At 36.6% G+C, this 57,671-nt stretch carries 55 protein-coding genes (1 of these 55 running past the window's edge); 25 read left to right on the top strand and 30 right to left on the bottom strand.

The genetic code is table 11. The annotated features are described in order from the left end of the window. From JO178_RS09835 to JO178_RS09795, 9 genes are all read left to right on the top strand, one after another. A protein-coding gene (locus tag JO178_RS09835) for a DUF6157 family protein (protein WP_291934871.1) crosses the window boundary here: on the top strand, nt 1-49 show its 3' portion. 365 nt of this gene lie to the left of the window's left edge; only the last 49 of its 414 coding nucleotides appear in the window; the start codon falls outside the window, past its left edge; it ends in the stop codon at nt 47-49. 95 nt (nt 50-144) lie between these two features. After that, nucleotides 145-540: a hotdog domain-containing protein gene (locus tag JO178_RS09830; protein ID WP_291934870.1), complete on the top strand. Its 396-nt coding sequence runs from the start codon at nt 145-147 to the stop codon at nt 538-540. Next, nucleotides 537-1,097 carry an AraC family transcriptional regulator gene (locus tag JO178_RS09825; RefSeq protein WP_291934868.1) on the top strand — a complete coding sequence of 187 codons (561 nt, stop codon included), beginning with the start codon at nt 537-539 and terminating at the stop codon, nt 1,095-1,097. Before JO178_RS09830 ends, JO178_RS09825 begins: the two co-directional genes overlap by 4 nt. A gap of 183 nt (nt 1,098-1,280) precedes the next feature. Next, the gene (locus JO178_RS09820) at nt 1,281-4,133 is read left to right on the top strand and encodes a heavy metal translocating P-type ATPase (RefSeq protein WP_291934866.1); all 2,853 of its coding nucleotides are present in this window, start codon (nt 1,281-1,283) and stop codon (nt 4,131-4,133) included. Between the two features lie 4 nt (nt 4,134-4,137). After that, complete coding sequence (locus JO178_RS09815; RefSeq protein ID WP_291934864.1) at nt 4,138-4,866, top strand: DUF72 domain-containing protein; 729 nt, start codon at nt 4,138-4,140, stop codon at nt 4,864-4,866. A gap of 310 nt (nt 4,867-5,176) precedes the next feature. Next, entirely contained in the window at nt 5,177-6,037 is an 861-nt protein-coding gene (locus JO178_RS09810) for a polysaccharide deacetylase family protein (RefSeq protein WP_291934862.1), read from the top strand. A gap of 125 nt (nt 6,038-6,162) precedes the next feature. After that, nucleotides 6,163-6,822 carry a YggS family pyridoxal phosphate-dependent enzyme gene (locus JO178_RS09805; RefSeq protein WP_291934860.1) on the top strand — a complete coding sequence of 220 codons (660 nt, stop codon included), beginning with the start codon at nt 6,163-6,165 and terminating at the stop codon, nt 6,820-6,822. A 56-nt stretch (nt 6,823-6,878) separates the two neighbouring features. Further along, nucleotides 6,879-8,063, top strand: a complete 1,185-nt coding sequence (locus JO178_RS09800) for a sigma-54 dependent transcriptional regulator (protein WP_291934858.1) — start codon at nt 6,879-6,881, stop codon at nt 8,061-8,063. A 97-nt stretch (nt 8,064-8,160) separates the two neighbouring features. Continuing rightward, on the top strand, nt 8,161-9,522 hold the full coding sequence (locus tag JO178_RS09795) for an MATE family efflux transporter (RefSeq protein ID WP_291934856.1): 1,362 nt from the start codon (nt 8,161-8,163) through the stop codon (nt 9,520-9,522). 346 nt (nt 9,523-9,868) lie between these two features. Here JO178_RS09795 and JO178_RS09790 read toward each other — a convergent pair whose 3' ends face one another. Continuing rightward, nucleotides 9,869-10,372, bottom strand: coding sequence for a GNAT family N-acetyltransferase (locus JO178_RS09790; protein WP_291934854.1), 504 nt, complete (start codon nt 10,370-10,372; stop codon nt 9,869-9,871). 116 nt (nt 10,373-10,488) lie between these two features. Beyond that, nucleotides 10,489-11,052 carry a Crp/Fnr family transcriptional regulator gene (locus tag JO178_RS09785; protein WP_291934852.1) on the bottom strand — a complete coding sequence of 188 codons (564 nt, stop codon included), beginning with the start codon at nt 11,050-11,052 and terminating at the stop codon, nt 10,489-10,491. Between the two features lie 76 nt (nt 11,053-11,128). On the opposite strand from JO178_RS09785, the gene JO178_RS09780 reads away from it, so the two are divergent. Beyond that, complete coding sequence (locus JO178_RS09780) at nt 11,129-11,818, top strand: HAD family hydrolase (RefSeq protein ID WP_291934850.1); 690 nt, start codon at nt 11,129-11,131, stop codon at nt 11,816-11,818. A gap of 51 nt (nt 11,819-11,869) precedes the next feature. Here the strand turns inward: JO178_RS09780 and JO178_RS09775 are convergent, their stop codons facing one another. The 3 genes from JO178_RS09775 to era all read right to left on the bottom strand — a co-directional run bounded on the left by JO178_RS09775 (nt 11,870) and on the right by era (nt 15,790). Further along, nucleotides 11,870-14,272, bottom strand: a complete 2,403-nt coding sequence (locus JO178_RS09775; RefSeq protein WP_291934848.1) for a prolyl oligopeptidase family serine peptidase — start codon at nt 14,270-14,272, stop codon at nt 11,870-11,872. A gap of 147 nt (nt 14,273-14,419) precedes the next feature. Then, on the bottom strand, nt 14,420-14,848 hold the full coding sequence (locus tag JO178_RS09770; protein ID WP_291934846.1) for a DoxX family protein: 429 nt from the start codon (nt 14,846-14,848) through the stop codon (nt 14,420-14,422). Between the two features lie 66 nt (nt 14,849-14,914). Further along, nucleotides 14,915-15,790, bottom strand: coding sequence for a GTPase Era (gene era, locus JO178_RS09765; protein ID WP_291934844.1), 876 nt, complete (start codon nt 15,788-15,790; stop codon nt 14,915-14,917). A gap of 234 nt (nt 15,791-16,024) precedes the next feature. Here era and JO178_RS09760 point away from each other — a divergent pair, with 234 nt between their 5' ends. Both JO178_RS09760 and JO178_RS09755 read left to right on the top strand, forming a co-directional pair. Continuing rightward, entirely contained in the window at nt 16,025-16,588 is a 564-nt protein-coding gene (locus JO178_RS09760; RefSeq protein WP_291934842.1) for a Crp/Fnr family transcriptional regulator, read from the top strand. 225 nt (nt 16,589-16,813) lie between these two features. Further along, on the top strand, nt 16,814-17,143 hold the full coding sequence (locus JO178_RS09755; protein WP_291934840.1) for a multidrug efflux SMR transporter: 330 nt from the start codon (nt 16,814-16,816) through the stop codon (nt 17,141-17,143). Nucleotides 17,144-17,240: 97 nt separating this feature from the next. Here the strand turns inward: JO178_RS09755 and JO178_RS09750 are convergent, their stop codons facing one another. The 6 genes from JO178_RS09750 to JO178_RS09725 form a co-directional block, all read right to left on the bottom strand. Continuing rightward, nucleotides 17,241-18,008, bottom strand: a complete 768-nt coding sequence (locus tag JO178_RS09750; RefSeq protein ID WP_291934838.1) for a class I SAM-dependent methyltransferase — start codon at nt 18,006-18,008, stop codon at nt 17,241-17,243. Then, the gene (map, locus tag JO178_RS09745; RefSeq protein ID WP_291934837.1) at nt 18,008-18,817 is read right to left on the bottom strand and encodes a type I methionyl aminopeptidase; all 810 of its coding nucleotides are present in this window, start codon (nt 18,815-18,817) and stop codon (nt 18,008-18,010) included. The genes JO178_RS09750 and map overlap by 1 nt, the downstream gene beginning before the upstream one ends. Before the next feature lie 157 nt (nt 18,818-18,974). Continuing rightward, entirely contained in the window at nt 18,975-19,406 is a 432-nt protein-coding gene (locus JO178_RS09740; protein ID WP_291934835.1) for a BT0820 family HAD-type phosphatase, read from the bottom strand. Nucleotides 19,407-19,504: 98 nt separating this feature from the next. Continuing rightward, nucleotides 19,505-20,482, bottom strand: a complete 978-nt coding sequence (locus JO178_RS09735) for an acyl-ACP desaturase (protein ID WP_291934833.1) — start codon at nt 20,480-20,482, stop codon at nt 19,505-19,507. Between the two features lie 152 nt (nt 20,483-20,634). Continuing rightward, nucleotides 20,635-22,176, bottom strand: a complete 1,542-nt coding sequence (gene gpmI, locus JO178_RS09730; RefSeq protein ID WP_291934831.1) for a 2,3-bisphosphoglycerate-independent phosphoglycerate mutase — start codon at nt 22,174-22,176, stop codon at nt 20,635-20,637. 181 nt (nt 22,177-22,357) lie between these two features. Next, nucleotides 22,358-23,593, bottom strand: coding sequence for a DUF2268 domain-containing putative Zn-dependent protease (locus tag JO178_RS09725; protein WP_291934830.1), 1,236 nt, complete (start codon nt 23,591-23,593; stop codon nt 22,358-22,360). Nucleotides 23,594-23,731: 138 nt separating this feature from the next. Here JO178_RS09725 and JO178_RS09720 point away from each other — a divergent pair, with 138 nt between their 5' ends. Both JO178_RS09720 and JO178_RS09715 read left to right on the top strand, forming a co-directional pair. Continuing rightward, complete coding sequence (locus tag JO178_RS09720; protein ID WP_068943063.1) at nt 23,732-24,055, top strand: translation initiation factor; 324 nt, start codon at nt 23,732-23,734, stop codon at nt 24,053-24,055. A 555-nt stretch (nt 24,056-24,610) separates the two neighbouring features. Further along, complete coding sequence (locus tag JO178_RS09715) at nt 24,611-25,465, top strand: nucleoside phosphorylase (RefSeq protein ID WP_291934820.1); 855 nt, start codon at nt 24,611-24,613, stop codon at nt 25,463-25,465. A 102-nt stretch (nt 25,466-25,567) separates the two neighbouring features. Here the strand turns inward: JO178_RS09715 and JO178_RS09710 are convergent, their stop codons facing one another. From JO178_RS09710 to JO178_RS09695, 4 genes are all read right to left on the bottom strand, one after another. Next, complete coding sequence (locus JO178_RS09710; protein WP_291934818.1) at nt 25,568-26,329, bottom strand: hypothetical protein; 762 nt, start codon at nt 26,327-26,329, stop codon at nt 25,568-25,570. Continuing rightward, nucleotides 26,326-26,757, bottom strand: coding sequence for a MarR family transcriptional regulator (locus tag JO178_RS09705; RefSeq protein WP_291934816.1), 432 nt, complete (start codon nt 26,755-26,757; stop codon nt 26,326-26,328). Before JO178_RS09705 ends, JO178_RS09710 begins: the two co-directional genes overlap by 4 nt. 135 nt (nt 26,758-26,892) lie before the next feature. Then, nucleotides 26,893-28,170, bottom strand: a complete 1,278-nt coding sequence (locus tag JO178_RS09700; protein WP_291934813.1) for a hypothetical protein — start codon at nt 28,168-28,170, stop codon at nt 26,893-26,895. Between the two features lie 254 nt (nt 28,171-28,424). Further along, nucleotides 28,425-28,982, bottom strand: a complete 558-nt coding sequence (locus JO178_RS09695) for a DNA-3-methyladenine glycosylase I (RefSeq protein WP_291934810.1) — start codon at nt 28,980-28,982, stop codon at nt 28,425-28,427. A 141-nt stretch (nt 28,983-29,123) separates the two neighbouring features. Here JO178_RS09695 and JO178_RS09690 point away from each other — a divergent pair, with 141 nt between their 5' ends. From JO178_RS09690 to JO178_RS09660, 7 genes are all read left to right on the top strand, one after another. Then, a complete protein-coding gene (locus JO178_RS09690; protein WP_291934807.1) occupies nt 29,124-29,423 on the top strand; it encodes a hypothetical protein in 300 nt (99 codons plus the stop codon). Nucleotides 29,424-29,543: 120 nt separating this feature from the next. After that, a complete protein-coding gene (locus JO178_RS09685; protein WP_291934805.1) occupies nt 29,544-30,353 on the top strand; it encodes an SDR family oxidoreductase in 810 nt (269 codons plus the stop codon). A 287-nt stretch (nt 30,354-30,640) separates the two neighbouring features. Further along, nucleotides 30,641-31,174: a hypothetical protein gene (locus tag JO178_RS09680; protein ID WP_365866346.1), complete on the top strand. Its 534-nt coding sequence runs from the start codon at nt 30,641-30,643 to the stop codon at nt 31,172-31,174. A 17-nt stretch (nt 31,175-31,191) separates the two neighbouring features. Further along, nucleotides 31,192-31,836 carry a T6SS effector amidase Tae4 family protein gene (locus tag JO178_RS09675; RefSeq protein ID WP_291934801.1) on the top strand — a complete coding sequence of 215 codons (645 nt, stop codon included), beginning with the start codon at nt 31,192-31,194 and terminating at the stop codon, nt 31,834-31,836. Continuing rightward, a complete protein-coding gene (locus JO178_RS09670) occupies nt 31,821-32,216 on the top strand; it encodes a hypothetical protein (protein WP_291934799.1) in 396 nt (131 codons plus the stop codon). Before JO178_RS09675 ends, JO178_RS09670 begins: the two co-directional genes overlap by 16 nt. Before the next feature lie 4 nt (nt 32,217-32,220). Continuing rightward, entirely contained in the window at nt 32,221-32,550 is a 330-nt protein-coding gene (locus tag JO178_RS09665; RefSeq protein WP_291934797.1) for a DUF4280 domain-containing protein, read from the top strand. A gap of 117 nt (nt 32,551-32,667) precedes the next feature. Beyond that, the gene (locus JO178_RS09660) at nt 32,668-33,024 is read left to right on the top strand and encodes a DUF4280 domain-containing protein (RefSeq protein ID WP_291934794.1); all 357 of its coding nucleotides are present in this window, start codon (nt 32,668-32,670) and stop codon (nt 33,022-33,024) included. A 172-nt stretch (nt 33,025-33,196) separates the two neighbouring features. Here JO178_RS09660 and JO178_RS09655 read toward each other — a convergent pair whose 3' ends face one another. From JO178_RS09655 to JO178_RS09635, 5 genes are read right to left on the bottom strand one after another with little or no spacing between them, the layout of a single operon-like run. Beyond that, on the bottom strand, nt 33,197-34,636 hold the full coding sequence (locus JO178_RS09655) for a glycoside hydrolase family 30 protein (RefSeq protein ID WP_291934791.1): 1,440 nt from the start codon (nt 34,634-34,636) through the stop codon (nt 33,197-33,199). 37 nt (nt 34,637-34,673) lie between these two features. Beyond that, on the bottom strand, nt 34,674-35,480 hold the full coding sequence (locus tag JO178_RS09650) for a glycoside hydrolase family 16 protein (protein ID WP_291934788.1): 807 nt from the start codon (nt 35,478-35,480) through the stop codon (nt 34,674-34,676). 42 nt (nt 35,481-35,522) lie between these two features. After that, nucleotides 35,523-36,947 carry a glycoside hydrolase family 30 beta sandwich domain-containing protein gene (locus JO178_RS09645; RefSeq protein ID WP_291934785.1) on the bottom strand — a complete coding sequence of 475 codons (1,425 nt, stop codon included), beginning with the start codon at nt 36,945-36,947 and terminating at the stop codon, nt 35,523-35,525. A gap of 1 nt (nt 36,948) precedes the next feature. Then, nucleotides 36,949-38,487 (bottom strand): RagB/SusD family nutrient uptake outer membrane protein, encoded by a 1,539-nt coding sequence (locus tag JO178_RS09640; RefSeq protein ID WP_291934783.1) that lies wholly within the window; start codon nt 38,485-38,487, stop codon nt 36,949-36,951. Between the two features lie 11 nt (nt 38,488-38,498). Then, nucleotides 38,499-41,411, bottom strand: coding sequence for a TonB-dependent receptor (locus JO178_RS09635; protein WP_291934780.1), 2,913 nt, complete (start codon nt 41,409-41,411; stop codon nt 38,499-38,501). 177 nt (nt 41,412-41,588) lie between these two features. On the opposite strand from JO178_RS09635, the gene JO178_RS09630 reads away from it, so the two are divergent. The 4 genes from JO178_RS09630 to JO178_RS09615 all read left to right on the top strand — a co-directional run bounded on the left by JO178_RS09630 (nt 41,589) and on the right by JO178_RS09615 (nt 47,006). Continuing rightward, complete coding sequence (locus JO178_RS09630) at nt 41,589-42,776, top strand: MFS transporter (RefSeq protein WP_291934778.1); 1,188 nt, start codon at nt 41,589-41,591, stop codon at nt 42,774-42,776. 23 nt (nt 42,777-42,799) lie between these two features. Beyond that, nucleotides 42,800-43,588: an NUDIX domain-containing protein gene (locus tag JO178_RS09625; protein WP_291934776.1), complete on the top strand. Its 789-nt coding sequence runs from the start codon at nt 42,800-42,802 to the stop codon at nt 43,586-43,588. A gap of 130 nt (nt 43,589-43,718) precedes the next feature. Then, nucleotides 43,719-44,897, top strand: a complete 1,179-nt coding sequence (locus JO178_RS09620; protein WP_291934773.1) for an acyl-CoA dehydrogenase family protein — start codon at nt 43,719-43,721, stop codon at nt 44,895-44,897. Nucleotides 44,898-45,059: 162 nt separating this feature from the next. Further along, a complete protein-coding gene (locus JO178_RS09615) occupies nt 45,060-47,006 on the top strand; it encodes a lipase family protein (protein WP_291934770.1) in 1,947 nt (648 codons plus the stop codon). A 95-nt stretch (nt 47,007-47,101) separates the two neighbouring features. Here the strand turns inward: JO178_RS09615 and JO178_RS09610 are convergent, their stop codons facing one another. The 10 genes from JO178_RS09610 to JO178_RS09565 all read right to left on the bottom strand — a co-directional run. Beyond that, a complete protein-coding gene (locus tag JO178_RS09610; protein WP_291934768.1) occupies nt 47,102-49,453 on the bottom strand; it encodes a patatin-like phospholipase family protein in 2,352 nt (783 codons plus the stop codon). Between the two features lie 143 nt (nt 49,454-49,596). Continuing rightward, nucleotides 49,597-52,284: a PD-(D/E)XK nuclease family protein gene (locus JO178_RS09605; RefSeq protein WP_291934763.1), complete on the bottom strand. Its 2,688-nt coding sequence runs from the start codon at nt 52,282-52,284 to the stop codon at nt 49,597-49,599. Beyond that, nucleotides 52,281-52,820 (bottom strand): DUF922 domain-containing protein, encoded by a 540-nt coding sequence (locus JO178_RS09600; protein ID WP_291934760.1) that lies wholly within the window; start codon nt 52,818-52,820, stop codon nt 52,281-52,283. The genes JO178_RS09605 and JO178_RS09600 overlap by 4 nt, the downstream gene beginning before the upstream one ends. Next, nucleotides 52,817-53,227: a hypothetical protein gene (locus JO178_RS09595; protein ID WP_291934757.1), complete on the bottom strand. Its 411-nt coding sequence runs from the start codon at nt 53,225-53,227 to the stop codon at nt 52,817-52,819. The genes JO178_RS09600 and JO178_RS09595 overlap by 4 nt, the downstream gene beginning before the upstream one ends. 62 nt (nt 53,228-53,289) lie before the next feature. Beyond that, the gene (gene rsmG / locus JO178_RS09590; protein WP_291934755.1) at nt 53,290-53,925 is read right to left on the bottom strand and encodes a 16S rRNA (guanine(527)-N(7))-methyltransferase RsmG; all 636 of its coding nucleotides are present in this window, start codon (nt 53,923-53,925) and stop codon (nt 53,290-53,292) included. A 127-nt stretch (nt 53,926-54,052) separates the two neighbouring features. Continuing rightward, nucleotides 54,053-54,193 (bottom strand): hypothetical protein, encoded by a 141-nt coding sequence (locus tag JO178_RS21505; protein WP_365866388.1) that lies wholly within the window; start codon nt 54,191-54,193, stop codon nt 54,053-54,055. 67 nt (nt 54,194-54,260) lie between these two features. Continuing rightward, nucleotides 54,261-54,845 carry an SMI1/KNR4 family protein gene (locus tag JO178_RS09585; protein WP_291934753.1) on the bottom strand — a complete coding sequence of 195 codons (585 nt, stop codon included), beginning with the start codon at nt 54,843-54,845 and terminating at the stop codon, nt 54,261-54,263. Between the two features lie 3 nt (nt 54,846-54,848). Then, a complete protein-coding gene (locus tag JO178_RS09580) occupies nt 54,849-55,643 on the bottom strand; it encodes an RHS repeat-associated core domain-containing protein (RefSeq protein WP_365866385.1) in 795 nt (264 codons plus the stop codon). Between the two features lie 226 nt (nt 55,644-55,869). Further along, a complete protein-coding gene (locus tag JO178_RS09570) occupies nt 55,870-56,526 on the bottom strand; it encodes a hypothetical protein (RefSeq protein WP_291934750.1) in 657 nt (218 codons plus the stop codon). 2 nt (nt 56,527-56,528) lie between these two features. After that, the coding region (locus tag JO178_RS09565; RefSeq protein WP_291934747.1) for an RHS repeat-associated core domain-containing protein at nt 56,529-57,671 on the bottom strand (1,143 nt) is incomplete at its 5' end.

Here is a 57,671-nt window from a genome sequence, read left to right as displayed (position 1 = left end):
TGATACTTCCGTTACAAAAGTAAGAGCAATGCGTTCCAAAAGAAAATGATTGAGAAAATGAATCATCTTCTTTTGATCAATAAATAGTATTCTTTTGAAAAGCCCGTCTTTAAACATTAAATTTGCAATACAAATTATTAGAATATGAACTATCATACCAGAAAATGGGTAAAACCTGAAGACTTAAATCCAAACCATTCTCTTTTTGGAGGAAGACTTTTACAATGGATCGATGAAGAAGCGGCGTTATACGCTATCATCCAGCTGGAAAACACAAAAGTGGTCACTAAATTCATTTCAGAAATCAATTTTGTAAGCTCTGCAAAACAAGGTGATATTATAGAAATAGGTATTGAAGCGACACATTTCGGATCATCCTCTATTACCCTGTGTTGTAATGTCAGAAACAAGATGACTCATCAGACTATCATTACAGTTGATAAAATTGTAATGGTGAACCTTGACAGTGACGGCAATCCTTCTCCTCACGGCAAAACTCAGATTGAATTCGTTAAAGACAGGTTAAATAACGACCTATGAAAATATTCATAAAAAACATGGTCTGCAACAGATGCATTTCTGCTGTTGAAGATATTTTTAATAAAGCAGGGGCAGCACCCCGTTCTGTTATATTAGGTGAAGCAGAAACAGCCTCGGAAATATCTCCTGAAAAAATGCGGATTATCGAAAAGGAACTGGTAGCAACTGGTTTTGAAAGAATTATGGATTCTGCATACCAGTTGGTGGAAAAAATTAAAAATCTGATTATTATGAAAATCAGCGGACTCGATATCTCTGAGGATTTTTTACTCTCAGAGTTTCTAAGCTCGAAACTTCATAAAGACTACAGTTCCCTTTCAAAAACCTTTTCTCAAAATGAAAACATTACCCTTGAGCAGTTTTTCATTCTTCAAAAAATTGAAAAAGTAAAGGAGTTGCTTTTGTATAACGAATTTACCCTTACTGAAATCGCGGGAAAGCTTGGATACAAAAGCGTTCAGCATCTTTCTACTCAATTCAGAAACAGTACCGGCTTCACTCCTACCGAGTTTAAAAAGCTAAAGGACCATCACAGAAAACCTCTTGACAATCTTTGATTAAGGTAAAGAGTATTAGGTAACTGAAAGTTTTGAAATTAAATCTTAACAACATTTTGAATCTCTCATTGCTCTAATACTCCGGTGCTTTTCCAACCGATCCAAATTCTATAACTATTATCCTTAAATTTATAACAACCTTAGATCTCCTTTTTGGAAATTTGTATGATAAATTTAAGCATCATGGAACGACAGTATAAAATACTAGGAATGACCTGCTCAGGTTGCCAGAAAAAGATTTCAGAAAAGCTGAACAGCGTGCAAGGTGTAAAAGCCGATGTCAATCTGGAAAACAATACCGCAACAATAACGTCTCATCACGAAGTAGGGCTTTCTGTATTAAATAATGCATTGTCCGAAATAGGAAAATATAAACTCGAAGATCCTGAAAATCCGGATAAAGTTTTTACAAAACCTCAGGATCGCGTATCTCCTTCATCCGTTTATTATTGTCCTATGGAATGCGAAGGCGACAAAGTATATTTTAAACAGGGAGAAAGATGCCCTGTCTGCAAAATGTATCTGGTTCCTATTGAAGAAAAACTGGCTAAGGATCCTAATCACAAACCAACGTATTCATCATCTAACCTTCCGGAAAATTTTAAAGACAGTATAGGAAAATACTATTGTCCTATGTTTTGCGAAGGTGACAAAACTTATGATGAAAAAGGAGACTGTCCGGTTTGCCATATGCATATGGAAGAGATCACGGCAGATCTTGTGAAAAATGCAGCATCCCATCATCATCACCATTCACATTCACACGCGCATCATCATGAAGCTCCTGCAGTAACAGATGATATGGCCGGAAAATATTATTGCCCGATGTATTGTGAAGGTGATAAAACCTATGATTCTAACGTAGGATGTCCGGTATGCGGAATGGATCTTGTAAAATATCCTGAAAAGAAAACAGCAAAATATACCTGTCCGATGCACCCGGAAATCATCCGCGACGAGCCGGGAAGCTGCCCTATCTGTGGAATGGATCTCGTAAGGATGCCCGATGGTGATGACGATGAAGAAGATGAGACATACAATATCCTTAAAAGAAAATTTATCATTTCACTGGCATTTACCATTCCTGTGTTTATCCTTTCTATGGGAGGCATGCTTATTAATTTTCCTTTCTCTCATCAGATCCAGGGCTTTATTGAGTTAGCACTAACTCTTCCTGTCACGTTTTACTCGGGATGGTTTCTTTTAAAAAGAGGTTGGGTTTCTTTCAAAACCTGGAATCTTAATATGTTCAGTCTTATTGCTCTGGGCGTAGCCGCAGCATTTATTTTCAGTATTGCCGCATTAGTATTCCCCGATATTATCCCCCATGAAATCCGTGGACATAATCATGAAATCCCTTTATATTTTGAGGCAGTCTGTGTCATCCTGACGTTGGTTATTTTGGGCCAGCTTATGGAAGCTGCCGCTCATAAAAAAACTGGGAATGCTATTAAAGAACTTATGAATCTTTCACCGGATGAAGCCCATCTTATTGTGAACGGTGAAGAAAAAAGGGTTTTACTTTCTCAGGTCAAAATCGGAGATCTTTTAAAGGTAAAACCCGGTGAAAAAATTCCGGTGGACGGTAAAATTACGGAAGGAAATTCTGTCGTGGACGAAAGCATGATCACCGGTGAACCCGTACCTGTTGAGAAAAACATCGACGACAAGGTTTCATCAGGAACGATCAACGGAAATCAGGTTTTCATTATGAGAGCTGAAAAAGTGGGTGACGAAACCCTTCTTTCTCAAATCATTAAAATGGTGAATGAAGCCAGCCGAAGCAAAGCGCCTATTCAGAAATTAACCGATAAAGTATCAAAAATATTTGTTCCGGCAGTGATACTTATTGCAGTACTCACTTTTGTGTTATGGCAGTTCTTCGGACCGGAAGGGAAAAGAAGTTTATTTGCTTTTATAAACGCGGTGGCCGTGTTAATCGTGGCCTGTCCTTGTGCACTTGGTCTTGCTACTCCTATGTCTCTCATGGTAGGAATAGGAAAAGGGGCTAAAAACGGTATTCTGATTAAAAATGCCGAAGCCCTTGAACAAATGAACAGAGTGAATGTACTGATCACTGATAAAACAGGAACCCTTACGGAAGGAAAACCATCTGTAGAGTATGTTGAAACCGCAAATGATGATGATGATGATGAGCATCAAATTTTAAAATTAGCATTTTCATTAAATCAGAATTCAGAACACCCTTTATCCAATGCAGTCATTAAAAAAGCAAAAGACGAAAACATTTCTGCTGAAAAAGTGGATCAGTTTGAAAATATTTCAGGAAAAGGAGTAAAAGGAAATATCGATGGAAAAACAACTTACCTTGGAAACGAAAGCCTTTTGACCTCTTATCAGATTCAGATTCCTGACAGCCTGAAGCAAAAAGCCGTAAAAGTACAGTCAAAAGCTCATACGATCTCTTATATTGCACAGGATCAAAAGGTATTAGGATTCATCAGCTTTACTGATAAAATTAAATCCAGCTCCAAAAAAGCAGTCGAAAGACTGACAAGCGAAGGTGTAGATATTATCATGATGACAGGAGACAATGAACATACGGCAAAAGCTGTTGCAGATGAACTGGGAATCAAACATTTTAAAGCCAACTGTCTTCCTGAAGACAAGCTGAATGAAGTTAAAAAATTACAGCAACAGGGTAAAATTGTTGCGATGACGGGAGACGGAATCAATGACTCTCCTGCCCTTGCCCAATCTGATATCGGTATTGCGATGGGAACCGGAACTGATGTAGCTATTGAAAGCGCTGAAATCACTTTATTAAAAGGAGATATTCTTGGGGTAGCAAAAGCAAAACTACTGAGCGAAAAACTTCTTAAAAATATCAAAGAAAACTTATTCTTTGCGTTTATCTATAATGTACTGGGTGTTCCGGTAGCGGCAGGATTATTGTATCCATTCTTTGGAATTCTCCTATCACCAATGATTGCCGCCGCTGCTATGAGTATCAGCTCATTATCGGTGATTCTGAATTCATTGAGATTAAACTCTGTGGATCTGAATAAACAATAACAATATGAAAAAAGAAAATCTTTATATAGGATGTTCAGGATTTTATAATAACGACTGGAAAGGGTCTTTATATCCTGTCAATGCTCAAAATAAAGATTTTCTTTCTTTATATAGCCAGACTTTTAATGCCGTTGAGATCAATTCTACATTTTACAGAAAACCTACAGCAAAAACACTTTTAAAGTGGCATGATGATACTCCTGAGGAATTTAAATTCTTTATCAAAATTCCTAAGCTAATCACTCATCAAAAGAATCTTACCGATTCAAAAGAAACCATCTCAGCATTCTGTCATCATATTCAAAACAGCCTCAAAAACAAACTTTCCGGCTTCCTGTATCAGTTTCCGCCATCTTTTCAAAATACGCCGGAAAACCGCAATAAAATTCTTAATGCATTAGATTTTAATTTTTTAAATGTCATAGAGTTCCGTCATGAGTCCTGGTGGCAGAAAGAAGTTTTTGATTTATTTAAAAATATGAATATCGTTTTTTCCGGAGTCAGTTTTCCGGGAAATCTTCCTGAAAATATAATCATCAGTCATCAGTCATTCCTCTATTATCGTCTGCACGGAAAACCTGTACTTTATAAATCTGAATACAGTAAAGATTTTCTTGATTCACTTGCCGGAAAAATAAAAAACATTCCCCAAACTGCTTTTATCTTTTTCAATAATACATGGGGAATTTCCGCTATTAAAAATGCCACCTATTTAAAAAGCATTTTAGAATAGATTTTATTCGATGCCTACATTAAAAAAACAATATGGATTTGTTAAAATAAAATAATTCCCAAAGAAATGAAGAATCATTTCCCCGCAATAAATATAGAGAATAACTATCGTTTTCACATTTATAAATGTTAAAATATAAAGAAAACGAAATCATAGTTTCATAATCAGGTTATTAGTATAAATTCTCTTTGAAATTAAGTTTTTAAAATATCCTTAAAATCTAGAAACACAGTAAAATATGGCATATAATTTGTTAACATTGTATTGTTATTTTTAACGATTTTTAACAATCTAAATCTCCATTACTTTTATGAGAAAAATTTTTGCGGGAAAGTCAAAAAATAAGACTTTTCTCGGGATGTTTGCATTGATGAGTGCAACTTCGGCTTTACTGAGCAGCTGTAATTTTAAGAATGATGTGAACAATACACCCGGTTCACAGGAACATCCTACCGCAGAAACAGTCGTCAAAATGGACGATGAAAGCGTAGACCCGGACAAAAGAGTGATCTACCTTACCTTTGACGACGGTCCTAATCAGGGGACAGAAAATCTTTTAAAAATACTGGATAAAAGGAACGTTTGTGCAACAGCTTTTCTGGTTGGAAAGCATGCCTACGGAAGCAAAAAACAAAAAAATGATCTTGAGCTCCTGAAACAAAATCCTTTAATCGAACTGGCCAATCATAGCTTTACCCATGCCCACAATAAATATACAGATTTCTATAAGAATGCTGATGCAGTGGTTCGTGATTTTGATATTGCCAAAGACAGCCTGAAATTACATGATAAAATAGCAAGAACTCCGGGAAGAAATATCTGGAGACTTAACAATATTAATGTTACTGACATTAAAAGCTCGACTGCTGCAGCAAACGGTCTTAAAAATGCAGGATACAAAGTCATAGGATGGGATCTTGAATGGAGACCTTCCCATAAAATGACTCTGAAAGGAAGCCATGAAGCCATGTTGAAAAAGGTAGACAGTATCTTTTTCAATGATCTTGAAAAGACATCCAGACATCTTGTATTCCTTACTCACGACCAATACCTCAGAGACACGGATTCTATCAATGAACTGGATCTGTTTATTGAGAAATTACAGAAAAGCAACAAGTTTGTTTTCAGAAAGATTTCACAATATCCTAAAATCAATGAGGTACTGAACTAATCCTTTCAGAAGTAGAGACAATATATGTTCAGCCACGGATACACAAATTCATTTTTTAGCGTATTTGTGGCTAAGTTTTACCCGTGAACTTTGGGTCCTTCATGTAAATTTCGGAAATTTGTATCATGAGTATTAAAGAAAGTTATCAGATTATAAAAGATCAGCTTCCGGAAGGAGTTCAGCTGGTTGCTGTTTCCAAAACCCATCCGGTATCAGCTATTCAGGAAGTTTATGAGTTGGGCCAACAAGTATTTGGTGAAAACAAAGTGCAAGAGCTGATGGAAAAATACCCTCTTCTTCCTCAGGACATCCAATGGCACCTGATCGGGCATCTCCAGACCAATAAGGTTAAATATGTCGCTCCTTTTATCGATACCATACAAAGCGTGGATTCTGAAAAGCTATTATCAGAAATCAACAAAGAATCAGGCAAGCACAGCAGAAAAATTAAAGTTTTACTACAGGTGAAAATAGCTGCTGAAGAAACAAAGTTCGGACTTGAAATCTCAGAAGCAAAACAGCTTTTCCAACAATACATTAACGGATATTTTCCCAATATCGAAATTACCGGACTCATGGGCATGGCTACGTTTACCGACAATGAAGAACAGGTCAGAAAAGAATTTTTAACCTTAAAAAAACTTTTTGATGAATTAAATCAACTGAAACCTTTAAAAACACTATCAATGGGAATGAGCGATGATTTTCCTGTAGCCATTGAATGCGGAGCTAATTCCGTAAGGGTGGGATCTGCAATTTTTGGCAGAAGAGATTACTCAAAATAGAATTTTTAGGTACAGTTTTTGCTAATAATTGAAACAAAAAATTTAAATTTGCAACTATGCAAAAAATCCTTATAGTAGAAGACGAAAAAGCAATCTCGGGAGTACTTCACAGTATTCTTTCTGATGAACTTACTGATTACGAATTTGTGATCGCAGAAGACGGCCTGGAAGGCTACAAACAGGTAGAAAAAGAAGATTTCGCACTGGTGATTTCCGATATCAAAATGCCTAAACTTTCAGGAACAGAGCTTTTGAAACAAAGTCTCGCCTTAAAACCAGAAACTACTTTCATCATGATTTCAGGCCATGCAGATATCGATTCTGCCGTATCTTGCCTGAAAGAAGGAGCATATGATTTCATTTCCAAGCCAATCGACATCAACAGGCTGATCACCAGCGTGAAAAATGCTTTGGCTAAAGAAAGCCTGAAGAAAGAGAACAAAAATCTTCAGACAGAAAACAAAACATTAAAGAGAAAAGTAAATAAAAAATATCAGATGATCGGTACTTCTCCTGCTCTTCAAAAGATTCAGGATATGATCGAGAAAGTAGCCGTTTCTGATGCAAGAGTTCTGATTACAGGCCCCAATGGTGCCGGAAAAGAACTAGTGGCTCACGCCATTCACAATCAAAGTGAGCGTGCAAGAGGCCCTATGATAGAGGTAAACTGTGCAGCGATTCCATCTGAACTTATTGAATCTGAACTATTCGGACACGTAAAAGGATCTTTTACCGGTGCTATTAAAGATAAACAAGGAAAATTTGAGCAGGCTAACGGAGGCACTATCTTTCTGGACGAAATCGGAGATATGAGTCTTATCGCTCAGGCTAAAGTATTAAGAGCACTTCAGGAAAGCAAAGTTTCTCCTGTGGGAAGTGATAAAGAAATCAAAGTTGACGTAAGAGTACTTGCGGCAACTAATAAAAATATGCAGAAAGAAATTGAAGAAGGAAAGTTCAGAGAAGATCTTTACCACAGACTTTCTGTAATTGAAATTTATGTTCCACCATTGGATGAAAGAAAAGAAGACATCAAATTATTAGTAGAGCATTTTTCAGGGATGATTGCCGATGAACACGGTACAGCTGTGAAAAAGTTTGATGATAAAGCGATTGATGCATTAAAAGCACTTTCATGGACTGGAAATATCAGAGAATTAAGGAATGTTGTTGAGAGGTTAATTATTCTTGGTGGAAACACGGTTTCCGAAAGTGACGTTGCAAGTTTTGTAAGGAAATAATTTAGTATTATTTACAATATATAAAAATTTGCAGTAGATCTACTGCAAATTTTTTTTTGATCCAATTTAAAATTAACGATATGAATCTTAAAATATTATGAAATTTTTAAACAAAAACTATACGAAAGAATGCCTGACTTTGGCTCTGCCTGTGATGCTTACTCAGGTAGGGCAGGTTTCGGTAAACTTATTTGACAATATTATTGTCGGAAAACTTTTGGGAGCAGATGCTCTGGCATCTGTTTCATTGGGGAATGCTGTATTTTTCTCCATATTTGTTTTAGCCTTAGGGTTTTCATTTGCTATTCCTCCATTAGTATCTGAAGCACATTCAAGAGAGGATCATACCACGATTAATTCTGTTTTCAGTCATGGATTTGTAATCAATATGTCTGTAGGAGTTATCCTGATGCTTGTTTTACTTCTGGGAATGCCGCTGCTCTATCATTCGGGACAACCTGCGAAAATCATTCCCGATACCGTAAGTTTCCTGAGCATCATGGTGGTCAGCATGATTCCGTTTATGGCATTTCAGACGCTTCGTGAAGTTTCTGAAGGGCTGTCTTATACCATAGGAGTAACCAAAGCTACTATTATTGCCAATATCATCAATATTGTATTAAACTATGTATTTATCAAGGGATTGTGGGGATTCCCTCCTATGGGGGTAAAAGGATCTGCTCTGGCCACCCTGATTTCCAGAGTTTTCATGGTGGTTTTCCTTTATTTTGTATTGCTCAAAGAAGAAAGAACCAGACGTTATATCAAAGATTTTTCTTTAAAAATTCAGGGATTTTCAAAGAAAATGTTTGATAAAATGGTAAAACTGGGCCTACCAACCGCTTTACAGATGTTCTTTGAAGTAACGGCATTTGCAGGTGCAGCTTTTATCTGCGGGCTTATCTCTGCTCATGATATCGCTTCCCACCAGATTGCATTAAGCATGGCTTCGTTCACTTTCAATCTGTGTGTAGGGTTCAGTGTTGCCTCTACGGTAATGATCGGAAGAAAACTGGGTGAGCAGAACTTTGTTGAGTTGAGAAAGGTAGGAATCAACAATCTGAAGATCGCATTTATTTTTATGTGTATCTGTGGATTGGTATTTATCTTAGGAAGGAATATACTGCCTACTTTCTTCACGAAAAAAGAAGAAGTGGAAGTTATCAGCCTGGCTTCAAAACTGATGATTATTGCGGCTTTATTCCAGCTTTCTGATGGAATTCAGGTAACAGCTTTAGGAATGCTCAGAGGTCTTCAGGATGTTAAAATACCATCTATTTATACCTTTATTGCGTATTGGGTGATAACCATTCCTTTAGGGTATTTCTTCTGTGTGACCTTAAAAATGGGTGCATTCGGTATGTGGATTGCCCTTGGATTAGGACTTACTGTTTCGGCAGTCTTCCTGGTTAAACGATTTTTAAATATGTCTGCTAAGCGTGCTAAGCAGAATGCATAATAAAAAAGGCTGTTTCTATTTGAAACAGCCCTTTTATTATATCCAAATCGCAGTAAAAATCATTCAAACATGGATGAATATTAACTAAATTAAATTCTGCCATCACCTATATAAATCGTCCAGCATCTTCTACCAATTCTTCAAACCCGCTACTACCATTAGCCTTTTCATTGCAAGCTCAAAATAATATTCGGATCGGCACTATTCGTCAGCATACATTCCGGTGTATCTTTTCTTAGACTTTTATTTAAATAACCAGACCAGGAACCTTTTAGTCTTTATCCTGAATTTTTAATAGCAAAAAAGATCGTACACAAAGCTAAAAGATTCTTCATGAAATTAAATATTAGCTTATTCTCTTCCCGAGAATCTTCAGACTTCTTTCAATACCATCTAAAATGGCCACATCAGGAAGTGTTCCCCAGTCTTCAAATTCAAAATACCTGAATAATTTGAGACTTGGTTCATTATGAAGAAAGATAAGGGCCACCAGATTATTCACTCCGAATTTTCCGGCATTATCAATACAGTATTTCAAAATTGTTTTACCGTATCCTTTTCCTCTGCAGCTTTCGTCCAGATAGATACTTACTTCTACCGTTCCGTTATACGCGGGACGCTCATGAAATGAACTGAAGCTCACCCATCCTATAATCTCATGATTGGCATCTTCAACAATCCAAAGCGGTCTTGTTTCAGGGTTATGCTCTTTAAACCACTTATGTTTACTTTCTACAGAAACCTCTTCTACATCTGCAGTCACCATTCTTGAGGCAATGGTAGAGTTATAAATTTCTACAATTTTATTTAAATCAGCTGAAACTGCATTTCTAAATTTTAATTCTTCCATCGAAAGTCATTTATTTACAATGCAAAATTAATCATTTTAAAACCAACCCCCTATAAATAAATCAAAATTATATAAAAATAACATCATTTCATAATTCAACCCCATATTAAAACCCCTTAATTTATATTTTTCAAAATTCTATTAAGACTTCTCACCGTTATTCCCAAATAAGCAGCCATGTTTTCCTTGGAAATTTCCATTCCCTGCTTAGCCTGCATTTTAAGCAATTGAGATAATGTATGCTCAATTGTGTACAACTGTTGGTATGATGCTCTGCTGGAAGTATTGATAATACGATCAGCAAAAACATCCAGTAACAGATGATTCAGTTTAATATCATTTTCAATCAAAGATTTGAAATAAGAATGGCCGGCTGTATACACCACAACTTCTGACAAAGCTTCTATACCGCATAAACAAACCGTATTTTTGATCAGTTCTATTTCTCCGAGTATCTCACCGCCTCCCAAAAATTCAACAATATATTCCTTCCCGTTTTCTTCAGCAAAATAACATTTCACAATCCCTTCTTTAATGAGCATGATCCTGGAAACCTGTTGCCCCTGTATCAACAGTTTTTCACCACGGGAAAAGAATGCCAATTCAAGATTTCCCCTAGCTTCATCTTTTTTATAAATCTCTTTGAAATAATTCAGAAATGTCTGATTTGTTCTTAACATGTTGATCCGGGACAAATGTCCTTGGTTGATTAATTTTTTATATTGATTTTTGCGAACAGAAAAATACAAAACTAAAATGAATAATCATATAACAACCATCGCATTCGACGCAGATGATACACTTTGGATCAATGAACCTTATTTTCAGGAAGCGGAAAAAGAATTCTGTATGCTTCTTGAGGATTATCTTCCACAACATTCCGTATCTCAGGAATTATTCAAGACTGAGATGCAGAATCTTCATTTATATGGCTACGGAGTAAAAGGATTCATGTTATGCATGATTGAAACCATCAGCCGGGTTTCTAGTAACACAGCTCCTATAGAATTGGTAAATAAAGCGATCACACTCGGACAAAACCTTCTCCAGAAACCTATCGAGCTTTTGGACGGAGTGACCCAAACCCTTGAAAGCCTAAAAGGAAAATACAGATTAGTAGTCGCTACAAAAGGAGATCTGCTCGACCAGGAGCGCAAATTGAAAAATTCAGGGTTACAGAATTACTTCCATCATATTGAAATTATGAGTGATAAGAAAGAAAAGGATTATCAAAAACTACTGAAACATCTGGACTGTAAGCCGGAAAACTTCCTGATGCTTGGAAACTCAGTAAAATCAGATATCCTTCCTGTACTTGAGATTGGCGGCTCCGCAGCTCATATACCTTATCATGTTACATGGAGTCATGAGCAGCATGATCTTAATATTGAACATAAGCACTTCAAGGAATTGAAGCGTATTGATGAGATCATACAACATTTATAACTCCCCCTTAAAATGAAAAGAGGCTGTTGAAATTCAACAGCCTCTTTCGTATTATTTTTTCAGACATTTCTCAAGGAACTGATCCTGTTCCCACAGAAGATGTAAAATATTCTCTTTTGCCTGATATCCATGCGCCTCTTTTGGAAGAAGAACCATTTTAACCGGAGCTCCCAGATTTTTTAAAGCCTGAAAATATCTTTCAGTCTGTAACGTGAAGGTTCCGGGGTTATTGTCTGCATCACCATGAATCAGAAGAAGTGGTGTTTTCATCTGATCAGCATGCATAAACGGAGACATTGCGGTATAGATCTCCGGAACATCCCAGTAATTTCTTTGTTCTGTCTGGAATCCAAATGGCGTCAGCGTTCTGTTGTACGCACCACTTCTTGCAATTCCGCAGGCAAAAAGATGAGAATGAGTCAAAAGGTTCGCCGTCATGAAGGCACCGTAAGAATGTCCTCCTACAGCCACTTTCTTTCTGTCGATATACCCTAATTGGTCTACAGCGTTGATAGCTGCCTCTGCATTCGCCACCAATTGCGGAATAAAAGTATCATTAGGTTCTGTTTTTCCTTCCCCGATAATCGGAAAGGCAGCATCATCCAGGACCGCATATCCTTTCGCAGTCCAGTAAATAAAAGAACCATAAGAAGGGAAGGTAAAATCATTGGCATTCTTTTTATTCTGTCCGGCTGTATTTTTATCTTTATATTCTGCAGGATAAGCCCAAATCAACAACGGAAGTTTTTCTCTTTTCGCTTTTCTGTCATAATTAGCAGGCAGGTAAAGTGTCCCGGTTAAAGTCACTCCATCATTTCTCTTATAGGTAATGACTTCTTTGTAAACATCTTTAATACTTTCAAAAGGATTCGCAAAATGAGTTACAGGTTCAGCTTTATTTGACTTAATATTCTTTTTAAAATAATTCGGATATTGATTCGAAGACTGTTGCGTTATCAGCACCTCTCCTTTTGAGGGATTTAAAATATCCAGAATACTTTCTTTTGTATTTTTAAGATCTGATGTATAAAGTCTTTTCTTTTTCAGAGATTTAATATCCATTTCATCGATAAACGGATGCTGTCCGTCTTTTGTAAACCCTTCTCCTACTAAGTATGTTTTCCCTCCTTTTATATCAATCACTGATTTTCCAAACTGATTTTCCGTTTTGTTAAACTTCCCCGGATTACTATAAATATCCTGAGAATTTCTGTCTTCTATTACTTTAGACTCCCCATTATTCAAATCAATCAGGAAAGATTTTGTATTTCTTGTGTCATACCAGTCTTCCGTAACAACTGCATAGTGGTCATTGGTCCAGTTAACATCCTGATATCTTTGTTTTATTTTGAAAAAAGACTTTGGAGCAGCAGTAAACGGAGCTTCCCATGTAAAGAGCTCATCTCTGTAATCTGCCGGTTTATACTGGTCGCCACCATCAAGAGCCTCCACAAATATCAGGGTGGCGGGTGCATCACTCCTCCATTCCATTTCTCTTTTCCCTGTTCTTACCGATGAGAATCCTTTAGGCATAATTTCACTTAAAGGGACATCGTTCACAACTTTTACACTACCTCCGTTCCTGTCATATACAGTTGTTGTTGAAGGAAATCTATTGAAAGGGACAATATAAGAGAATGGTTTTTTGACTACAGTAGCCAGTAAGTAATTTCCATCAGGAGAAAAGCTGACTTTGGAGTATAAATCCTGCTCTTTGATCTTCTTAAGACCACCGTTCAGATCAACATTATAGATTTCAGAAGCAGTAAGGATTTCAAAGTTTTTTTCATCCTGCGGATTCTTCAAAAGATCCTGATAAGTTCTGTTTTGTGATACCTTTCCGTCAGCTGTTGAAACGATAGGCCCCGTTGGAAGATCTTTACCGGTATCAATAAGAGCCGGTCTGTTTTGAGGAAGTGTCATAATAAGCAGCGACTGAGAGTCATTATACCATGTATAGGGCATTCCCAAATTGGCATTCAGATTATCTGCAGTTATCTTTTTGGCTATGGCTGTCTCCAGATCGATTACCCAAAGTTCAACGCCTTTATTGGTTGTATTGGTAAAGGCGAGTTTTTTTTCATCCGGAGAAAATGAAGTATAGGTAATTTTTGCTTCTGCCGGCAGATTCTTCACCTGAGTTTCATTTTTATCACTGATTCTTTTAATCTTTAAATTATTAAAATAAGTAACAGTGCTTGCAATATTAGTTGCAGGATTGATTCTTAACCCACCAAGCTTCATTTCCTGCTGACTAAGATCTGCTAAGGTCTTATATGTTGGACGGTACGTAAAAACCACCCAGTCTTTTTTATTATTCATCAAAACACTGGGCGGCCTCTCATAGTCTGCCAGTTTCAGAATTTCTGCTGATGGTTTTTGATAAGTAATACTTTCCTGTGCATCATAAAAATTGAGAAATGCCAAAAGGCAAATAGTCAGTTTTATCTTCATATAAAATTCATTTTCCACGAATTTAGTGAAATATTTTTTAAACACTCAATATCCAATCCCTATCCAACCATCTATAAGTCTGTTATGAAAATAAAAAAAGAGCATTAAACAATGCTCTTTTTTTATGATCTGTTTTTGAAATTCGATTTACCAGTCCGAAGCTCTTTTTCTCTTCTCAATCAAATGATCTACTGAAATTTTTCCGGCACCAATGGCCATCAGCAAAAGATAAACGGAAAGATAGATCAGGCTCATTTCTCTTTTATCAAAAGGATCTGCACCATGCACGACAAAGGCGGCGATAATCATTGTAAAGATCAGGAACCCCAGAGAAACTCTTGTAAAAAGGCCTAATATTAATAAGATAGAACAAACAAACTCCGCAAAAACAGTAAGAATAAGGGATACCTGAGGTCCTAACCCCATAAAATCAAAAAACTCTATTTTACCGCCGGCCAACAACATCTGAAGTTTCGGAAATCCGTGCGAAAGCATTGCAAAACCTACAAATACTCTCACCACAAATACAACAATATCTTTAGGTATTGAGCTGGAATTTGAATGATTATAGTTCATGTACTTAAAAATTTAGACTAAGGTAATAAAAATCTTTTAATACAACGGGATTACAGCGTTTTTAGTTTATCTGTAACCGAAGTTTTTCAGGTCTCTGTCATTCTTTCTCCAGTCTTTTTTCACTTTTACAAATAAGTTCAGGTGAATTTTTTTAGAAAAGAATTTTTCGAGGTCTAATCTGGCTTCTGTACCTACTTTTTTAATAGCTTCCCCTTTATGTCCGATGATAATTCCTTTTTGAGTATCTCTTTCCACATAAATAATAGAATCAATAAAGATAATTCCTTCTTTCTCTTTGAACTGTTCTGTAACAACTTCTACGGAATATGGAATTTCTTTATCGTAGTTTAAAAGAATTTTCTCACGGATAGCCTCATTTACAAAGAATCTTTCCGGTTTGTCCGTATATTGGTCTTTGTCATAATAAGGAGGGTTTTCAGGGAGTAAGGATTTGATCTTTGGTAAAATGATCTCTGTATTGAATGCATTAAGTGCAGAAATGGGTAAAATTTCTGCCTTAGGAATTTTGTTATGCCAGTCTTCAACTAATTTTTCAAGTCCTTCCTGAGTAGTCTGGTCTACTTTGTTCAATAAGAGAAGTACCGGAACCGGAATTTTATTCAGTTTATCAATTAAAAATTCCGAAGGTTCTGCTTTATCCGTTACATCAACGATAAAAAGGAACACATCAGCATCCTGTAAAGAATCCTTTACAAAATCCATCATTTTTTCCTGAAGACCATATTTAGGGTCCAATACTCCGGGAGTATCGGAAAATACAATCTGAAGATCATCTTCGTTATAAATACCAAAAATCCTGTGACGTGTTGTCTGAGCTTTCTGTGTTACAATCGCCAGCTTTTCTCCCATTAATTGGTTTAATAAGGTCGATTTCCCCGCATTAGGCTTTCCAACTATATTTACAAATCCTGCTTTGTGCATAAAAATAATATTACGAATTGCAAAGTTAGTAAAAACAAAATTGGTCTTTGTCCTTAATCACAATATTTAAAAAATAAAAATCAAATTTATTTTCTTTGAAAAGCCTTACAAATAAAAGTTTCAGAAAAATTAAGTCACTATTGGGCTATCCGCTTATGCAAAAGAAAAAAATGATCATTTATGTTGTATTGCATTAGTTAAAACTAATATTTTTGACTATTAGAATTCATTTTTATGAATATAGACCAGATTCTTGACCAGATTTACCTTTTGCCCGAAGCTTCTAAAAACAGTTTAAAAACACATATCACTGAAGTTTCTTATTCTAAAGGCTATTGCCTCATGGAGGCCGATAAGGTGATACCCTATCTTTATTTTATCCGAAAAGGAATTGCCCGTGCCTATTCTTCTACTTCGGATAACGATATTACCTTTTGGTTTGGAAGTGAGGGACAATGTGTACTGTCCATGAAAAGCTATGTAGAAGATAAACCGGGCTATGAAAGTATTGAACTTCTTGAAGATTGTGATTTATACAGGCTAGAGACAGAAAATCTCAAAAAGCTGTTCAATGAAGACATTCACATTGCCAATTGGGGGCGAAAACTTGCTGAAGCAGAAATGATAAAATCTGAAGAGCTGATTATTTCAAGGCAATTCAAAACGTCCCTGGAGCGTTACAAGGATATTATATTATATCAGCCGGATTTACTCAAAAGAGTTCAGCTTGGTTATATTGCTTCTTATCTGGGTATAACACAAGTAAGTCTGAGCAGAATTCGTGCTGAGATTAAATAAATTGATTTTTTTAGGATGAAAGCAGGCTAAAGCCTGTTTCTATTGATATAAGAATACATCCAACGCTGATGACGGACTACAAGAAAATCATTGATTACTTCTTATACAGACTGTCATAGCTCCCCTCTTTCAACCTCATCTTCCTCACTAAAATATCATTTTTTAACAATTGTAAAATTTTTTCTCCCTCCAAATTCTGAAATTTGCAGAAGAAAAATGTAAAAAATGAATTGGATTATTTTAATTATTGCCGGATTATTTGAGGTTGCCTTTGCTTCATGTTTAGGAAAAGCGAAAGAAACTTCCGGAACGGAATCGTATTATTGGTTCGCAGGGTTTTTAGTGACTATGACCATAAGCATGCTTCTGTTAATTAAAGCTACTCAGACTTTGCCCATCGGGACAGCATATGCTGTATGGACTGGTATTGGCGCCGTAGGAACAGCCTTAATGGGAATAGTTTTCTTTAAGGACCCTGTAAGCTTCTGGAGAATATTCTTCATTATTACCCTGATTGGATCTGTTATCGGATTAAAAGCTGTTTCTTCTCACTAATATATATATACTTCTATCTATATTAAAATAAAACCGTCTTCTTACTGAAGACGGTTTTATTTATACATAAAAGACTGACAAAGCATACAGCTCTTATTTATTTTTTATAAACGATAGGTAAGATTTCATTGGCTCTCAACCCATACTTTTTTATTTCTGCTTCAGAAAATTTCTGAGAATAGAAGTTAGGATCTGCTTCAAAACCGGCTTTTCTTAAACGGCCAAAATAATCCATTCCATACCAGCGAACATGATCGTACTGTCCAAAATGTTTCTGACGTTCTTTCGGATCTTTAATCGTAAAGTCTTCATAGGTTTTTTCCAGTGAGTTTTTCATCGGAACCTGAAGAATTCCCCATCCTCCGGGTTTCAACACTCTGTATAATTCACTCATTGCTTTGGCATCATCTTCAATATGCTCCAATACATGATTACAGAAAATAATATCAAAACTTTCATCTCCAAAAGGCAGATTCAGAATATCGGCTTTCACATCCACAATCGGAGAATACAAATCCGCAGAAATGTAATTCAGATTGCTCATCCTTTTAAACTTCCTCAAAAATTCCTGCTCTGGTGCAATATGCAGGACTTTATAGTTTTTGATGAAAAAATCAGTTTCATTCTGAAGATACAGCCACATCTGACGGTGTCTTTCCAGACTTAGCGTTCCGGGAGAAAGAGCATTTTCTCTTTGTTTCCCATATCCATAGGGAAGAAATTTACGATAAGATCTTCCGTCAATAGGATCATAAAACTCGTCTCCTTTGAAAAACTGATAGATAAGTGGTCTTGCCCAGATGCTCATTTTAATGAGCATCGGACGTGGAATTTTATTCAGTAAAAGTTTAGTAACCTTCTTCATTAAAAATCCAGTTGGAACTGCTTTTCTTCATCACTTACAATACCTAATGCTTCGTAAACATATTGGAATGTTGAAAGCAATACAGGTTTACCGTTGATCACGGCTACATCATGTTCAAAATGGGCAGAAGGTCTATTATCCAAAGTAGTTACAGTCCATCCGTCATTATGAAATTTCACTTTCTCAGTTCCAAGGTTCACCATCGGTTCAATAGCAATGGCCAGACCATCCTTGATCACCTTTCCGCTTCCCTGTCTTCCGTAGTTAGGAACCTGTGGGTCTTCATGCATTTTTCTTCCTAAACCGTGTCCTACAAGCTCTCTTACGACTCCATATCCTTCTTTCTCACAATGTGCCTGAATGGCATGGGAGATATCTCCGATTCTTTTTCCTCTGACACATTGTTCAATTCCTTTGTATAAAGATTCTTTGGTAACCTGCAGTAATTTTTTTACTTCCGGTTTCACTTCACCGATTTCAAAAGTATAGGCATGGTCTCCTACAAATCCATTCAGAATAACACCGCAGTCTACAGAAAGAACATCTCCTTCCTGCACAACTTCGTTATTCGGAAAGCCGTGAACAACCTGTTCGTTTGGGGAAATACACAGGGAATTCGGGAAACCGCCGTATCCTAAAAATGCAGGTTCAGCTCCATGATCTTTAATGAAATCATGAGCCAGTTTATCCAGATATAAAGTAGTAATTCCCGGTTTAATTTCTTTTGCCAACATTCCCAATGTTTTAGAAACCAATCGGGCACTCTCCTTCATAAGACGTAATTCGTCTATCGTTTTTAATTGAATCATTGTTGTATAATGTTAGATATGAGATGTTAGAAGTTAGATTGTCGCATTATGCCAATTTTACTTCCAATCATCTTATGAACTTTCTATAATAAATATAAAAAATCTGAAGCTCGGGATATTAAAAAATAACATCTAATATCTGGCTTCTCACTTATATTTACCAGAAAAGTCCTTTTTTCTTTTCTTTTTTTAATTTTGAATAGGCAAGAACTTCTTTTCCTTCTACACGGAATTCTATTCTTTCCTGAATAATATTGTAGATTTCACCCCATCCAGGGAATCCGCCTAAATTTCTGTCGTCAATGAACCAGTCTGCATCTAATTTTCTGGATTGATTCTCAGAATCGAAAACCTCACCTTCAAAACTTGAATTAACGGCATAAAACTCTATTCCGTTCTGCTTGCAAAACTCTACTGCTTCTTCTAATGTTTTTCCGTGTCTGTATGTCCAAAGAATAAGTCTGAAACCTTCTGCCTGAAGTCTTTTTAATGTTTCAAATGCAAAGATCTTCGGTTTTCCAATTGCCGGATAAGCATCATCAACAATAGTTCCGTCAAAGTCAACAGCAATTTTTTTATTATTTAACATTTTGTCTTTTTTTTAGCTTTGCAAAGATAAGAAATAAAAAGAGTGCCAAAAAACAAAGGCACTCATAGTTTTTATAATTTAAGTAAAACAGGCTGATCTTAGCTTTTTACCCACCTGAACTGGAACTGAAGATCCGGTGTAGACACTCTGTCTGTGATTTTCTGTAATCTTGCAGGAAGCTTCATTAAATACTCCTGTGCCTTTTCTGCTTTTTCTGTAAGACCTTTTACATGCTCAATTTTCCATTCATCCAGCAGATCTTTCATAATATTGATATAATCCTGACCTGTATATACCATACATCTCTGTGCAGCATCTGAGAAATGCCCCCAAAGTTCTCCCGCTTTCTGTCCTGACTGTCTCATCAGGTGAGCCGGCATTACAATTTTCTTGCGCATCATATCTTCAAAAGCAAGAATCATTTCCGAAGGATCTATTTCCAGAATTTTAGCAACGAAATGTTTGTAAGCTTTTGCGTGTCTTGCTTCATCAGCAGCGATTACACCACACATTTTAGCGAGTTTTCCGTTTCCGGACTGTTTGGCAAGAGTTCCTACTCTTCTGTGAGAAATATTAGTAGCAGTTTCCTGGAAGCTTGTATAAATAAAGTTTCTGTACGGATCCATACTGGTTCCTAAATCAAAACCGTCATTAATTAAATATTGAGTAGTAATTTCAACTTCTCTCATATTTACTCTTCCACACAGATAAAGATATTTATTTAATAAATCTCCATGTCTGTTTTCTTCTGCGGTCCACGCTCTTACCCAGTTTGCCCAGCCTACTGTTTCTTCCTGATTGATTCCTTCCACTCCCATTAGCCAAGACTCATAGGAAGGAAGCGCTTCTTCTGTTATACAGTCCCCGATCAGGGTTACAAAAAGATCATAAGGCATTTCACGTGCAAAAGTCTGAATTTCTTCTAAATCATGTTTAAATTCTTCGCTTGAAGGATCTGGCAGATAGTCAGAAGGCTGCCATATTTTTTCGATTGGTGTTAAAAATTTATCAAGAAAAGAACCTACTTCCTTTTCCAATATTCCCATTACTTCTTTCCTAACAAGCTTTTGATACATTTTACTATTCAGTTTTTAATTAGCAAAGATATGATTTATTTATTATTTATCGCATAATAAAGTATGCAACTCATACCTTATCTGACATAAATCATAAAAAAAATACCGCTATCTACTATATAACGGCATTTTTTTATGATTATTATTGAATATTAATTAACCAAAACGTTTCCTGTCATTGTATCTGGTATTTCAACCCCCATTACTTTAAGGATCGTAGGTGCAACATCGCCCAGTTTACCGGGCTTTAAGTTCCATGTCTGCTCTTTATCCATAACAATGAAAGGGACCAGATTGGTGGAGTGTTGGGTATTTGGAGTTCCATCCGGATTCATCATGACATCGGAGTTTCCATGATCGGCAAGAATGAAAACTGCATACCCGTTTTCATAAGCAGCTGTGGCTACTTTTTCAATACATTGATCCACAGCTTCCGCTGCTTTTACAGCGGCTTCAAAAACACCGGTATGGCCCACCATATCTGTATTGGCAAAATTCAGACAAACAAAATCAGCGGTTCCCTGCTCCAGCTCCGGCAGAATCGCATTCGTAATATCATAGGCTGACATTTCAGGTTTTAAATCATAGGTGGGAACATCTTTAGGGCTTGGACACAGCAGTCTTCTTTCTCCTTCAAATTCCTGTTCTCTTCCTCCGGAGAAGAAGAAAGTAACGTGTGGATATTTTTCTGTTTCCGCAATTCTGATTTGAGATTTACCATTCTTTTCAAGAACTTCTCCCATAGTTTCCGCCAACACGTTTTCATCAAAAACAACCTGTACGTTCTGGAACGTTTTGTCATAATTCGTCAGCGTAATATAATACAGATTAAGTTTATGCATTGCATATTCAGGGAAATCTTTCTGAGAAAGCACTTCAGTAATTTCTCTACCTCTGTCTGTACGGAAATTGAAACAGATGACCACATCATTATCTATGATTTTTGCTACCGGAACCACATTCCCTGTAGCCGTAGTATTCACTAAAATGATTGGTTTAAGGAATTCATCTGTTACGTTATGGTCATACGAATCTTTAATGGAAGTCAAAGCATCAGTTGTTTCCAGTCCCACACCGTCAACAAGAGCGTCATAAGCTAACTTAACACGTTCCCATCTCTTGTCTCTGTCCATTGCGTAATATCTTCCTACTACAGTCGCCAGTTTTCCGGTAGTGGCTTCCATATGTTTTTGAAGATCTTCGATAAATCCCAGTCCTGAATGTGGGTCACAATCTCTGCCGTCTGTAAAGGCATGAACAAAAACATTTTCATTCAGACCGGATTCTTTAGCAGCAGTTAACAATCCTTTAAGGTGATTAATATGAGAATGTACTCCTCCATTGGAAACCAGTCCGATAAAATGGAGTTTTTTATTTTCTTTTTTTGCATATTCAAATGCATCCTGGATCACTTTTTCCTGTCCTAAGGTTCCATTTTCAACAGCCATATTGAGCTTTACCAGATTCTGATAAACGACTCTTCCTGCTCCCAGGTTCATATGACCTACTTCGGAATTTCCCATTTGTCCTTCCGGAAGACCTACAGCCAGGCCGCTTGCTTCAAGGGTGGTGTGTGGAAATTTTTTATAACAGCTGTCTATGAAGGGGGTATTTGCTTTATCTATTGCAGAAACGTCAGGGTTTGTCCCCAATCCCCATCCGTCAAGGATTGCCAGTATTGCTTTTTTTGACATTTTGTAAAACTTTTGTTATACAAAATTATCGAATTTCCTATGAATAGAAGAATTTGAAGTTCTGAATTTTATTTATTAAGAGTAAAAAGAAAAAATCTGCAAGGTCTGCGAACTATATTATTCTTGCAGATTTTGCAGATTTTAGAATGTATGATTAAGTTTTCAACCATTGGCATCAACTCTAATTCTTAAACCAACTGGTAATCTTATAAGTCAGCTTTTTTGATTTTCTATTTTCGATCCTGATGTTCTGCCCTTTTTCCAGACCTTTTACATTTGCTTCCTGATTCCAGTTTCCTTTCGTAAACTTCAATTGTGCCGGCAAATATATTTGTAAGGTAAGTGCTCTTTCAAGATCACTCTTTCTTTCCATTTTAATTGAGGATGCACTCCAGTTTCCCAACCCTTTCTGATTTCCTGCCATATAAACCTCATCATTTTTATCGGGAACATTCACTACAATTGTTACTTCCGAAGGCTCCCCTGAAAATTCTTTGAAAAAATCATCATACTTCAAATTCTTTTCTTTTGCATAGGCCTGAATATAAGAATCCAGAAAACCACTTTCCTGTAAAAATGAAAATGGATCTTCAATGTTTAAAATATCATATACAGCTTTATGTTTATCGGTCTGTTTATTGAAATAGGCTTCACATATTTTGTATCCTATCCAATATCCTAGATCATTGGGCCTGTCGTCTTTTTGGGAGGTCCAATAAAACCAGTCTCTGAGATCGTCACTTTTATATCTTGTTACAAATTCTCTGTACAATTCGTCTGAATGGGCTTCACCATACTGAAACGCTTTTTCATTCATAGGTTCTCCGGAAACAAATTCTCCGATAAAATCAGCCCCTCCCTCTGTTAAAGCTTGTTTTAATAAAGATTCATTGCCTTTGTTATTTTGCTGAAAATGAACCATTTCATGAACAATAAGAGGTACTACCCCATCCAGATTTTTAAACAGTTCGGTTCCGATTGATATTCCTTCATTGGAAGAATTCCCACCCGTATTCATTCTTCCATATACGAAATATACAGTTGAGAATTTAGCATTTGGATACCAATATTTTAAAGCACTATAACTTGCTTTTAATTTTTTATCTTTTGCAGCAATTCCGTGTAATATATTTCTGCTTGTAAGATATTTCTCTTTATTTTCTTTTACTGTAACATACAGAGAGTCTGCATTAATGATGCGGTTTTTGATAAAACTTTTCACTCCCGGCGAACCATTTTCTATGTACTCTACAAAAGGATTAGAAGTGGATGTTTCCATTTTATCAAAAGCTTTCCAGAAGTTTTGTGCATCTTTTGTTTCTAAAATTGCGTTTAGAGGATCTTCTGTAAATTGAGCATTTATTGTTCCGAAAGCCAATAAAGCGACTGTTATAAGGGAATGGGTTAATAGTTTCATTGAGTGTAAAAAAATAGTTTTGTTACTAACGGTCAGAATTCGAGAATTGTTATATTAAAAAAAAAAAAACAAAGGCACGAAGTTATTTAAGATGGAGTATAAAGGGAAAAATAGATAGAATTTTATTAATTTTGCTTCATGGACTTACGTGATCAACTGAAGAATCTTTTTCCTGAACATGAAGAGCAGGATTTTGAAATGCCTGAAGAAGAATTCAAGCAGAAAGAACCATTGGTATGCAAATTTGAGAAGAAAGGAAGAAATGGCAAACCTGTAACGATTGTTGAGGGTTGGGAAGGCAGTGAAGAGGATCTGAAAAAGATCTCAAAGAAAATAAAAACCACCTTAGGAATAGGCGGTTCTGAAAAGGACGGAACGATTATCATTCAGGGAGATAACCGTGATAAAATAATGGCTATCCTTAAAGATATGGGATACAAAACCAAACGTGTCGGCGGATAGGTTTTGATCTTCCCCTTTAAGAGCTCCATTAGCACCATACAGGCAAGATAGGTCTTTTAAGCCTACTCAACTTTTCATAATACGGTTTTCGGCATAATTTCCGGGGAATCATTAAATAAAATTTTCCATATGTTTTTTACTGTAAATACCAAGACGAAACATAAAATATTTCAGTAAAATCTACTGGTTTACAAAGCCATAACATTTCTTTTACCTGGTATTGCATTTAAATTAAAGTCATCAGAATGAATAGTACTTTTACAAACAACTTATGAAATATTAATAACCCATAACAAGGGTTTACCCGATTTCATGAGCATTTAACGACAAAAAAATTATAATAATTTTAATAACAGATTAAAACAGGTATAAAGAGATTTTTTACTAATTTTAAACCCCGAAATCAAATTCATTATTCTTAAACAGACGGTTCTTTCTAAACACCGGTAAAAAATAATGGCGGAGGTTATTGGGAGAGGATTTTTTTTAATTGATTCAACACATCAAGACTAAAATACCACACCATTTTCATTGATTAAAATAAAAAAATATATTATGCTAAATAAGCTTGCTGCCTCAGAACTTGTTCTGAATGAAGACGGAAGTGTTTACCACTTAAATCTCTTACCTGAAGATATTGCCGATAAGATCATTCTTGTAGGTGATCCTGACAGAGTAGCAAAAGTTTCAAAATATTTTGACACTGTAGAGATCAAAAAAAATAAAAGAGAATTTTATACGCATACCGGTACTCTTCGTGGAGAAAGAATCACAGTAATGTCAACAGGGATTGGTACTGAAAACATCGATATCGTGATGAACGAACTTGATGCTTTAGTTAATATTGATCTTAAAAACAAAGAATTTAAAACCGAACACAAAGCTCTTGAGCTATTCCGTATGGGAACCTGCGGAAGTGTAAACCCTGATGTACAGGTAGACAATATGCTGGTGACTCAGAATGTAGTAGGATTAGACGGGCTAATGCACTTTTATCAGGATTATAACTTTGAGAATGAATTTTCTAAAAGCTTCTTAGAAAGATTTCCTTATGAAAAAATCAAACCTATGCTTTATTTTTCGGACTGGGCAGAGGAAATGGGAGCTTACTACAAAGATGCAAAATACCACGGTAATACTGCTACATTCCCGGGATTCTATGCACCACAAGGAAGACAGCTTCGTCTGAAAGCAGTAGATGACAAATTCCTGGAAACATTAAATGATCTTGGAATCACGAATTTCGAAATGGAAACTTCTGCGATCTATGCCCTTTCCAAATTATTAGGTCATAAAGCAATTACGGTAAACAATGTTATTGCCAACAGAAGACGTGGTGAATTCTCAGCAGACCACCATGCTTCTGAGAAAAACCTTATCGAATGGGTATTGGAAAGAATTATTAAATAATTGTTTTAACGATTATTCGCAATAAAAAGCTGTTCTCTGAGAGAACAGCTTTTCTTTTTTCAGGTTTTAGCTGAATATGTATTAAAGTATTAAAGTATAAAATTACAAATGAAAAAAAGTTGGGTCAGGATACTGAAAAATAAAGTTCAGATCTGAAGATAATTTTGAAGATAAAATCTTTTTTCCCTTTGCAGCCTCTTCTTCATGATAAGGCAAATTCTTCTGTGCTTTAATCACCTGTTCTTTTGTCGGATGAACAGGAGCCGTTACATTATACAGCTCCGATTGCGTTCCTTTTTTTATCATTTCAGAAATAGCAGCTGCAATATCGGCGTAATGGATATGATTTACTGCAAAATCAAGGTTCGAAACATTATAATTCTTAAGCAGCCTGTTATCTCCCATCAAACCGCCCAGTCTTAAAATATTGATCTGCGGATATTTATTCTTCATCATTCTTTCTCCTGAAACTTCCTCCAGCGGAACATCTTTCTCAGTAAATTCCTGTGAAATATCCGGATAAACCCCTGTAGAGCTCATGAGAAAAATCTGCCCTTTAAAATCTCCGATAAATGATGATAAGTTCTGAAGCCTGTTATATAAAGAACTCACACAGCAGGTTTTATCCGAAATCGGGATGGTGATGATGACTGCGTCCAGCTCATTGATGACATACCACTCCGGATAAGGACTGGTACGCTGATAATCTGCAAAAACAGCTGCTGATGCATTGAAGCCTCTTGCATTAAGTGCATCGGCATTTTCCTGAGTGGTTGCTGTTGTATAAATATCATATTCATCAGCCATTAAAGCTGCAATTCTGATTCCCAGCCATCCACAGCCTATTATTCCTATTTTTTTCATATATGTTTATTGGTCTGAGTTCTCAGGATTTCATCGAATGTCTTCATTAATACATCTTTTGTTGTATCCTCCAGGCTGATGCATTGCTGAACAGCTTCCGGAATATCTCCGGCCTTATCTTTAAGAGCCAGCCCATGATCTGTAAGGTCAATCATTACAATTCTTTCATCTTCTGAGCTTCTGGTTCTTGTTACAAGTCCGTTCGTTTCCATACGCTTAAGTAAAGGAGTAAGAGTTCCGTTATCGAGATGAAGATCGTCTCCTATTTTACTGATATTCATGCTTCCCTTTTCCCAGAGTACAAGCATCACAAGATATTGAGGATAAGTGAGTGAAATGTTGTCCAGATAAGGTTTATATAACCCTGTAATGTATCTTGAAACAGCATATGTTTTAAAGCACAAATGTTCAGAAAGGTTCATGTTCATAATTTTAAGAGATAAAGGTAGTTAATTTATTTTGCACACAATATATTTGTTCGCAATATTTATGGAGGCAAAAAATAAAGACCTCCAATAACGGAGGTCCTCAACACCATATCAACTATATAAAAAAACTATTATTTAAAACTCGTTAATCATCACATAGAAATGACCGGAATACAGACTATTTGCGCTCCCTGAAATATTGGTAAGATTTACCGTCACACTGGAGGTAGAAGTCATTCTCGGATTAGATACTGAAAAGGATGAATTCCCTGCAAAATCTCCGGCGGGTGAAACCACTACAACAGCCCTTGTAGATCCCAGCTGCAATCCTGGCGGAAGTGTAATTTCCAGTGTAGTAGATTTTCCGGGAGGCATATTTTGGATAGATATTCCGGGCCAGGCTTCAAAACTGATCTGATTTTTCTGGATACTTCCTTTATCTCCCAGTTTAAACTGTCCGTTTACATCCAGTTTAGCAGAGGTATTCGGAGCAACTGTTCCAATCCCTACATTTGCATTATTATTCCCCAGAACAATGGCATTGGCCTGTGAGGTAGCTGCTCCGTATCCTACTGCTGTTGAATATTGTCCCAACGCATTGGCGCCTGAGCCCAACGCTGTTGAATTTTCATTATTGGTAACAGCATTATATCCTAAAGCTGTTTCGTTATTGGTATTAGTCTTTGCGTTATATCCTATCGCTATGGACTGGAAACCTCCTGCTGAAGAGTTATTTCCCACCGCTGTAGACTCATTTTTAGATGTTTTCGCGTTATATCCTATTGCCGTTGATTTAAATGCTCCTGCTGTTGATTTGTTTCCAATGGCCAGGGCATCATTTGCCGAAACCACTGCTGCACTTCCAATGGATATTCCCTGAAAGGCTGAACTTGAACTTCCGATGGCAATTCCGTTTTGTCCTGCACTAGCTCCTTGTCCGAAACTTACAGAATTATCAACCCCCAGTCTCCCCACCGGTAAAGAATTTGCTTTAAAAATCAGATCATCCATTGTCTGTGTTCCTAAAGATAAATTGGTGTTGGATGCTCCGTAATTGCCGGTATTGGTGCCGGAAGTATTCCAGCCGGTTCCGTTATCTTTATTGGTATTCGCTTCTGTAGTGGTTGAAAACTTATTCCATTTAGAGGCATACCAGTAATAAAAACCGGTTTCCGACAAACCACCTTTTCCGTTATTCCAAACGATAAGCCCGTCTGCAGGAGATGCTACCGTTGAACTGTCTGATAGAGATGTTAAAGCAATGCTTGGAAGAAGCAGCCCTTTATCTTTTGCGTTGATCTGCAACATCGCCGAAGGATCAGGACTAGGCGTACCTATCCCTACTTGAGCGAATGTAAAAGTCGCAAACCACAAAAAGAATAAAGTGAGTCGAAATGTATATTTTCCTGGCATCGCTGTGTATTTTTCGGAGGTGCAAATATACGAATTTTTAATAAATACGCAATTTTATTGAAAAATATCAAATCAGAAATGCAATATAGTTGGTAAAATAATATTTATTCACCAACAAATGAAAAATATTTATTATCAATGCTTTAGAACATACATAGGTTTTAAAACCCACCCATAACTCAACTTTAAGCTTACAAAAACAATATATGGTATTTATAAAAAAAATCACCTAAAATTGAATTTAATCAAATTAATCACTTTCTAATGAAACAATTTTTGATATGATCATTCACCATTCCTGTAGCCTGCATGTGTGCATAAACTACCGTAGAGCCCATAAATTTAAAACCACGTTTCTTGAGATCTTTTGGTATTCTGTCGGAAATTTCTGTTGTTGCAGGGACATCTGATAAAGAGCCGGGCTGATGATCAATGGGTTTTCCGTCTATAAAACCCCAGATATAATCTGAAAAACTGCCAAATTCTTTTTGAACTTCTATAAATTTCCGGGCATTGGTAACCGCTGCCATTATTTTTAGCCTGTTTCTGATAATTCCGGCATCGTTCATCAGGGTTTCTATTTTTTTGTCAGTATACACCGCTACTTTCTGATAATCGAAATGATCAAAAGCTTTTCTGAAATTATCTCTTTTAGAAAGAATGGTGTACCAGCTTAATCCGGCCTGGAAGCTTTCAAGAATTAAAAATTCAAAGATAGTCCTGTCATCATATACGGGTCTTCCCCACTCTTCATCGTGATATTTTCTGTACAGGTCATCTTTTTCACACCAGCCGCAACGAATTTTTTCCATATCATTACTATTTCCATTAAAGTTAAGAGCCTTTAGGATAAAAACAACAAAATATTATGAAAAGTTTAACAATGTCAACCCATTTTAGGAATGGTTATTGTAATTTACTAATAACACAATCAAATTTTAAAATATAGTATTATGAACAATTCAGAGTATAACAAAGCGGAAAATGCAGTTAATAATGTAGAAAATAATTTACAGAATGCAGCAGACAAAGCCAAGTGGAAAATCAATGAATTGGCAGACAGAGCCAAGGATTATATTAATGAACAAAGGGATAACGATGAAGAAGCTAATCAGGAGGGATGGCTCGACAGGGTAAAAGCTAATGTTTCCGATGCATGGGAAGACATCAAGGATAAAGCGGATGAGGCATGGGAAAAAACCAAAGATGCAGCGGAAGATGTAAAAGCAGAATGGAACAAGAAAACCAATTAAAATTTCAGTCATATAAATATTTTCAAGAAAATGGAGTCTTAAATTGATAAGGCTCCATTTTTATGATGTCATAACCACAAATTATTGTTACATTTGTAATTCAATAAACATTAAAAAATTATGTCATACGGTTTACTTAAAGGCAAAAAGGGAATTATTTTTGGAGCCCTTAATGAACAATCTATCGCATGGAAAGTTGCTGAAAGATGTCATGAAGAAGGTGCAGAGTTCATTTTATCTAACGCACCTATCGCTATGAGAATGGGAGAATTAAATGCTTTAGCTGAAAAGACGGGTTCTGAAGTAATAGGTGCTGATGCTACTTCTGTAGAAGATCTTGAAAAACTTTTTGATGCCGCAGTAGCAAAATATGGTAAAATAGACTTTATCCTTCACTCTATAGGAATGTCCGTCAACGTGAGAAAAGGAAAACATTATACAGAGATGAATTATGACTGGTTGGAAAAAGGATGGGACGTTTCTGCTGTATCTTTCCACAAAGTAATGCGTGTAGCTTGGGAAAAAGACTGTATGAACGAATGGGGAAGCATCCTTGCTCTTACCTATATCGCAGCTCAGAGAACATTCCCTGACTATAATGATATGTCTGATAACAAAGCGTATCTGGAAAGTATCACAAGAACTTTCGGATACTACTGGGGAGAGAGAAAAGTACGTGTAAATACAATATCCCAGTCTCCTACTCCTACTACGGCGGGAAGCGGCGTAAAAGGTTTCGGAGGATTCCTCGGATATGCTGAAGATATGTCTCCGCTAGGAAATGCTACAGCTCTTGACTGTGCCAATTACTGTGTAAGCTTATTCTCGGATCTTACCCAAAAAGTAACGATGCAGAACCTTTTCCATGACGGAGGTTTCAGCAATACAGGAGTTACTCAGAAAGTAATCAACAGATATGATCTTGATTAATTCTTAGATCATTATACCGATACATTGAAGGCTTTGCAAGAGGCCATTGATTAAACCGCAATACATTATACAAAATGTGTTGCGGTTTTCTTTTAAAGCAAGTTTATCCCTTGAAAAATATCCCCTATAAACCCGAATTTCATTTTCGTACTGTCATAAATATAAGTATTTGATTAACAAGATATAGCGAATCAATTCATCTTTAGAAATTCAGGGCCGGAATTCTAACTGATCTCTTTTTTTATCTATATTTGGTGATATACAATCAAAAAAACACACATGATCTTATGGAAAAACATATCTCCAATTCTGAGAAGATTTCGGAGAATCATATAGCAGGGATTAACCGCGTGGTGAAGCTGGATATTGTGATCGGCGGAAAAATAATTCGGCATTTCAAACATTTCCGGCTAGAGCAGACTGCCAGAAAACACCACAGCTTTGAACTGATTCTTGCCCATGATTCTTTAGAAGAAATTCAGGATCATACCCTTGAAGAAGCCCGCCGGTTTTTAGGAAAACGACTCACGGTAACTTTTACATATAAAGACCCTGAAAACGAAAGCCCTGAAAGAACTTTTGCAGGGATTGTCACAAAAGTGGCCTTCAGCCAGGAAAAGATGAGCCTGGGAAATCTTGTCCTGAAAGGATACAGCCCCACGATACTGATGGATTCCGCTCCGCATACTCAAAGTTTTGGCGGCAATCAGCCAGTCAATACATCGATTATTGCTGATAGAGTTTACCAACATTACTTGAACAACGGAGAGGTATCGTTGCAACAAGTGGAAATCAGCAGACAAGGCCAATTCAGGTTTTAAGACCAAGTTGGAGGGATATGATTAAAAATTATCCAAATACATCTATACAGTCAAAAGATTTATATAATGACATTGGAGGTAACTTTCCAAAATTCAAAACAGATAAAGAATTATTAGAATCCTATTTAGCAAATTCCTGTGCAATAAGAATGAGTAGAGGATTAAATCTAAGCGGGTTTAAGCTTCCCTCTAATAATAAGGGGTATGGCACAGGAGGAGGAGTCATGAGCGGAAAGAATAAGCTCTTTTACTGGTTAAGAGTTAAAGAATTATGTTCATATCTTGCAAATCATTTGGGAAAGCCTGAAATAGATATTAAATTAGACAAAATACAAATGCCTGATGTTTACAAAAAAAAGAAAAATGTAACTTCTACTGAATGGCAGCAATTAAAGGCAATGAAAAAAGTAATAAGTACTACTGAATGGGCTAGTCTTAGAAAAACACAGGGTGTAATTGTTTTTGATGTATCAGGATGGGATGATGCAACAGGACACTTTACTTTATGGGATACACAACACTTAATATATCCTGGCGGACCTGAGCATGACGATCCTACAAGTTCCAGATATTACTTTAGTATGTTAGATCTTAAAATAAATAAGAAAAATGAACTTGATTTTGTACAAACCAATAGAATAAGAGTATGGGAATTAAAATAATAGCAATCTTCATGTTAATTGGAAATACAATATATTCTCAATCAAAAGAAGAAATACAAACAGTAAAAAAATACGCGTTACAAAAATGTTTAAAAGAGAATTACAACTCAATTGACCCAACTTTCATTAGTCATGATTATTCAGCATCCTATATTGTACAAATAAAAAATGCGGATCCTAATATCTTGAATAAAATAAATGATTTTACTATAAAGAATACTTCCCAATATTATAAGATGGGAGTAGCAGAGAATTTAGATGATAGTAAGGCAAATTATGTTTTCTGGCATTGTATGAATTTCTATGAATCAAAAGAATTAGACAACTATGTAAGAAAACTTATTGGAGTAATACCAAAAAAGGAAACCTCAAAAAAATGATAAAATGTCCCAGCATATCACTGATACCACTCAGCTAAAATGTGATAAAGGAAGTACACCAACTCCACTCACAGTAACTAGTCAATCTTTTATGAGTATTGACGGAAAACTGCAGGCTACGGAAGAGGACAGGCAACCCAATACCAATATTAAACCTTTTGGAATATGTAGTGTGTTAAGGACTTCCTGTACGCCTTCACCTGTTAAGTGGGATAATACCTCTGATTTTGAAATTGAGGATAAAAAAGAACTTTTAGATTCCTCTACTTGTCAATGCTCTGTTGGTGGGAAAATATCCATCATACAATCTAATCAGAATTTCGTTAAAGAATAAGATCATCATAAATGATATAAAAGAATTTTATTACTATTTAACACCAGATGGAACAAGTGGAGAGCTATTAAAATTTTGGGCCGTGATGGTGAAAAGCAAATAAATAAATTTCATATCATGTCACAAAAAATCACCGATACCGCCCAATTATTCTGTAACCAAGGAATAGCACCAGGTAATCTAAGTGTTACCAGTCAGCATTTCTCTACCGCTGAAGGGAAATATATTGCTACGGAGCAGGATAAACAGGCAGATATCAATATTCAATCTTTTGGGCTATGTAAATTAAAACCTACTTCGGGCGGATATTTACCATGTATTCCTGCACCAATTGCCTGGGAAAAAACAACAGAAAAAGATACCATCAATAATTATAAAATTCTTACAGAAAATTCATTTTGTCTGTGTGGAACAGGTGGGAAAATTGAAGTATCCAACAAAGGACATGCGGAAAGACATGAAGCTATGGATTAGATCTGAGCTCAAGACTTTGTAGTCAACTGATTAATTTTTTAATATTGTTAAGAAGCACCTACAACGTTTAGATTATAGAATAGAAATAGGGAAATTTTAAAAATTGATGCGACCATAAAAATCGGCGGCCTCTTTGAGGCCGCCGAACTCACAAAATAATATTAATATGAAATTATAAAATTACAGTCTGTATAGAGTGTGCAGGTGCATTCAACTTGGCTGCCATCCCTTCGATCCAGAGATTGGTTTCGATATCGTTATCCGAATCATTCATAATTACGGTAACCAGTTGTCCGTTTTCATTCATAAATGCACTTGAGGTAAGCGCAGCTCTGTTTGAAGAACTTCCTATTCTCTGGGCATTAGGTTTTATATATTTTGAAACATGACCTATATAATAGTATTCATAAGTATAGAACACCTCTCCTGTTTTGGTATCTGCAATAATCGGGGCAAAGCAGAAATTCCCTTTATGATTGGGGCCTCCGGTTTCATCTAACAGAATATTCCAGTCTGTCCATAAAGCGTTTCCTTTATTGAAATCATTCAGCATATTTTTCCCATACAATTCTCCAAGGCTTACATCATAGATTTTATCCATTTTGAACTGCTCTTTACACCCTTCGGTAAAGGCAAGGAATTTATCCGGAAAAGCTCTGTGGGTTTCTGCCAGATTGTCGAAAAGCTGCGTTTTATTATTCCATGTTTCATACCAGTGATATCCTATTCCATGAGCATATTTTGACGTTTCAGGATCACTTAAAGTCGTAGTGGCTCTTTGGTAAATCAGATCTCTGTTATGATCCCAGATCATTACTTTTTTATCTTTATATCCGTTTTTCCAGAGCGTAGGTCCTAAATTGTTTTTCAGGAACTCCCCTTCTTCCTCTGCCGTATAGATACAGGATTCCCAGCTTTGAGTCGCCATAGGTTCATTCTGAACGGTTAATCCCCAGATATTGATTCCTCTTTTTTCGTATTCTTTAATAAATTTTATATAGTAATCGGCCCAGGTCTGATAATATTGATTTTCCAGTCTCCCCCCTTTGTAAAGGCTTTGATTGGATTTCATCCAGGCCGGCGGGCTCCAGGGAGAAAAATAAAATGTAAAATTATTTCCGACTGCATTTTTTGCTTCTTTGATCATTGGAATTTTATATTTCTCATCATGAGCAATATTGAAAGACTTCAGAGAAGTATCATTATCTGCTACGTACGTATATGAATCACTGGAAAAATCACAGGAGTTCATATTGGTACGAACAACCGTATATCCCAGTCCGTTTTTACCAAAATAAGCTTCTAAAATTTCCTTCTGTTTATTTTTAGGCATTTTATAAAATGTTTCTGCAGAAGCATCAGTAATAGCCCCTCCTATTCCGATCAGTTTTTGATATTTAAAATGGGGAGCTACAAAAATACAGGCCTCCGTTTCTTTAGGCTGTCCGAATTTTTCAAACTTCACCATTCCTTTATCAGCCATTTTTTCATTGGCTTTAGAGTTGGTAAGAATTACTTTAGCTGTTTTACCTTCATTTTTTTTCCAATAGTTCTGAGCATTGGCATTAAAGACCACCCCTACTACAAAACAGCTTACAATTAGTTTTCTCATGATTTTTTTATTTTTGGACCTATACGTCCTCTTTTCATTAATTATTCTGATAGACTCTTACGTAATCTATATAATACTTTTGTGGGAAAATACGGTCATCAATACCTTCCTTTCCACCCCAGAAACCACCTATTGCCAGATTGAGTATGATAAAATAAGGACGGTCAAACGGCCAGGCTTCACCGGTTTTCTCCTTGTTTTCATAGGTAAAAAACTTATGATCATCAATATAAACATCAATCTTTTCCGGGGTCCAGTCTGCCTTATAAACATGAAATTTCTCACTGGCATCCTTTACCAGCAGTGTATCTGTTTTCTGAGTTCCCTGAATATGATTGTATTTTTTAGTATGTACCGAAGCATGGATGTATCCCTGATTATACCCTACATGTTCCATAATATCCAGTTCACCGTCATCCGGCCATTTTTTCATATTCTCACTCATCATCCAGATCGCCGGCCATGTTCCTCTTCCTTTTGGAAGCTTTGCGCGTACTTCTATAGTTCCGTATTGAAAAGAGAATTTCCCTTTGGTTAAAAGTCTTGCGGAAGTATAGGCGCTCTTTTCCCAATTTTCTTTTCTTGCTTCAATGACAAGGCTTCCATTTTCCATTCTGGCATTTTCAGGTCTGTTTTTTGTGTAAAACTGAGCTTCATTATTTCCAAATCCTTCTCCGCCTACATCATAACTCCATTTCGCGGGATCAGGAAGGCCTTTTCCGTTAAACTCATCACTCCAGATCAGTTTTCTTGAAGAGTCGGCTCTGGCCGCCGTACAGCTCATGGCAGAGACAGCCAATACTACTGCGCAAAGCTGAATGATGTTTTGAAATCTAAACTTCATAGAGTCATTATTTTTTAGCTGGTATCGTTTTCCTGTTCTCTATTAAAAGATATATGTTGCTGCAGATTGTCCTGAAATTCTTACAGCAGCGGTTTTCCCGGCAAATTTAATATTAAAATTCTCATCTTCTTTATGATCATTGTGAACAATTAACACTATTTTCCCGGATGGAGTCATAAAAGCGACTGTTGATAAATGATCAGTCTGTGTGGAAGCAATACGCTGTGAACCGGCAGGAACAAATTTAGACGCATGGGCAATAATATAATAAGCCACGTTCCTTGTAAAATTTTCATTATCGGAAATCGTTATGGCTCCCTTACATTCCGTACATCCGCCTTCTGTGTGCGGGCCGTATTGCGGGTCATTGGCAAGATTCCATTCGAGAGCAGTCCTGCTCCAGTTTCTCATAGAACCGATAATAACATTCTTCGTGTGCCAGTTCAGGTCTTCGTTAAAACTTCCTTTGGAACCTGTCCATTGTTCAGTAAAGTACAGGTTTTTATCAGGAAAAGTATTGTGAACTGTTGTTAATGCTGAAATATCACCCTCATACAGGTGAAAAGCCGATCCGTCTATATATCGATAAGCCTCAGGATCTTTCAGAATATCAATGGCATATTCAGGTTTATTGCAGTTGTGGTCATACACCACAATTTTAGTTCTGATTCCGTTCGCTTTAAATACTGGTCCCAGATGATTTTTTATAAAATCTCCCTGTTGGGTTGAAGGCATATACAGACTGGGATTATTTCCCGGATGTAAAGGCTCATTCTGAGGGGTAATCGCATCGATATCAATTCCCTTTTTTTTCATTTCCTGAATATATTTTACAAAATATCGGGCATAAACATCGTAAAATTCAGGTTTAAGACTTCCACCTTTGGATTTCTCGTTGTCTTTCATCCAGACCGGCGGAGACCAGGGTGCCGCAATAATTTTAATTTTCGGATTGATAGCCAGAATCTCTTGTAACATCGCTATCAAGGCTTTGTTTTTTGAAAGACTGAATTTTGAAAGCGAAACATCCGTTTGTCCTTCAGGCAGATCATCATAAGAAAAAACTTCACCATCAAGATCAGAAGCTCCAATGCTCAGTCTTAAATAACTCACGGAGATTGAATTTTTATCTTTACCAAACAGTTCGTTAAGTAAAGCTTTTCTTTTGGAAGGTGATAAACGATTGATCACCTCTACGCTCCCTCCTGTCAAAGTATACCCAAATCCGTCAACATATTGAAACTTTTGAGAATTATCAATTTCAATATTCTGAAAATCATTAGGTGTATTTACTAATTTAACCGGAGTCTGAAGCTGTAATTTTACACTTCCGTCACCTTTTGTAAGCCAATACTGAACCTCATCGCCTCTATGCCGGGCAACAGAGGTACATGATAAAGGAAAAAGTACCACACCGCATAGCAGTGCAGTACCTTTAAAGAAACTATATAAGTTGTGAAACTCCATATTAATATCCGGGATTTTGTTTCAATACCGTATTAGTCAGTTCATTGAAAGGAATCGGCAGAATTTCATTTTTCCCTGCTTTAAATCCTCTTGTTCCCAGTTTTGCTGACGCATCTTCCCATCGAACCAGATCAAACCATCGGTGTCCTTCTCCTGCTAATTCTCTTCTTCTTTCGTCTTTGATCGCCTGAATAGAAACCGGAACTGAAGCCAGTCCTACTCTTGCTCTTACGGCATCTAATAATGCCTGAGCCCTTCCTCCAGAGCCTCCTAATGCTTCTGCCTCCATCAGATAAGTATCTGCTAATCTAATAGCAATATAGTTTTGACGGAAGTTCAGTTCCGTAGCTCCAGGCAGATTAGACTTATCTGCATTTCTGGGCAGATATTTATTTAAGAAATACCCTGTATCTCTGAACCCCGGAGAATAGGTAATTTTACCTTCGTCCTTAAGTTTTTTAGCATTAAATATTGTAGCATCCAAACGGGGATCTCCCTGCATAAAATTAAAAAGATCATCCGTAACAGGATTAAATCCCCAGCTTGCATAAAGATCCGGAGCGTCGTTATTAGGTACATTGGCAACACGGCCGTAAGATTTAATTCCTAACATAACGTTGACCGAATTACCTTCATCCTTTCCGGAACCCCAAAATGACCAGTCTGCATTACTTACATTAGTGTGCATTACTTCAAGGACTGATTCTGTGGTGAATTTATTGTCCACCTTCCATAAATCTGCAAAATTGCTCACGAGTTTATATCCGTATTGACTCGTTTGTCCGGGTGTACCGTTCACCATTTCAAACTGAGCTGCTGCTTCGGTATATTTTTTATCATACAGGTAAATTTTCCCTAAAATAGCTCGGGCGGAGCCTTGTGTAATTCTTCCTTTTTCACTTGGTCCGGATACAATCATCATAAGATCAGGTATAGCCGAAACAATATCAGATTCTATCTGGGTATACACTTTCTGAGGATCTTCCTGTGGAATATTATAATAATCATCGGTCGCCAAAACAGGTTTTAAAATAAGAGGAATATTTTTGAACATTTTTAATAGCTCAAAATAATACAGTGACCTCAGTACCTTCGCTTCTGCAATATATCTTTTTTTGGTCTGCTCATTCATACTGGCATTCGGAATTCTGTCCAGCAGAAGATTGGCCTTTGCAATTCCCTGATAATAATCTTTCCAGTAGCTGGCCGGCATAATAATAGAATTGATCGTATAATTTGAAAAGCCCTGAATTCCTGCACCATCGGAAGAATTTCCTCCTCCTGAGTAGAAATCATCAGAGGCTCCGTTGAAGAAGGTTACCATATTTTCAAATCCACCGGCATATTTTCTCAACATATCATAAGTAGCGACCAATCCGCTGAATGCCTGTTCTTCATTTTTAAAATAATTACTTGAATCAAAAGTCCCGGTATTCTTTACATCTTCCAGGTTTCCTTTATCACAAGATATGGTCCCAAAACTAACTCCTGTTAACAACAAAACAGATAAGCTCTTATATATTAATCTTTTATTTTTCATTTTGTAAATAATTAAAATTGAACACTAGCTCCGAAAAGAAAAGTTCTAGCCTGCGGATAGAAGGCTCTGTCTATACCGAATGTATCTGCCCCTGCTATTTCAGGATCATATCCCGTATATTTTGTAAAAGTGACAAGGTTTTCTCCGGTTACATAGAATCTGACTTTTGAAGCTCCTATTGTTTGAGCAACTTCCTTAGGTAAAGTATATCCTACCTGAACCAACTTGATGCGCAGATAATCTCCGTTTTGAAGATAATAATCGGACATTCTGGTATAATTCTGATTATCATCATTTCTTGTCACTCTGGCAATAGTATTGGAGGTTCCCTCTCCTGTCCAGCGATCCAGAATAGCCGTCTGATAGTTAGCTTCCTGAATATCGAGTCTTCTTAGCCCCTGGAAAATTTTATTACCCGCCTGTCCCTGAGCAAAAACCATCAGATCGAAATTTTTATAATTCAGATTTAATGTTACCCCGAAAGTATATTTTGGTACGGAATTACCTAAATTTACAAAGTCTTTTTCATCAATGACTCCGTCTCCGTTAGCATCCAGTCTTTTGAAATCTCCGGGTTTTGCATTAGGCTGAATAAGCGCACCGCTGGCATTTCTATAGGCGTTAATTTCTGCCTGATTCTGAAAAACGCCCAGATTTTTATATCCATAGAAAGATCCGTATGATTCACCTACCTGTAATCTGGAAACAGTTCCCAGAGTTTGATAAGAAGCAAAATTCACGTAAGGTCTGTTATCTTCAAGCCTGGTAATTTCATTTTTCAGATAAGCAAAATTACCATTGACTGAAAAACCAAAATCACTCCAGTTTTTCTTATATCCTAAACTTACTTCTATCCCATCATTGTTCATATCCCCAATATTTCTGTAAGGATTGTTGATGAGACCCAAATACCCTGGAAGCTCAACTCTTCTCAAGATATCGGTACTCTTTTTTCTGTAAACATCAACGCTGAGATCAAAATTTCTGAAAATCTTCAGGTCCGCCGCAATATTAAACTGAGATGTTCTCTCCCATTTCAGATTGGGATTCTCAAGAGTACTTGGTGCATATCCTACACGGATGATATTGTCTCCGAAAGTATAATTACTTCCTGCAACCAGAAAATTGGCAAACTGGAAGTCATCAATAGCATCATTACCTAATACTCCGTATCCTCCCCTTAACTTAAAATTGGTGACTACTTTATTTTCAGGCCAAAAGCTTTCATTAGACACATTCCAGCCTAAAGACATAGCCGGGAAATTTCCCCAGTGATTATTACCCCCGAACTTTGAAGAACCATCTCTACGAATTGTACCGGTAAAGAGATATCTGTTGTCATAATCGTAAACCACTCTGGCAAAATAAGATGCCTTGTGAGTCTGTTTTCCGTCCCAAGCATTTCCTTTTTTGTTTTCCGGAGAAATATCAAAGTTAAAGGAAGCATCTTCCCAGTTGTTGGTAGGAAGGTTGGTAAAGGTGGTACTCTGTCCGGAAGAAATATTATACTCATAATACCCCTGCCCGAGCAATACATTTAAATTGTGTAGTCCGAACTTATTCTGATAGGTTACTGTATTTTCCGTACTCCATTCAAACTTCTTATCAATTTGTCTGAATAAGCTGTTAAAATCATTTTTATTCGCTGTACTTAAATAATTAATCGGAGTAAAGGCCTGATTTCCCCAGTAAGAAAGCTTTCCGTTCATACTTGATTTAAAGCTGACGTGCTTGCTGAGTCTCAGCTCAGCGAATACATTGGCAATAATATCATCTGTCCATTTATATCTTCCCAGCTGAGTCTGTTTGAATGCCAATGGGTTAGTCATTTCTTTACTTACATATTGTGAAATTCCGTATGCATTTCCATAGGGATCTCTCACATAATTAGGATTATTAATATAATCACTGAAATTAGGCTCATTGTTAACGCCATTGGTTACAACAACCGGTGTCAGAGGGTCGAGATTAATGGCAGAACTTAACGGTCCTCCAAATTCGCCATTATCAGTAACTCCCTGAGATCTTGTATGGGTATACGCAAAAGTCTGGCCTACGGTCAGGAAATCGAATACTTTATGGGTTGAATTTAATCTGGCATTAATTCTTTTATAATTTGAAATATCTCTTAATACAATACCTTGCTGATCATAATATCCAAAAGATGAGTAAAAGGTAGATTTTTCATTTCCGCCACTGATACTGAATTCATGGGACTGACGCTGCGCACTGTTAAAAATCTGCTTCTGCCAGTCTGTACCTGTGCCATAAGATGAGGGGTTGCCCAATACCGGTGTCAGTCCATCGTTAAGGTATGCCTCGTTCATTATTGTTGCATACTGTGAGCCATTTAAAAGATCCAGTTTTTTAGCAGCACTTCCAACACCGAAGAAACCATTGTAGGAAAGGTTCAGTCTGCCTTTTCTGCCTTTCTTTGTCGTAATCAAAATAACTCCTTTCGCAGCTGATACACCATAAATTGCCGCAGATGCTCCGTCTTTAAGAATTTCCATTCCCTCAATATCAGACTGATTCAGCCAGCCGATATTATCCACAACAATTCCGTCTACAACCCATAAAGGGTCATTACTCCCTGCTCCAAAACTGGTGATACCACGAACACGGACTGTCGCTGCTGTTCCCGGCTGTCCGGAGTTTGATATTACAGAAACTCCCGCAGCTCTTCCCTGAAGTACCTGCTCAGGTCGTCCGGCAGTGGGTGCATCCTCAATATCGGAAGCTTTAATACTTGATATCGCTCCTGTCACATTACTTTTTTTCTGACTGCCATAACCAATCATTACGACTTCCTCTATTTTGTTTTCCTTAGAAGCCGTGTCCTTAACCTTGGTTTGGGCACTGAAATTGGCCGTAAAATAGAGGACGGCAATCAATCCTAAGCTTCTCGATATTTTTACATTCATATACAGTTATTATTTTAATTCTCAAATTGAGACAATAAAAATATATTTTTTTTCAATTAATTAACATTACATTAATAAATATTTTAATTTTTCTTTTATTTTTCAGGCTTAGAAGCCTTATCTTCGCATCCATATTTCATAAAAAATAATAAAAATCCAATAAAATAAATCCCCAAAATGACCTTCAAGCTTTCCAATATTTCACTTCCGTTAAAGCTTAGTTTTCTAATTTTTTCAATGGTATTGAATTGTATGGGGCTTATTATTCTTCAGCTGTCAGAAGCTAAAATCACGTATGGAGAGCTGGGCTTCCTGGAGTCTTTTAAAGATTTACCTATTGCTTTTATTTCACTTTTTGCCGTAAGTTTTATTAATAAAACGGGAGCCAAAAAAGCATTAATTATGGCTTTGAGTATTGTTGGAATATGCTCCTGTCTTTTGCCCTTTGTGGAAGTCTTCTGGTTTTATAAGCTATGGTTTGCCGTTATCGGTGCCTGTTTTGCCATAGGGAAAATTTGTGTTTTCGGAATTATCCGAAATAGTATTTCGGATGAAAAGTCATTGGCAAAAACTATGAATAATGTAGAGGCAGCGTTTATGATCGGGATATTTGTAGTCAACACAGGATTTGGATGGCTGATTTCAAGTCAGTATGCTGAGTTCTGGAAATTCGGATTTATGTTTATTGCATTAGTCTGTGTTATCACTATATTTTTATTTTCAAAAGCCGATATTTCAGAAATTAAACAATCTGATAATAAAAGCATTATTTCAGAACTTTCAGGGTTTGTAACGCCTACCGTAATTCTTTTTCTGGGTGTTGTTTTCTCTATTGTATTTGTGGAGCAAGGGTTCAACTCCTGGCTCCCCTCATTTTATAAGAATCATTTGAAAGTAAATTCTTTCTTTGCTCTTCAGGCCACTTCTTTTCTCTCTTTATTTTCATATGCCGGAAGAACAGTAACGGCAACTATCATCCGCAGATTCTCTTTGCCGGGTTATTATGTTACCTGTATTTTTTTGATTATCGGTCTTTTGATAACCATTCTGGGAATACAATATCTGGATTCGGAAAATTCAACCTTAATTCTGTTTTTATTTCCGGTAATCGGTTTATTTTTGTCACCGCTCTACCCTGTTATCAATTCAAAAATGATCGCTCAGACAGATAAAGAAAAAGTAAACCTGTTCACCTCACTTATTGTTATTTTTTCCTCTTTGGGCAGCTCTGTAAGTTCAATTATTATGGCTGTATTATTCGAAAAACAGCTACTCAGCTTTTATCCTTTATACATTTTACTCTCTGTAACTGTGCTTTTTATGATTAGTTTATTGTATTTTAAAGTCTCTAAAAAGAAAATATAGAAAATAATTTTATTTTTACTGCCATGAAAATTAAAGACACAAAAAATAAAGAAACCTTACAGGAACTTATAGATACCAAAGATTTTGTAGCCCATATCTCGGTAGACTGTACCATATTTGGCTTTCACAATAATATTCTGAAGGTTCTGCTTCTTAAATATCACGATCTTGATCTTTGGTCACTACCCGGCGGTTTTGTATTCAATGATGAAGATCTCCGCGAGGCTGCGGAGAGAGTTCTTTACGAAAGGACCCAGCTTAAGGGATTGTTTTTAAAACAGTTTCATACTTTCGGACGCATTGACCGTACAGAAAACAATGTTCACCAGATCCTACTCCAGAATAAAGGAATAGATGTTCCCAAAGACCACTGGATTTTCCAACGATTTATTACAGTAGGCTACTGTAGTCTTATCGACTTTTCTATTGCGAATACATTTCCGGATGCTTTCAATGAAAGCTGTGAATGGTTTGAAGTCAATAAATTACCTCAGATGGCATTCGATCATGACAGAATCATCGAAACCGGGCTGGAATATCTCCGGATGAACATCAATACAGAAGTGGCAGCCAGCAATCTCCTTCCTGAAAAGTTTACCATGAAAGACCTTCAGGCTCTTTATGAAACTATTTTAGGACAAAAATTCAGAAGAAATAATTTTCAGCGTAAGATTTTAAGCTTAAATATTTTAGACAGGCTGGAAAAACTTTATGACGGCTCTGCCAACAAAGCTCCTTATCTGTATAAATTCAAAACCAAGGTCCATAATTCTACCAGCCAGTATCCTATCTCTAATGATGAGGAGGAATAAAAAACGAAAAAATCAATTCTCAAAAGAATAAAATCATTATACACCACTGAAAATCAGCATTAATATAAGTTTTAATAAAAAATTTTAAAAAACACCTGAAAAATGCTATTTTTAACAAAATCAAAAAATCATGTCATATTATCCTCTTACAAGCATCCCTGATTATTATGGAATTGATGCTTTACTTACTGAAGAACATAAACTGATCCGTCAATCTGTAAGAGACTGGGTGGAAAGTTTTGTAATGCCGCAGATTGATCAGGCCGCTCAAAATCATACCGATCTTCCGGGGCTTATGAGAGAATTGGGAAAAATCGGAGCATTAGGCCCGTATATCCCGGTTGAATATGGCGGTTCAGGATTAGACCAGATTTCTTATGGTCTTATCATGCAGGAGTTGGAAAGAGGAGATTCTGCAGTACGTTCTGCAGCATCTGTACAGAGTTCATTGGTAATGTTCCCTATTAACGAGTTCGGTTCTGAAGAACAAAAAAGAAAATACCTTCCCAAACTTGCTGCCGGAGAAATGATAGGATCTTTTGGATTAACGGAGCCTAATCATGGCTCTGATCCCGGATCTATGGAAACTTATTTTAAAGATATGGGAGACCATTATCTTTTAAATGGTGCAAAAATGTGGATCACCAATTCGCCGCTTTGCGACATTGCTGTAGTCTGGGCAAAAAATGAGGAAGGAAAAGTACAGGGATTAATTGTTGAAAGAGGAATGGAGGGCTTTACTACTCCTGAGACCCATAATAAGTGGAGCTTGAGGGCTTCAAAAACAGGAGAACTGGTATTTAACGATGTAAAAGTACCGAAAGAAAATCTTCTTCCGGGAGTAACAGGATTGAAGGGACCTCTTTCCTGCCTGAACTCTGCCAGATATGGAATTTCCTGGGGAGTAATTGGGGCTGCTATTGACTGCTATTGTACGGCAGTTCAGTATTCTAAAGAAAGAAAACAGTTTGGTAAGCCCATTGGTTCTTATCAGCTTCAACAAAAAAAATTAGCTGAATTTTTAACGGAAATCACCAAAGCCCAATTGTTATGTCTTCAGCTTGGAACCCTTAAAAACGAACATAAAGCGACTCCTGCCCAAATTTCAATGGCTAAACGTAATAACGTAAAAATGGCCATTGATATCGCAAGAGAATCAAGACAAATCCTTGGAGGGATGGGTATTATGGGTGAATTTCCGATGATGAGACATGCCGCCAATCTTGAATCCGTCATTACCTATGAGGGAACACACGATGTACATTTATTAATTACCGGTTTAGATATCACGGGAATCAACGCTTTCTAAGCAGAACTAAAATTATAGAATAAGGAACCTGACTTTTGTGTCAGGTTCTTTTATTTTACTCACATCACAGAGAATTTATATTCACTGAATAATTATTGATGTAATAATGTTTTTATTGATTTATCAAAAACATTACCTTAATACCATTCAAAATACATCAATATGAAAAAAATCACTACTTTTTTACTGGGTCTTACGGCTCCATTTTACTTTGCACAGCAGAGAGGAGATCTTGTAAGCGCCGAACAGAAGCTGGATCTTACACCACAGGGAGTTATTCAATTTATTGCCAATAGTCTGGGAGACCAGAATGCCCCGGATTTTGTCAATTACCTGAATAACTTTAATGTCGGGCTGAAGGGCTACAAAATAACCTACTATACTAAAAACGAAAATAATGTTCTTGTTAAAGCAACTGGCCTTCTGATGTATCCTAATGTCAATTTTAAGCTCTCAACCGTTGTTTCCGAACACGGAACTACTGATAGCAGGCATAATGTTCCTTCCAATTTTAGAGGAGCTTTGACAGCCGGATTTGTTGTTGAGCTCTCCTATGTTCTCAACGGGTATATTCTGATGGCTCCGGATTATGTAGGTATGGGAAGTGGCGACGGTATTCATCCTTATGTAGATTATCCCACTGAAGCGGGTGCTACTATTGATTTTATTACTGCAGCCAACAAAGTATTGGCTCAGTTAGGCATCAAACGTTATGATGAGTATTTTTTAGCAGGCTATTCGCAAGGAGCACATGCTGCGATGTCTACATTAAAAGGGCTGAGTATTTCCAATCCTGATCACATTCAGTTTAAATATGCTTATATGGGAGACGGGCCTTATGATTTTTCCGGAGTAACTCTTAATAAAGGTGTGCTTGAAAAAGATTTTTACCCGTTTACCGCCTTTCTTGCCAATGTACTTCACAGTTGTAACAATACAGGATATAAAACGTATAACAACAGTATTGCAGAGGTGATTTCTCCGGAATACCTGGATCAGTATAATTACCATGTTGTTCAGGATAACGGGGGCCTTTTATGGGGGCCTGTCATTTGGAGAAAACTTTTTACAAACAGCTTTGTAAATGACGTCACAAACAACCCTAGTAACAAGCTCAGACAATGTATGAAGCCAAAAGATGTCTATGACTGGTACAATAAAACTCCTATGACTTTAGGCCACTCTACAGTTGATCTGGCTATTCCTCCTGAAAACACATCCAAAACGATAGCTGTACAGCGTGGCTACTACCCGTGGTGGGATATAAACAAGTATAAACTGGAAGAATTTTACTGGGGGCCATTGGGTCATGTGGGCGGAATTATTCCTTTTACCCTGGCTTCCAATGCTAAATTCAATGCACTTAGAAGCGGTGGGCTTTTTAATCAGTGGGCTTTCTTAGCGTCAAAAAATTCAGGAAATACCCAGCCAAAAGTAGCCTCTTTATATTCTTCACAAATTAAACCTCATCCTGAAAATATGCAGTTGCTTGAAATTACAGATTTCAACCAAGAGCAGGCAACCGGAAGATCTGTACCACAACAGGATCTGGTTTCTTTAAAGAACGGAGTCTATTTACTGAAAGTATTGGAGAATAACGAAAACAAAGTGATTCCTTATATCAGAAATACCCCTGAGGAAATTACAGAAAACCAGATTATACAGTCTGAGAACAATGGTATTATAAAATTAAAAGTGGATCAGGAGGACCTTTCTGGCATCAATATTTTTGATCAAAACATGAACCTGATCAGGACAGTTGGTCACGAAAAATATAAAGAGGATGGTGGAATCAACATGCAAAATCTGAATCCTCAGAGCTATACCTTCGAAGTGGTTACTCCGTATTATAGCGTCCAGTTCAAAAAGACTCTTTCAGGCGGTCTGCCGCAAAACAGCTCCGGCATATTTGCCCACAACCGAAAGATTATGGCAAGAGCCGATACCAACATCAAAAGCATCAGTATATATAGTATTTCGGGCATATTGGTTGACCAACAGGAAATTAATCAGCCACAATTTGAATCAAGAATTTTGGATGAAGGAGTATACGTAGTCCAAATGGTTGTATCAGACGGAAATACCATTAAGAAAAAAATAAAACTGTAATAATTTTAATTCATTTCCTTATTCATTTTCAAGTTAATTTTTATGCACTTCATTTTTGCGGTGAAGTGCATTTTTTATTCTTTTGATCAAAATGATCAGAACTTAAATCCTATACTAAGATAGATTCTTGAAAAATCCAGCTGGCTATTCCTGGAAACATTAATATTAATAGGCCCTATAAGAGATTCATACCCCAGATTGACACCATAACCGAACATATCATAGCTATCGGTAAAAGGAGAAAGCTCATCACTGATTTTACCATAACTGAAAGAAGGCGCGAGATACAGTCTTTTCATAATTCTGTACTGTAGTGACATTCCTACTTTAGCGATAGAATTGGTAGGCAGTTCTTTTTGGCGGAGTCCGTTAAACTCAGGGTTCATCAGATCGTAATTGTATTCACTCCCCCCTATATTGTATTTTTCGTTCAGGAAAAGATAAGGTATCCGGTCATCTTTTACAGAACCAAAGCTTGCCCCCAGAAAGAGATTAACTTTAGCGGCCAGTCTTCTTGTAATCGGATATGCAAAATTTTCATTCAATGTAAATGAAACAAGGTTTTTAGGTTTAAAATACCATTCTGTTTCGGGATTCAGTATTTCATAGAGGGCAGGCTGTACAAGATTTAAATCATATAATCTGTATCGGTCTCCATAATAGAAGCGGGTACTGACCTGAAGATGATTCCCTTTTGTAAAGTAATATTTTTTATTAAGATTATTTTGTTCGAATTTGAAAAAAGCATTGAAATTGCTGTGGTTGTACAATTTTTTTCTGAAATTATCCGCTTCAGCCTGGTCTATTCTATCCAACAAGGTGTACATTCTCTCTACATTAAATTCCGTTCCCAGAGAAAAATAAGCATTAGGACTGATATTATAATTTAAAGCAATTTTACCGGTTATATTTCTATACATATGATTCGGGAATCTTGAATCTCCGCTTAATGCTCTAAAGTACAGGTCATTACTTTTAAGATGAATCATTTTTGCTTCGATATCAAACCACCACCGGTCCGTTTTACCTAAAAATTGCTGATACGCCAGCCTTGCTTTAAACCGCTCGGAGATGTCTATGGTAGCTAAAAACCGTGATCTGTTCAGCAGAATATTTCTGTAGGTATAATTGACAATAATTCCTACCGACTGTTCATTATCATAATGAAGAGCAAGTTTAAATGCTCCTTTTTTCGCTTTTTTTACGAAAATATTCATGACAAGGCCATTATCGGCATTGGTGTAAGTATAATAAACTTTAACATACTGCCGCATCCCGAATACTCTGTCTATTGCTTCATTTACGGTCTTTACATCATAGTACTTTCCTTCTTCCAGCCTCATCTGATTTTTAATCACATCAATTTCATCGGCATCAGTTAAGGGGGTTCCATCTTCGTCATTATATGTAAACCTGACTGTCGGAAGTTTCACTTCTTCAATCATTTCATGCTCATACTTAATTCCCAGCTTTCTTTGGGCTTCCGCTAATGCTACAAACTCAGGAAGATGTTTTTTAGCTTCTATTTCTCCGATTTTGATGATTTTTCTGTATTTAGCAAAATCTTTCGTGGTAATATCTCCTAAGGGGTCCACAAAATCCACCAGAATATCAGACAATGCTTTTTGATGCTTAAAATCCTCTACCGAACGGATTGCATGAGTCTGATAGATCATTTTCATCGGGTTTTCAATTTCTTTTTTGGTAAAAAGCCTGAATCCGGTATATCCGCCAATAACAAAATCGGCACCCATTTCACGTACCTCATTGGCAGGATAATTACGATCTAATCCACCGTCTACTAAAAGCTTCCCATCAATGTATACCGGTGCAAATGCTGCCGGAATTGCCAAGGTAGCACGGATTGCCAATGGTAAAGACCCTTTTTTCTGCATGACCAGCCCACCGTTTTCAATGTCCGACGAAGTAAGCTCCACAGGAATTCTTAATTTACTGAAATCATTGATATGTTTGGCATTAAATGTAAGGGTATTAAGAACCTCTCCCATATACTGTCCTTCAATGTATGAACTGGGAAGTGTCGGCACTCCTTTTACCACAGGAAACTCCAGAATATACTTATCATATTCATCTTTTTCACTGATATTGACTTTATTATAGGGGATTTTATTACTGAGGATTCTATTCCAGTCTACTTTATAAATTGTTTTCTTGAGCTGATCTGCATTATATCCCATGGCATACAGACCTCCTAAAATTCCTCCCATACTGGTTCCTGTGATATAATCCACTTTGATTCCCAGTGAGTCTACCATCTTTAGAATCCCTATATGGGCAAATCCTTTGGCACCGCCACCACTGAGCGCCAGACCAAATTTAGTGTCCTTCGTTATATTTTTCAGGGCAATATCCAGAGAATCATTTTTTTGTTGAGACTTTGCAGTAAAGAAAGGAAATACAGCTAATAACAGGAGTCTTTTTCTCATGTGTCTTTTCAATTTATTCACGACCGGCCTATCGGCTCATAAAACTTTAACAGCTTATAAAACAAAGCGCTTCTTACTGAAGCAAAAATAAAAAAATGATCTTCAATACAACAAGAAAAGCGAATGAACTTTCTATAATATTTTTAAAAAGGCTTTATACTTTCTATAAAAGCGACATCAGGATTAAGAATTTCAAGAATAAGACTTTGAACAGACTTCATTGCATCATCAATGTTTCCTTTATCAAACTGCAGTGAAACCATTCCTTTTTTAGCTTCCGCAAAACTCCAGATCCCTGTCTCTATCGGGAACCCCCAAAATTCCGGAAGATTCTGTACCACGTACTGATAAATACAAAGCTGTAGTGCCTGTTTTCTGTCACTGTTATGAAAATACTGATCTACATTTTCTGCATCAATCTTCACACTGAGGTTTTTAATTTTGGCTGTTTTATAATCAATAATTCTCAGCGTTCCGTTGAGTTTATCAATTCTGTCGATAAATCCAAAGAAAGAAATTTTGTCATTCCCGTCGAGATAAAAATCTACATTTTCAAACCTTCTCTCGATGTCTATAATCTCAAGTTTATTTCCCTTTCTTATCAGCTCAAGGTCATACGTCAGGATATTCTCAATTACTTTTTTAGCAATTGCTTTATGGATGTAGTTCATCCCTTTTTCATAAAATTCAGGCTGATGTTTCAGCTTTTCTATAGCAATATTTATATAGTGATCTATTGCTTTAACTGAACTTTCTAAATCACTTTCTTTTAAAACCTTACCCTTAAGTACTTCATACACTTCTTGAAGGGAATAATGCACCAGATTTCCGTAGTTTTTTACCGAAAGTTCTTCTTCAATTTCATCCGTTTCCGAGGTATTCAGAATCTTGGATAAATAAAAATCTATGGGATTATAGAGGTAGCTGGTAAGGTGAGAAGCTGATACTTTCTCTTTCCATTTCTGCAGCCTGTCCTGTACAATTTTCGTCTTTGGAATTTCGATAGGCTTCGTCACAATCGGTTCGGAAGAATTTTCAATAATCAGATGTTCAATCTGATGAGAACTCTCCATTTCAATCTGTGTAATAAACCTGCTCTTTTCTCCGGTATTGACGCCGGAACTTAAAGCATTATACAACAAATGAACATTTTTAGCATCCTGAATCAGTCTGTAAAAGTGATACGCATAGATGCTGTCATTTTCCAGAAAAGTATGAAGATCAAAAAACTTACGGATATCAAAAGGAATATAAGTATTCTGAGAATTTCCTAAAGGGAGTTTACCTTCATTCACAGAGAGCATGATGACGTTTTCAAAATTAAGGAGACGGGTTTCCAGTAACCCCATAATCTGAAGACCGCGTAAAGGCTCTCCCTGAAAGTCTATACTTTCGGAATTGATATGCTGGTTAATCAGAATTTCCAGGGTTTCCATTCTGACTTCAATCTGATAAGGAGTAAGCTGATTCTTGATAATCCTGAAAGCATTTTCAAAATGAGAAACATTTTCATACTGGATGTCATCAATTTCAAGCCATTTTACCTGCTGACAGAAGTCGATAAGCGTATCCAGGTATACTTTTGTACCTGCTGCCTTCTGAAGCAGTCCGAAATAAGAAAGATGCCCTAAAAGCTCATGCAAAAGCTTTCTGGAAATATAAACGATATTTCGCTCCTCTATTTTGGCTTTAAATTCATTAATAATCTGCTCATCTTCTGCTGATTTCGGGAGCTCTTCCAAAATAGGAAAAACATCCCTGTAATAATACGATGTTTTATTTTTCTCCAGTTGTTTCTGAAGATAAAAAAGTCGCTTTACCGCATTGGAAAAAGATAAATTCTTCAGTGGAAAACCCATGGTAATATTCAGCGTCTCAATCTCGTGCATCACATCGAGACTTGCGGGAAGAAGATTTTCATCCAGCAGGACGACGGCAGTATTGGAATAGGTTTTATTGTTGATTTCCTTAAAAATTTCCGGCAGCACCTTCGTCTGGGTCACATTTCCGGAAACTTCATACACTTTAATATTTTTAGGCTGGCTAAAATCATCTTCTATCCACTGAAAAGCCCTGTTATCATCAAATTCTTTCCAGGTTTTATGATTTCTGAGAAACTTTCCTGCTTCCTGCCTTTCATCATCAAAATAATAGCGGTCTGCCTGAAAGAAGCATTGGGCTTTATCCCATTGCAAAAGACTTCTTACAAGCTTTTCTTCCACCGGCGTAAAGGCATTAAAACCACAAAATACAAACTGTTCATCGGTATTTCTGGCAAAATCACCAATTTTTGCTTTAGCCGTCTCGTGAATCATTCCTGAGGTCGCCCAGTTCTTTTCCTGCAACTTCTCTTTTAATACGGGAAGAAAAACATTCATATTCTGCCAGAAATTCAGAAATTTCTTTCTCGGCACCTCATCGTCTTCTCCGAGGTTCTGGGCCCATTCTTTGATTCTTTCCTCATCAAACATGTATTGCAATACTGCCTGATCACTGTCTGAGAATTTCAGTACGTCATCCCAGTCTTTCTGCAAAGTAGGAAACCATTTTAAAAATTCGGCAAAATCATCTTTAGGAATAAGATTAAGGTTTCTGTACACATCAAATGAAAAAAGCCAGAGCGGTATTCCCTGAATCGGTTGTTTATCCGCAATTTTATTGATCAGTTCCTCTACGGTAAAAAAATTGGGAAGAAATCCGGAATATTTATTTTCTTCTAAAATCTGCCGGATAAAAACAATGGGACGTTTTCCGGGCAGCACAATGTTAAACGCAGAAAGATCCGGGTTTTGTGCCAGTAATTCGTGAATAATCTTATTGAGGAATTTCAAGAGGCTTTATAGCTTTTTAAGTATTCTAATTCTTTAGCAATGACGGCATTATATTCTGCCTGCTTTTCTTTATTCAGCCCATGAGCGGTTTCTTTATCATAAGCCGTCTGAAAGTTTTTATATTCGCTGGATATTTTATTATAAATCCCGTTAAATACTCTATTGTAATCCCCGGAATTTCTGATATTTTCAGCAACAGCCTTTCTCATTTTTCTTACAAAAAGTTCTGCAATATCAAAATGTTTTTGCTCGTGCAGCAGAACATAATCATTGATCTGGCTAACGTCTTTCCAGGATTTATTTTCAGTAAAAACTGTTTTTATGACGATCGTAACAGGCGCTTTAGGATTGGTAGATTTCACCACTGAATATTCCCAGCCGCAGCTGGTATAAGCAGCAACGTCAGGTCTGTTTCTACTGTTAACCGGACTTTTAAAATTATCCCAGGTAAGCTTCTGATCTTCTTTCCAAATTATTTTTTGCCCGAATACAACATTGACACTAAAAAAAAGTGATAACAGAAATAGCTTTATCATAGATCTGTTACTACAATTGTTTTTGTAATCCAGTTGTTTCCGCCGTTCCAGAATTTAAAAGTATAGGTTCCCGGTTTTCGCGGGCTGAAATTAATCTGATTGGTTCCTACATAATTGCCCTGGGTACAGGTTCCGTCTGTAGTGTATTGGTAAGCAGTAACCGTTCTCTGAAGATTATCATCATAGATATAATCATATCCATAAAACCCTTCACAGGTAGACGGATAGGTAGAATAGGTTTTGATGTTCTGAATGGCAAAAACATTCATGGTATCATGCGCCACCTTTACACTGTCTATTTTAATCTTACCAATGGACTCAACCGTCTGATAATCATCATCATTACACGAGGTTAAAATCATTCCGAACAATAATACCGGAATTCCTATAGTTAAAAGCCTTTTCATAATGTTCAAATTTTCGATTATCAATCAATAATCAGCAAAAATTATTCCCTATATATGCTAAATTAAGAATTAAAATTACCTTTTGACAAATAAACGACTTTTTTAGTATCAAAAAATTCGCCGTCAAAATAATTTTTAAGATTAAAAATTTCACATTTAATTCCGGCAAGTTCTTCGGCAAGATCTCCGCCTTTTAAATATAAAACACCGTTATGCTTCGGGTTAAACTGTTCTTTTTCAAATTTCCCTTTCAGCCACCTTAAAAATTCAGGCATCTGGGTAACGGCTCTGCTGACAACAAAGTGAAATTTTTCCTTCAACTTCTCTGCTCTTCCATGAATGGCCGTTACGTTTTTCAGTCCTACTCCTTCTGCTACGGCATTTACCACACTGATTTTCTTTCCGATAGAATCAATCAGCGTAAACTCAGATTCGGGGAAAAGGATAGCCAGAGGAATCCCCGGAAAACCGCCTCCTGTACCAATGTCCAGCACTTTGGTTCCCGGTGCAAACTCCATCACTTTAGCAATGCCCAAAGAATGCAGAATATGCTTTTCATACAGTGATTCCATGTCTTTTCTGGAAATCACGTTGATCTTTTCGTTCCATTCATTATATAGCTGCTCCAAACGGGCAAACTGCTGTAACTGGTTTTCTGTAAGATCCGGAAAATATTTTAATAGTAACGTTGTAGACATGTGAATTATTATAATCTGCAAAAATAGTTTTTTATTGGCTTTATTCAAACTTTAGAGCACATGAATTCACTTTTCAACAGGCAGCCGTAAAAAAATGATTAGTTTTTATTCTAATCATTTTTCCAGTTTATTTTAAAAGCTCAGAATTAGCTCTTCTCGAGGTTCCGTTTTTGTTAATCTTTCCGCCGCTGGTCCCTGTCTTTACAACATCATTATCATCTGAAAATGTATCTTGTATATTGTATGTATGCTGTGGATTAGTACTTATTCTTAAATTTTAGGGCATTGAAGATAATACCCTAAAATTATAAATGTCATCTATTTTAATAACTAGGTTAATATGGTAATGTAGAAACATCCTCGTTAATCTCTCTTCCTTCTTCATCAAATAAGAGATAAAGGCGTTTTAATTCTGATAACAACATGTCTTCAAAAGAATTCCAATGAACTTTAGATGTCGCATCATCCAACCCGCAACAATGTACCATATTTGTATCCTTATCAATATATAAAAGAGATCCGTCCCATTGATATCCACCAATAAAAAAATAGCTGTCTTTTGCATTTTCAGGTCTTTCATATACATTTGGAGTAATAATAGAAAATGGCTGCCTTGAATTTGCTTTTGGATCACGAGTTAAACGTCTTCTTAGACCATCTAAACTGAGTGTGGATGATAAAAAATTACCACCATTACTGTAATTTATTAAGAAAATCTTATAGCTCTCCGGAATAATAGTATATAATTCCTTCTCTAGCAAAGCTAGTTCTTCTTCACTAACTCTTGGATAAATAATATTAAGCCAGGCTTCTGGACCTTTAAATGGAGCTCTACCAATCATCATAGCTCCATCACTTGAACTATCCAATCCTAAATTTGAGAACTTATAAATAAGTTCATTAATCTCTTTATTATACATTATCTAATCTATTATTTTACGGTTTTTTAGTTCTCCTGTTGTCTTATTTCTAAAATTACCATTATGTCTTTGTAAATGTTCTTTCGGGGTAACAAATTCTATATTGTCAGGATCTCCAGCCATTTCGGGATGGTCTTTTACATTGTTAATATGATGACCTTTCATCCCCTCTACTTTTCCCTTTTCTTTTAATTCTTTTGATTGACTAGTAGTCCATCTTCTAGTACCATCTTTTCCACTTTCAACTAAATCTTTCTCTTCTTTCCATGCTTTCCTTACAGCACTTCGGCGTAAGTTATTTAAATTAGGCGATTTTTCACTACTTTCGGAATAGGGTTTACTTTCTGTTTCGGTTGCGCTTTCCGGTTTTACATTGGTTCTGGGAGCGGAAGATTCGCTGCTACTGTCGAATACAGAATCAAACCAGTTTCCTATTTTCTCCCAAAATCCCGGAGGTGAAGGAGGAGCCGCTTTGGAACCTGTTAAAGTTATTTCTTCAATAGGAATTTCCTTTATACCAGCTTCTGCAAGAGGTATAGCAGGCTCAATAGCGGAATTAGAGGTCAGCAGAAACTCAAAGGGAAATAGCTCAAGTCCTTCCAACTCCCGTCCCATTCCTAACTTATTTTCCTGGAATGCATAAGTAGAATTATAGGGGAACTTCCAATGTAAAGGATCCACAGCGGTAAACCTTCCCAGATCCGGCATATAGTCTCTCCATTTAAAGGAGTAAAAGCCGGTCTCCTGTAATTCCTGTCCCTGATAACCGTATTTATAGGCAGGGTTTGCAAGTCCAATCGTATTATACCCCTGATGTTTTAGCCCAAAAGGATAATAATTGTTTTGACTCTGTCCCTGCTTATTATTTTATAGGAATCGTCGAACTTCCTTCGTCAGTTTCTTCAATGATCTCTGCGCCACCGCTGTTTCCTTTAAAGTAGGATAAGCGGATATTTCCACGTTAAAAACAGATACAATCATAACTGAAAGAAAAGAACCCGTATTTTTATAACGGGTTCCATTTCTAATAAATTATAGATTGTAATAACTCCTGTATGTTGGAGGCTTTTTTTCTTATACTATACGGGTCATGTAAAAGTTCATAGACTTCTCCTTTTATATTGACAGCTAAATAATCTCCGTCCCCAATATTTTTGATGGTATAAAAAATGCCCTCTGGAGTTTCTATTTTGAAAGTATCTTCTATATCGAATTTTACTTCTTGTTGTTTGTCTAGTTTTCCTATAATTTTCAAAAGTTCAGCCTTATCATTATCATTTTTAAAGTGCTTTTCTTTTAGATTAGATGTATCATATTCATTTAATACATAATTCTCAAATTTTGTGTCTTCAATGAAAAATCCAATAAATAACCCTTCAAGAAAAGAAAGTATAATCTTCTCTTTTTTTTCATTTTTTTTATTGAATATGAAAATGTTCTGTAACTGAAAATATTCTAAATTAGGGTTACTATATTCTTTCTCTAATTTTGCATTTAATTGAATGCTATACCAATCTTTAAAATTTAAATCGTTTGGTTTATAGCTTATTAAAAGATCTTTATTCAATTGATTAAGAATATAATGATAACGAGTAGGTAAAAGCTTAACAACCTCTCTAAAGAAATTTATTTCTTTATCTGTAAACTCTCGTATTCTTTGTTTTTTAAATATTCTAAACATAATTATTTCCAATTTAAATTGTATGTTTCTTTCACCCATTTCGGTGCAAATCTAGCTCTATAAGGGTCTGATATGGCATGTTCTAAACTATTTAATGGTTGAAGATTGATCTTATTATTTAAAAGCCAATTAGGAGCCCATTTTGCTCTTTGGGGTATAAATTTATGATGTAATTCCATTGTTTGTTTCCAAGTCTGTCCAGTCAAAGGATTTTCAAGTGCCTCTAAAACAGGCTTGGTATTTTTTGCCCAATACGCAGCCCTATATTCTGCAAAAGTAGGGCCTCCTTTAGTTAAATAATTAAATGCCTGTCCAATTTTTGCAACTGCAATTTCTCCACCGATAGCTAAAGGAGCTTCCTGCATAGCGGTTAATACTGTGGATGCTAATTGAGCAGAAGGATTAGCAAAAGCTCCCTCTTGGGTATTTAATGAAGGAGTTTCTCTGATATAAGAACCATTGTTAGGAACTCCGAAAGCTGCCACACTCATCATCGGAGCAGAATCACCCGCATGAATTAAAGGATCTAAATTGGGAGCAATTCCCAACCCTCCAATTAAAGAGTTGTTGGTATATCCGTGCTCATTTCCGTTAGAAAATAAATAAGTGGTAGACCCATCCTGAGCAGTGTATGTTCCGGATTTTCCTAAATAGGTTTCATTAGCACCAGCCGAAGCCTGGCTTGTAGCATTAGGATTCCAATAGATCTGGTTCGTTTCTCTGTTATGTACCCAATCTGTTCCCTGTCTTCCATCAGGATCAATAAATCTTATAGGATTATTAAATCCAAAAGCAAAAGGAGAGAATCTTCTCGACATCGCTGCCAATGGATCTATAACGCCCCATCTTCCCAGATCATTCATGTACATTCTGGCTCCGAAGTCCGTCATTCCGGTCTCCTGAAGCTCCTGTCCGTTGAATGTATACTTATAGGCAGGGTTTGCCAGTTCAATTGTATTATACCCCTGATGTTTTAGCCCAAAAGGATAATAATTATTTTCTTCAATGATCTCTGCGCCACCGCTGTTTCCTTTAAAGTAGGATAAGCGGATATTTCCTAAATGATCTGTATAATTGTAAATATACTTATTTTGTACAAAATCATAATAGCCTTCATCGGTAGGTACAAACTGCAATTTCCCGTT

It is taken from the genome of Chryseobacterium sp. (genome assembly GCF_019236175.1).
Lineage (GTDB): Bacteria > Bacteroidota > Bacteroidia > Flavobacteriales > Weeksellaceae > Chryseobacterium.
Note: the sequence above shows the minus strand (reverse complement) of the source record. Positions and strands in the feature narration are given on the sequence as shown.

Bases quoted from the DNA above. Each gene is read 5' to 3' on its own strand.
- JO178_RS09750 (WP_291934838.1), bottom strand. From the start codon at position 18,008: ATGAAGAAGGTTACTAAACTTTTACTGAATAAAATTCCACGTCCGATG.
- map (WP_291934837.1), bottom strand. From the start codon at position 18,817: ATGATTCAATTAAAAACGATAGACGAATTACGTCTTATGAAGGAGAGT.
- JO178_RS09805 (WP_291934860.1), top strand. From the start codon at position 6,163: ATGAGTATTAAAGAAAGTTATCAGATTATAAAAGATCAGCTTCCGGAA.
- gpmI (WP_291934831.1), bottom strand. From the start codon at position 22,176: ATGTCAAAAAAAGCAATACTGGCAATCCTTGACGGATGGGGATTGGGG.
- JO178_RS09800 (WP_291934858.1), top strand. From the start codon at position 6,879: ATGCAAAAAATCCTTATAGTAGAAGACGAAAAAGCAATCTCGGGAGTA.
- JO178_RS09700 (WP_291934813.1), bottom strand. From the start codon at position 28,170: ATGCCAGGAAAATATACATTTCGACTCACTTTATTCTTTTTGTGGTTT.
- JO178_RS09600 (WP_291934760.1), bottom strand. From the start codon at position 52,820: ATGATAAAGCTATTTCTGTTATCACTTTTTTTTAGTGTCAATGTTGTA.
- JO178_RS09640 (WP_291934783.1), bottom strand. From the start codon at position 38,487: ATGAAAAATAAAAGATTAATATATAAGAGCTTATCTGTTTTGTTGTTA.
- JO178_RS09645 (WP_291934785.1), bottom strand. From the start codon at position 36,947: ATGGAGTTTCACAACTTATATAGTTTCTTTAAAGGTACTGCACTGCTA.
- JO178_RS09790 (WP_291934854.1), bottom strand. From the start codon at position 10,372: ATGGAAGAATTAAAATTTAGAAATGCAGTTTCAGCTGATTTAAATAAA.
- JO178_RS09610 (WP_291934768.1), bottom strand. From the start codon at position 49,453: ATGAGAAAAAGACTCCTGTTATTAGCTGTATTTCCTTTCTTTACTGCA.
- JO178_RS09775 (WP_291934848.1), bottom strand. From the start codon at position 14,272: ATGAAGATAAAACTGACTATTTGCCTTTTGGCATTTCTCAATTTTTAT.
- JO178_RS09755 (WP_291934840.1), top strand. From the start codon at position 16,814: ATGAATTGGATTATTTTAATTATTGCCGGATTATTTGAGGTTGCCTTT.
- JO178_RS09710 (WP_291934818.1), bottom strand. From the start codon at position 26,329: ATGAAAAAAATAGGAATAATAGGCTGTGGATGGCTGGGAATCAGAATT.
- JO178_RS09695 (WP_291934810.1), bottom strand. From the start codon at position 28,982: ATGGAAAAAATTCGTTGCGGCTGGTGTGAAAAAGATGACCTGTACAGA.
- JO178_RS09825 (WP_291934868.1), top strand. From the start codon at position 537: ATGAAAATATTCATAAAAAACATGGTCTGCAACAGATGCATTTCTGCT.
- JO178_RS09810 (WP_291934862.1), top strand. From the start codon at position 5,177: ATGAGAAAAATTTTTGCGGGAAAGTCAAAAAATAAGACTTTTCTCGGG.
- JO178_RS09795 (WP_291934856.1), top strand. From the start codon at position 8,161: ATGAAATTTTTAAACAAAAACTATACGAAAGAATGCCTGACTTTGGCT.
- JO178_RS09625 (WP_291934776.1), top strand. From the start codon at position 42,800: ATGAAAATTAAAGACACAAAAAATAAAGAAACCTTACAGGAACTTATA.
- JO178_RS09615 (WP_291934770.1), top strand. From the start codon at position 45,060: ATGAAAAAAATCACTACTTTTTTACTGGGTCTTACGGCTCCATTTTAC.
- JO178_RS09785 (WP_291934852.1), bottom strand. From the start codon at position 11,052: ATGTTAAGAACAAATCAGACATTTCTGAATTATTTCAAAGAGATTTAT.
- JO178_RS09660 (WP_291934794.1), top strand. From the start codon at position 32,668: ATGTCACAAAAAATCACCGATACCGCCCAATTATTCTGTAACCAAGGA.
- JO178_RS09655 (WP_291934791.1), bottom strand. From the start codon at position 34,636: ATGAGAAAACTAATTGTAAGCTGTTTTGTAGTAGGGGTGGTCTTTAAT.
- JO178_RS09740 (WP_291934835.1), bottom strand. From the start codon at position 19,406: ATGTTAAATAATAAAAAAATTGCTGTTGACTTTGACGGAACTATTGTT.
- JO178_RS09815 (WP_291934864.1), top strand. From the start codon at position 4,138: ATGAAAAAAGAAAATCTTTATATAGGATGTTCAGGATTTTATAATAAC.
- JO178_RS09680 (WP_365866346.1), top strand. From the start codon at position 30,641: ATGGAAAAACATATCTCCAATTCTGAGAAGATTTCGGAGAATCATATA.
- JO178_RS09670 (WP_291934799.1), top strand. From the start codon at position 31,821: ATGGGAATTAAAATAATAGCAATCTTCATGTTAATTGGAAATACAATA.
- JO178_RS09725 (WP_291934830.1), bottom strand. From the start codon at position 23,593: ATGAAACTATTAACCCATTCCCTTATAACAGTCGCTTTATTGGCTTTC.
- JO178_RS09705 (WP_291934816.1), bottom strand. From the start codon at position 26,757: ATGAACATGAACCTTTCTGAACATTTGTGCTTTAAAACATATGCTGTT.
- JO178_RS09620 (WP_291934773.1), top strand. From the start codon at position 43,719: ATGTCATATTATCCTCTTACAAGCATCCCTGATTATTATGGAATTGAT.
- JO178_RS09770 (WP_291934846.1), bottom strand. From the start codon at position 14,848: ATGAACTATAATCATTCAAATTCCAGCTCAATACCTAAAGATATTGTT.
- JO178_RS09780 (WP_291934850.1), top strand. From the start codon at position 11,129: ATGAATAATCATATAACAACCATCGCATTCGACGCAGATGATACACTT.
- JO178_RS09650 (WP_291934788.1), bottom strand. From the start codon at position 35,480: ATGAAGTTTAGATTTCAAAACATCATTCAGCTTTGCGCAGTAGTATTG.
- JO178_RS09735 (WP_291934833.1), bottom strand. From the start codon at position 20,482: ATGTATCAAAAGCTTGTTAGGAAAGAAGTAATGGGAATATTGGAAAAG.
- JO178_RS09720 (WP_068943063.1), top strand. From the start codon at position 23,732: ATGGACTTACGTGATCAACTGAAGAATCTTTTTCCTGAACATGAAGAG.
- JO178_RS09630 (WP_291934778.1), top strand. From the start codon at position 41,589: ATGACCTTCAAGCTTTCCAATATTTCACTTCCGTTAAAGCTTAGTTTT.
- JO178_RS09760 (WP_291934842.1), top strand. From the start codon at position 16,025: ATGAATATAGACCAGATTCTTGACCAGATTTACCTTTTGCCCGAAGCT.
- JO178_RS09635 (WP_291934780.1), bottom strand. From the start codon at position 41,411: ATGAATGTAAAAATATCGAGAAGCTTAGGATTGATTGCCGTCCTCTAT.
- JO178_RS09675 (WP_291934801.1), top strand. From the start codon at position 31,192: ATGATTAAAAATTATCCAAATACATCTATACAGTCAAAAGATTTATAT.
- JO178_RS09690 (WP_291934807.1), top strand. From the start codon at position 29,124: ATGAACAATTCAGAGTATAACAAAGCGGAAAATGCAGTTAATAATGTA.
- rsmG (WP_291934755.1), bottom strand. From the start codon at position 53,925: ATGTCTACAACGTTACTATTAAAATATTTTCCGGATCTTACAGAAAAC.
- JO178_RS09820 (WP_291934866.1), top strand. From the start codon at position 1,281: ATGGAACGACAGTATAAAATACTAGGAATGACCTGCTCAGGTTGCCAG.
- JO178_RS09570 (WP_291934750.1), bottom strand. From the start codon at position 56,526: ATGTTTAGAATATTTAAAAAACAAAGAATACGAGAGTTTACAGATAAA.
- JO178_RS09715 (WP_291934820.1), top strand. From the start codon at position 24,611: ATGCTAAATAAGCTTGCTGCCTCAGAACTTGTTCTGAATGAAGACGGA.
- era (WP_291934844.1), bottom strand. From the start codon at position 15,790: ATGCACAAAGCAGGATTTGTAAATATAGTTGGAAAGCCTAATGCGGGG.
- JO178_RS09685 (WP_291934805.1), top strand. From the start codon at position 29,544: ATGTCATACGGTTTACTTAAAGGCAAAAAGGGAATTATTTTTGGAGCC.
- JO178_RS09585 (WP_291934753.1), bottom strand. From the start codon at position 54,845: ATGTATAATAAAGAGATTAATGAACTTATTTATAAGTTCTCAAATTTA.
- JO178_RS09595 (WP_291934757.1), bottom strand. From the start codon at position 53,227: ATGAAAAGGCTTTTAACTATAGGAATTCCGGTATTATTGTTCGGAATG.
- JO178_RS09665 (WP_291934797.1), top strand. From the start codon at position 32,221: ATGTCCCAGCATATCACTGATACCACTCAGCTAAAATGTGATAAAGGA.
- JO178_RS09830 (WP_291934870.1), top strand. From the start codon at position 145: ATGAACTATCATACCAGAAAATGGGTAAAACCTGAAGACTTAAATCCA.